52 protein-coding genes and 3 pseudogenes (1 of these 55 running past the window's edge) are annotated in these 57,671 nt (G+C 44.2%); 28 read left to right on the top strand and 27 right to left on the bottom strand.

All coding sequences use genetic code 11. The features are described from left to right. Nucleotides 1–331: transposase (locus L4C34_RS14065; protein ID WP_428789985.1), on the top strand; the 331-nt coding region annotated here is incomplete at its 5' end. Between the two features lie 62 nt (nt 332–393). Here the strand turns inward: L4C34_RS14065 and L4C34_RS14070 are convergent. Then, the gene (locus L4C34_RS14070) at nt 394–810 is read right to left on the bottom strand and encodes a hypothetical protein (protein ID WP_428789986.1); all 417 of its coding nucleotides are present in this window, start codon (nt 808–810) and stop codon (nt 394–396) included. Nucleotides 811–1,170: 360 nt separating this feature from the next. On the opposite strand from L4C34_RS14070, the gene L4C34_RS14075 reads away from it, so the two are divergent. Next, nucleotides 1,171–1,692, top strand: coding sequence for a DUF2628 domain-containing protein (locus tag L4C34_RS14075; protein WP_428789987.1), 522 nt, complete (start codon nt 1,171–1,173; stop codon nt 1,690–1,692). A 301-nt stretch (nt 1,693–1,993) separates the two neighbouring features. Continuing rightward, the gene (locus L4C34_RS14080; RefSeq protein ID WP_428789988.1) at nt 1,994–2,323 is read left to right on the top strand and encodes a helix-turn-helix domain-containing protein; all 330 of its coding nucleotides are present in this window, start codon (nt 1,994–1,996) and stop codon (nt 2,321–2,323) included. Here L4C34_RS14080 and L4C34_RS14085 read toward each other — a convergent pair. Beyond that, complete coding sequence (locus L4C34_RS14085) at nt 2,318–2,536, bottom strand: hypothetical protein (protein WP_428789989.1); 219 nt, start codon at nt 2,534–2,536, stop codon at nt 2,318–2,320. The two genes, L4C34_RS14080 and L4C34_RS14085, sit on opposite strands and share 6 nt — an antisense overlap. 620 nt (nt 2,537–3,156) lie before the next feature. Here L4C34_RS14085 and L4C34_RS14090 point away from each other — a divergent pair. Next, nucleotides 3,157–3,474, top strand: coding sequence for a hypothetical protein (locus L4C34_RS14090; RefSeq protein WP_428789990.1), 318 nt, complete (start codon nt 3,157–3,159; stop codon nt 3,472–3,474). A gap of 252 nt (nt 3,475–3,726) precedes the next feature. Here L4C34_RS14090 and L4C34_RS14095 read toward each other — a convergent pair whose 3' ends face one another. After that, entirely contained in the window at nt 3,727–4,140 is a 414-nt protein-coding gene (locus L4C34_RS14095) for a hypothetical protein (protein ID WP_428789991.1), read from the bottom strand. A 179-nt stretch (nt 4,141–4,319) separates the two neighbouring features. On the opposite strand from L4C34_RS14095, the pseudogene L4C34_RS14100 reads away from it, so the two are divergent. From L4C34_RS14100 to L4C34_RS14115, 4 genes and pseudogenes are all read left to right on the top strand, one after another. Beyond that, nucleotides 4,320–5,012 (top strand): annotated as a pseudogene (locus L4C34_RS14100) (IS1 family transposase). A gap of 191 nt (nt 5,013–5,203) precedes the next feature. Further along, nucleotides 5,204–5,887, top strand: coding sequence for a substrate-binding periplasmic protein (locus L4C34_RS14105; protein ID WP_428789992.1), 684 nt, complete (start codon nt 5,204–5,206; stop codon nt 5,885–5,887). Between the two features lie 534 nt (nt 5,888–6,421). Further along, complete coding sequence (locus tag L4C34_RS14110; protein ID WP_428789993.1) at nt 6,422–7,189, top strand: substrate-binding periplasmic protein; 768 nt, start codon at nt 6,422–6,424, stop codon at nt 7,187–7,189. Nucleotides 7,190–7,192: 3 nt separating this feature from the next. After that, a pseudogene (locus L4C34_RS14115) lies at nt 7,193–7,894 on the top strand (IS1 family transposase). Nucleotides 7,895–7,944: 50 nt separating this feature from the next. On the opposite strand, the gene L4C34_RS14120 reads toward L4C34_RS14115, so the two are convergent. Continuing rightward, nucleotides 7,945–8,664 carry an AraC family transcriptional regulator gene (locus L4C34_RS14120; protein WP_428790104.1) on the bottom strand — a complete coding sequence of 240 codons (720 nt, stop codon included), beginning with the start codon at nt 8,662–8,664 and terminating at the stop codon, nt 7,945–7,947. Nucleotides 8,665–8,829: 165 nt separating this feature from the next. Here L4C34_RS14120 and L4C34_RS14125 point away from each other — a divergent pair, with 165 nt between their 5' ends. The 3 genes from L4C34_RS14125 to L4C34_RS14135 all read left to right on the top strand — a co-directional run bounded on the left by L4C34_RS14125 (nt 8,830) and on the right by L4C34_RS14135 (nt 11,761). Then, nucleotides 8,830–9,726 (top strand): DMT family transporter, encoded by an 897-nt coding sequence (locus tag L4C34_RS14125; protein WP_428789994.1) that lies wholly within the window; start codon nt 8,830–8,832, stop codon nt 9,724–9,726. A gap of 189 nt (nt 9,727–9,915) precedes the next feature. After that, entirely contained in the window at nt 9,916–10,677 is a 762-nt protein-coding gene (locus tag L4C34_RS14130; protein WP_428789995.1) for a DeoR/GlpR family transcriptional regulator, read from the top strand. 568 nt (nt 10,678–11,245) lie between these two features. Further along, nucleotides 11,246–11,761 carry an RNA methyltransferase gene (locus tag L4C34_RS14135; RefSeq protein WP_428789996.1) on the top strand — a complete coding sequence of 172 codons (516 nt, stop codon included), beginning with the start codon at nt 11,246–11,248 and terminating at the stop codon, nt 11,759–11,761. Nucleotides 11,762–11,834: 73 nt separating this feature from the next. Here the strand turns inward: L4C34_RS14135 and L4C34_RS14140 are convergent, their stop codons facing one another. Beyond that, the gene (locus L4C34_RS14140; protein ID WP_428789997.1) at nt 11,835–13,661 is read right to left on the bottom strand and encodes an MOSC N-terminal beta barrel domain-containing protein; all 1,827 of its coding nucleotides are present in this window, start codon (nt 13,659–13,661) and stop codon (nt 11,835–11,837) included. A 262-nt stretch (nt 13,662–13,923) separates the two neighbouring features. Here L4C34_RS14140 and pyrC point away from each other — a divergent pair, with 262 nt between their 5' ends. From pyrC to L4C34_RS14155, 3 genes are all read left to right on the top strand, one after another. Continuing rightward, nucleotides 13,924–14,952, top strand: a complete 1,029-nt coding sequence (pyrC, locus tag L4C34_RS14145; protein WP_428789998.1) for a dihydroorotase — start codon at nt 13,924–13,926, stop codon at nt 14,950–14,952. Nucleotides 14,953–15,233: 281 nt separating this feature from the next. After that, a complete protein-coding gene (locus L4C34_RS14150; protein ID WP_428789999.1) occupies nt 15,234–16,478 on the top strand; it encodes a GGDEF domain-containing protein in 1,245 nt (414 codons plus the stop codon). A 55-nt stretch (nt 16,479–16,533) separates the two neighbouring features. Beyond that, nucleotides 16,534–17,367: a hypothetical protein gene (locus L4C34_RS14155; protein WP_428790000.1), complete on the top strand. Its 834-nt coding sequence runs from the start codon at nt 16,534–16,536 to the stop codon at nt 17,365–17,367. Between the two features lie 55 nt (nt 17,368–17,422). Here L4C34_RS14155 and L4C34_RS14160 read toward each other — a convergent pair whose 3' ends face one another. Both L4C34_RS14160 and L4C34_RS14165 read right to left on the bottom strand, forming a co-directional pair. After that, the gene (locus L4C34_RS14160) at nt 17,423–18,148 is read right to left on the bottom strand and encodes a YdcF family protein (RefSeq protein ID WP_428790001.1); all 726 of its coding nucleotides are present in this window, start codon (nt 18,146–18,148) and stop codon (nt 17,423–17,425) included. A gap of 145 nt (nt 18,149–18,293) precedes the next feature. Beyond that, the gene (locus tag L4C34_RS14165; RefSeq protein ID WP_428790002.1) at nt 18,294–18,494 is read right to left on the bottom strand and encodes a restriction endonuclease subunit S; all 201 of its coding nucleotides are present in this window, start codon (nt 18,492–18,494) and stop codon (nt 18,294–18,296) included. Nucleotides 18,495–18,883: 389 nt separating this feature from the next. On the opposite strand from L4C34_RS14165, the gene L4C34_RS14170 reads away from it, so the two are divergent. The 7 genes from L4C34_RS14170 to L4C34_RS14200 all read left to right on the top strand — a co-directional run bounded on the left by L4C34_RS14170 (nt 18,884) and on the right by L4C34_RS14200 (nt 26,504). Then, nucleotides 18,884–19,858 (top strand): AAA family ATPase, encoded by a 975-nt coding sequence (locus L4C34_RS14170; RefSeq protein WP_428790003.1) that lies wholly within the window; start codon nt 18,884–18,886, stop codon nt 19,856–19,858. Nucleotides 19,859–19,867: 9 nt separating this feature from the next. After that, nucleotides 19,868–20,791, top strand: a complete 924-nt coding sequence (locus tag L4C34_RS14175; protein WP_428790004.1) for a DUF58 domain-containing protein — start codon at nt 19,868–19,870, stop codon at nt 20,789–20,791. A gap of 6 nt (nt 20,792–20,797) precedes the next feature. Further along, entirely contained in the window at nt 20,798–21,268 is a 471-nt protein-coding gene (locus tag L4C34_RS14180) for a DUF4381 domain-containing protein (protein WP_428790005.1), read from the top strand. A gap of 4 nt (nt 21,269–21,272) precedes the next feature. After that, nucleotides 21,273–22,241 carry a vWA domain-containing protein gene (locus L4C34_RS14185; protein ID WP_428790006.1) on the top strand — a complete coding sequence of 323 codons (969 nt, stop codon included), beginning with the start codon at nt 21,273–21,275 and terminating at the stop codon, nt 22,239–22,241. Further along, entirely contained in the window at nt 22,234–24,126 is a 1,893-nt protein-coding gene (locus tag L4C34_RS14190) for a VWA domain-containing protein (protein ID WP_428790007.1), read from the top strand. The genes L4C34_RS14185 and L4C34_RS14190 overlap by 8 nt, the downstream gene beginning before the upstream one ends. Before the next feature lie 2 nt (nt 24,127–24,128). Continuing rightward, nucleotides 24,129–25,778: a BatD family protein gene (locus L4C34_RS14195; RefSeq protein WP_428790008.1), complete on the top strand. Its 1,650-nt coding sequence runs from the start codon at nt 24,129–24,131 to the stop codon at nt 25,776–25,778. Nucleotides 25,779–26,027: 249 nt separating this feature from the next. After that, a complete protein-coding gene (locus tag L4C34_RS14200) occupies nt 26,028–26,504 on the top strand; it encodes a L,D-transpeptidase family protein (RefSeq protein ID WP_428790105.1) in 477 nt (158 codons plus the stop codon). 45 nt (nt 26,505–26,549) lie between these two features. Here L4C34_RS14200 and L4C34_RS14205 read toward each other — a convergent pair whose 3' ends face one another. From L4C34_RS14205 to L4C34_RS14225, 5 genes are all read right to left on the bottom strand, one after another. Next, nucleotides 26,550–27,191: a DUF1294 domain-containing protein gene (locus L4C34_RS14205; RefSeq protein ID WP_428790009.1), complete on the bottom strand. Its 642-nt coding sequence runs from the start codon at nt 27,189–27,191 to the stop codon at nt 26,550–26,552. A gap of 85 nt (nt 27,192–27,276) precedes the next feature. Then, a complete protein-coding gene (locus L4C34_RS14210) occupies nt 27,277–27,675 on the bottom strand; it encodes an OsmC family protein (RefSeq protein WP_428790010.1) in 399 nt (132 codons plus the stop codon). Between the two features lie 62 nt (nt 27,676–27,737). Continuing rightward, nucleotides 27,738–28,352: a LysE family translocator gene (locus tag L4C34_RS14215; protein ID WP_428790011.1), complete on the bottom strand. Its 615-nt coding sequence runs from the start codon at nt 28,350–28,352 to the stop codon at nt 27,738–27,740. A 51-nt stretch (nt 28,353–28,403) separates the two neighbouring features. Next, nucleotides 28,404–29,165: a class II glutamine amidotransferase gene (locus tag L4C34_RS14220; protein ID WP_428790012.1), complete on the bottom strand. Its 762-nt coding sequence runs from the start codon at nt 29,163–29,165 to the stop codon at nt 28,404–28,406. A gap of 136 nt (nt 29,166–29,301) precedes the next feature. After that, nucleotides 29,302–29,478 (bottom strand): hypothetical protein, encoded by a 177-nt coding sequence (locus L4C34_RS14225; RefSeq protein WP_428790013.1) that lies wholly within the window; start codon nt 29,476–29,478, stop codon nt 29,302–29,304. A gap of 109 nt (nt 29,479–29,587) precedes the next feature. Between L4C34_RS14225 and L4C34_RS14230 the strand changes: the two genes are divergently transcribed. Both L4C34_RS14230 and L4C34_RS14235 read left to right on the top strand, forming a co-directional pair. Continuing rightward, nucleotides 29,588–30,856 (top strand): cytosine deaminase, encoded by a 1,269-nt coding sequence (locus L4C34_RS14230; protein ID WP_428790014.1) that lies wholly within the window; start codon nt 29,588–29,590, stop codon nt 30,854–30,856. A 925-nt stretch (nt 30,857–31,781) separates the two neighbouring features. After that, entirely contained in the window at nt 31,782–32,243 is a 462-nt protein-coding gene (locus L4C34_RS14235; protein WP_428790015.1) for a dCMP deaminase family protein, read from the top strand. On the opposite strand, the gene L4C34_RS14240 is transcribed toward L4C34_RS14235, so the two are convergent. Next, nucleotides 32,208–34,889, bottom strand: coding sequence for a hybrid sensor histidine kinase/response regulator (locus L4C34_RS14240; protein WP_428790016.1), 2,682 nt, complete (start codon nt 34,887–34,889; stop codon nt 32,208–32,210). The genes L4C34_RS14235 and L4C34_RS14240 overlap by 36 nt on opposite strands. 186 nt (nt 34,890–35,075) lie before the next feature. Here L4C34_RS14240 and L4C34_RS14245 point away from each other — a divergent pair, with 186 nt between their 5' ends. Then, nucleotides 35,076–35,282: a hypothetical protein gene (locus L4C34_RS14245; RefSeq protein ID WP_428790017.1), complete on the top strand. Its 207-nt coding sequence runs from the start codon at nt 35,076–35,078 to the stop codon at nt 35,280–35,282. Nucleotides 35,283–35,357: 75 nt separating this feature from the next. Next, nucleotides 35,358–35,846 (top strand): acyl-CoA thioesterase, encoded by a 489-nt coding sequence (locus L4C34_RS14250; RefSeq protein ID WP_428790018.1) that lies wholly within the window; start codon nt 35,358–35,360, stop codon nt 35,844–35,846. Nucleotides 35,847–35,909: 63 nt separating this feature from the next. Here L4C34_RS14250 and tssG read toward each other — a convergent pair whose 3' ends face one another. From tssG to L4C34_RS14315, 13 genes are all read right to left on the bottom strand, one after another. Next, nucleotides 35,910–36,908 carry a type VI secretion system baseplate subunit TssG gene (gene tssG, locus L4C34_RS14255; RefSeq protein ID WP_428790019.1) on the bottom strand — a complete coding sequence of 333 codons (999 nt, stop codon included), beginning with the start codon at nt 36,906–36,908 and terminating at the stop codon, nt 35,910–35,912. Beyond that, on the bottom strand, nt 36,905–38,653 hold the full coding sequence (gene tssF, locus L4C34_RS14260; protein WP_428790020.1) for a type VI secretion system baseplate subunit TssF: 1,749 nt from the start codon (nt 38,651–38,653) through the stop codon (nt 36,905–36,907). Before tssF ends, tssG begins: the two co-directional genes overlap by 4 nt. 9 nt (nt 38,654–38,662) lie before the next feature. Next, nucleotides 38,663–39,073: a type VI secretion system baseplate subunit TssE gene (gene tssE, locus L4C34_RS14265; protein WP_428790021.1), complete on the bottom strand. Its 411-nt coding sequence runs from the start codon at nt 39,071–39,073 to the stop codon at nt 38,663–38,665. A gap of 82 nt (nt 39,074–39,155) precedes the next feature. After that, entirely contained in the window at nt 39,156–40,631 is a 1,476-nt protein-coding gene (tssC, locus tag L4C34_RS14270) for a type VI secretion system contractile sheath large subunit (RefSeq protein WP_428790022.1), read from the bottom strand. An 8-nt stretch (nt 40,632–40,639) separates the two neighbouring features. Beyond that, the gene (gene tssB / locus L4C34_RS14275; RefSeq protein ID WP_428790023.1) at nt 40,640–41,137 is read right to left on the bottom strand and encodes a type VI secretion system contractile sheath small subunit; all 498 of its coding nucleotides are present in this window, start codon (nt 41,135–41,137) and stop codon (nt 40,640–40,642) included. 34 nt (nt 41,138–41,171) lie between these two features. After that, nucleotides 41,172–42,773, bottom strand: coding sequence for a type VI secretion system protein TssA (gene tssA / locus L4C34_RS14280; RefSeq protein ID WP_428790024.1), 1,602 nt, complete (start codon nt 42,771–42,773; stop codon nt 41,172–41,174). A gap of 4 nt (nt 42,774–42,777) precedes the next feature. Continuing rightward, entirely contained in the window at nt 42,778–44,799 is a 2,022-nt protein-coding gene (locus L4C34_RS14285) for a serine/threonine protein kinase (RefSeq protein WP_428790025.1), read from the bottom strand. A gap of 190 nt (nt 44,800–44,989) precedes the next feature. After that, nucleotides 44,990–45,955, bottom strand: a complete 966-nt coding sequence (locus tag L4C34_RS14290) for a hypothetical protein (protein ID WP_428790026.1) — start codon at nt 45,953–45,955, stop codon at nt 44,990–44,992. Between the two features lie 5 nt (nt 45,956–45,960). Then, entirely contained in the window at nt 45,961–46,935 is a 975-nt protein-coding gene (locus tag L4C34_RS14295; protein WP_428790027.1) for a DUF2169 family type VI secretion system accessory protein, read from the bottom strand. Beyond that, on the bottom strand, nt 46,916–48,247 hold the full coding sequence (locus L4C34_RS14300; RefSeq protein ID WP_428790028.1) for a hypothetical protein: 1,332 nt from the start codon (nt 48,245–48,247) through the stop codon (nt 46,916–46,918). The genes L4C34_RS14295 and L4C34_RS14300 overlap by 20 nt, the downstream gene beginning before the upstream one ends. 72 nt (nt 48,248–48,319) lie before the next feature. Further along, nucleotides 48,320–48,817, bottom strand: a complete 498-nt coding sequence (locus tag L4C34_RS14305; RefSeq protein ID WP_428790029.1) for a hypothetical protein — start codon at nt 48,815–48,817, stop codon at nt 48,320–48,322. 23 nt (nt 48,818–48,840) lie between these two features. After that, complete coding sequence (locus L4C34_RS14310) at nt 48,841–50,958, bottom strand: type VI secretion system Vgr family protein (RefSeq protein WP_428790030.1); 2,118 nt, start codon at nt 50,956–50,958, stop codon at nt 48,841–48,843. A 70-nt stretch (nt 50,959–51,028) separates the two neighbouring features. Beyond that, a complete protein-coding gene (locus L4C34_RS14315; RefSeq protein ID WP_428790031.1) occupies nt 51,029–51,547 on the bottom strand; it encodes an Hcp family type VI secretion system effector in 519 nt (172 codons plus the stop codon). A gap of 448 nt (nt 51,548–51,995) precedes the next feature. On the opposite strand from L4C34_RS14315, the gene tssH reads away from it, so the two are divergent. The 3 genes and pseudogenes from tssH to L4C34_RS14330 form a co-directional block, all read left to right on the top strand. Further along, nucleotides 51,996–54,659: a type VI secretion system ATPase TssH gene (tssH, locus tag L4C34_RS14320; protein ID WP_428790032.1), complete on the top strand. Its 2,664-nt coding sequence runs from the start codon at nt 51,996–51,998 to the stop codon at nt 54,657–54,659. Beyond that, complete coding sequence (locus L4C34_RS14325) at nt 54,646–56,292, top strand: sigma-54-dependent Fis family transcriptional regulator (RefSeq protein WP_428790033.1); 1,647 nt, start codon at nt 54,646–54,648, stop codon at nt 56,290–56,292. The genes tssH and L4C34_RS14325 overlap by 14 nt, the downstream gene beginning before the upstream one ends. Nucleotides 56,293–56,513: 221 nt before the next feature. After that, nucleotides 56,514–56,813, top strand: a pseudogene (locus L4C34_RS14330) (transposase); the annotation flags it as partial. A gap of 256 nt (nt 56,814–57,069) precedes the next feature. On the opposite strand, the gene L4C34_RS14335 reads toward L4C34_RS14330, so the two are convergent. Continuing rightward, on the bottom strand, nt 57,070–57,671 hold the 3' portion of the coding sequence (locus L4C34_RS14335) for a DUF6988 family protein (RefSeq protein ID WP_428790034.1). 7 nt of this gene lie beyond the right edge of the window; the window shows 602 of its 609 coding nt (coding positions 8–609); its start codon lies beyond the right edge, outside the window; it ends in the stop codon at nt 57,070–57,072.

The raw sequence follows: 57,671 nt of genomic DNA on the forward strand, positions 1-57,671 counted from the left end.
AGCGGCGTACGACACAAAGGAGTGCCATAACGTGTTGCAACAAAAAGGGATAACGCCATTAATACCCCCACGTAAAAATGCGGCCTTTTGGGATGATGGGCACCCAAGAAACGAAGCGGTTAAAGCGTTAAAAAATGACACGTTAACCCAATGGAAAATCGACCCTGGTTACCATGACCGCTCCCTGTCTGAGACGGCCATGTCTCGATACAAAGGACTCACTAGCGGTCAATTGAGCTTAAGGCATTACAACGCTCAAGTCGGTGAGGCACTCGCTAATGTCAAAGCCATGAACAAAGTCATAGGACTAGGTATGCCTGTTAGACACTAACGGAAGCTAAGCGTAGGTAAGATCTGTCTTCAACCTGATTTGTTCAACAACGCCCTTCATGACTACTGATTTTGACGTTTGTTAACTTCGTTGATCTTATCTAAGCATGCTTGATAGGCTTTTTCTCTGTTGGTAAAAAAATGGGTAATTTCTTGGTTTTTGATTTCTTTTTCAACGACAAAATGTTGCAACTGACCTGGCACAACTATCGCTGAAAAAACGCAATTGCGTTCAATCATCCAATCTGTAATAGTGTTGTTCGCTTCCCAAGCATCCATCGACGAACCTATCCATTGACTACAATCATGCAAAAGTGCCCAAGGTAATGTATCGCCTTCACTGGAAGAAAACAGCAACCTTTGCAGCTCCTCAAACCATTCGAGGCTTAACTCTTTATTTGTTTCACCTACCACTTTGGAGTCCAGTACTCTGTTGTCGAAGGTCATGGTAAACACACCATGGATATTTCGCTGTGTCATCGTTAGTCACCGAATGAAGGGAAAAACCTAGATTCAGTATAGCTAACACACGGCAGGCCATACTTTCCCGCCATCGACTCAAATTTTGGGCTCAATTGGGCCAATGTTCGGATTGCTTCAAGTTGGTCAAATATAATTCAATTTCCTTCCATCGTTGCGCTAGATGACTCCGGGGCATATCCGAGTCACTCTCGGCTCGAGAAGTTTCGATCTTTATTGGCAAAGTTCCACACTTTGTTGTCCGGTTTCAATCTTTAATGTGGGGCGACACTTGTCCACAACAAGGAAAAGCATTGAACTTGAGTTCTACAGAGATTTACATAATCTTAAAAAGGGTAATGCTAAAAGACTGGAAACCTTATGAGCTCACATACGGTAGATATTGATGACCTAAAAGTTAGTAACCGATGGAAACGACGTTTCAAGGTGTTCGACTTGATGCAAGGTGATAGATTAGGTCGTTTTGGGTATATGGCTACTAATGAATACAATGAATTAGGTTGGCGGGATAGGTATGGTATTAACTATAACCTTTGGGCTTTCTTCTTTGGTTTCATATATTACGTACTCAAAGGGATGCCCTATAAAGCTTGCATGATTTTGTCTCTAACCCTCCTGTGGACACAGCTGTTGACTGTGATAGATCACACTGGCAGTTTTAAAGTACCGGAAATGCTCTACTGGTTTATTCCCGCTTTTTTTTGTGCAATGCTCGCAAACTTAGACTACTACCGAAAGGTGGTTCACGAGGAAAAAATGTGGCGTATATGGCCCAAATTTTTTCATAGAGCTGCGGGCGTTATACTGTTGCTCATTAGTGTACTCATCATTGTATCGGTAATCGAAATCACTCTAATCCAACCTCTACTGATAAGAGAATAAGGGCTAGCTTGCTTTTGTCTACCGACACTAGTCCGTACAAATTTACCTCGGCAGAGTGCATCTGTTTGGGTTATCGTCAGAATTCGACAATGTCAGATTAAACATTGATCTCCTATCTCTGGGCTCTTACGGCCGAGTACGTAACGCGGCTGGTAGAGAAAAAGAACTATGGCTAGAAACCATACAATCAAGCCTTAATTTCAAGTATATCAAAGCGCTATGTAAACTTTATCTATTGGGTAAGGTGCCAATAGATTACAATCAAACTCCCATGGCGATACTACCTTTTAGGAAAAATAGGATGACATCTCAAACCGCAAGCAAAACCCAGACATCATTTCTTCGTCGCTTGCTGGTGGCGTATTTAATCGATAGCGGGAAAAATACGCTCCCAGCCATTATAGAGGCGACAGGGATGCCACGAAGAACGGCTCAGGATACTATTAAAGCCATACAAGAACTGGAAGTGACTATTGAACAACATGAGAGAGGTAAGTACCGCATAGTTGCTTGGGGAGCGATAAACCCCAACTGGATAGAAGATAATATTCAATATGTATATGAAGTACTGCGTTACCCAATAGAAAAAATGAGTGTCAATGGAAATACGGAAGGCCACAGTTCACTATAGGTGGCGAATTTGTTGGTTCTTTCGCGCCTGCATCGCGGGATAAACGATAGGTTCACGATTTAAAGAGTATGTATTCTCGTCAACATTTAACCAAAGCATACCAGTAGGCAATGACTGTGTAAGTTGCTGCGCGGATCCATCTTCCATATCGAGCAATACTGCAAATTCCATCGTGGTGTTAGGGCACTCAATGGAGGGAGGATAAAAGCTCATTGATTCGATGGTTCGGGTATCGGTGTAGCCACTCGTAATCTTGTTTGAATTACTTTGGCAGCTCTCATTGAGGGTAAACCCTTTTATATTGGTGGAAGGGCTTTCTCCAGTATCAAAGTAAAGTACAGTTGTTAGAGGGAAGGTTACCCTAGCGAAAGCGCCACGTAGGCTTTTTTGTTGGGCTTCCCGTTACACCTAAACTGACTGCGAAATTTATAATTGTCCTGACGAGAGCTAGAGTCATTGGGTGAGTTTACAATACTTTCCTAATTTGAACGTACGAGACAAATCAAGCCTTCTAGCTCATTCCTGGACAAAAACGAGCTAGGTATAATGACTGTGTCCAGCCTACTCAGATAAGGCAAAGTATTGCAAAATAAACTGAGCGTCCATCGGGAGTAAAGTGTTTTCATTTGAAATCAGGATAGGACATGGCAGGCAGCTCGTCTCTGTGAGAATCCGCCCACTTTACCTATGGCCCTCATACCCTATACTGGATTAGAACACACCAAGTTAGAAGAAAAATATGACACAGCGGAATATTCATGGCGGGCATGAGTTTCATTTTGAGGGAAGTCTTCTTATCGCTCGAAGTTGGGGGTCATGGAATCTAGAAGCAATTGAATTATTGCCAATCTCAGTGGGTACGAGAGCTAAAAAAAAGCGGCTTAACACATTGGGGATTCTGTATTAATTCCACTGAATGGGAAATAGCCACGCCTGATGCATGGGAAAAGATCTTCTTATTTATGACTTGGGTAGCTAAAAATGGTTGTCAATTCGGTGGGGTTAGCTATTCGAAACAATTTATCATAGACATGGCCGATCAAGCTATGGATAAAGCAACGAAAGATCTAGGTATGATATACCAAATATTTGATAACCATGACAAATGCTTATCGTGGTGCAGGCTTCAAGAAAAAGCCATCATTACGTAACCAAATACTAGGAAATTCAGCAGTTGGTTCGGTTTGTCAGGAACTCCAGCCAAACTAAGGTCAATGGTAGTTGATACCTAAAATAGTTTTACGCTAGCCCCCATGATTAACAAGTGAATCTTAGCGGTTCTGTCGCATATTTTTTTGGAAAGTGCCGGTATACCGTTTTTCAGACACAATTCAAATTACACAGCAGAGACTTTGAAAATCAACAACAGGAAATGATGCTAGGCGCATCGATATTAAATCGATTTACCCAGCTTGGTATGCCAATTTATCGATGCATGCCTGATATGCCTCGTCGTAATCACCAAAAAGTTTAACAATACTTTGATCATCGAGTCCTTTCTCTAACGTGTACTGGTGTATTTTTCTTGAGAAAACCACTACAAAAAGCACACAATTTTTCTCTTCAAGAAAATGTATTACATCATTTGCCGATTCCCAAAAATCCAACGATGCCATTTCCCAATCTCTTGCATCATTGATAACTACCCAAGGGTCTTCGTAACAATCATCTGACAGCTCGATTACCTTTAGGGCATCCTCTAGCCATTCGTCGCTTGCCTCTTTATTCGTAGGGCCACTAACTTGAGTATGTAATATTCTATTTTTAAATTCTAATGTCCATTTCCCATGAACACTCAATTGGTGCATTTTTTTCATTTCGCTTTCTACTTTCTCAATACCGTCTCAAGAGTATAGGATAAGTGGACCCCATCAATTTCTCGCTTTAGATCGATTAACTTTTCAACGGAAGCGTTCATTAGAAATTTATTTTCCTCGTGATAAGTTATTACGCCAACTCATTGATATATAGTATATTTCACATTTAGGAAGTGATCGTGACCACCATTGAAGTACCTAGCCGATTCTGTTCGCAGACTAACCCCGTGAGAAAGCATGGAACGGGTTCAACTGGGCAACAGCGTTACCGCTGCCTTGAGTGTAAACGCACCTTCCAACTGGATTATGAATATGAAGCGTGGAAGCCCTATGTAAAAGAAAAAATCATTGATATGGCGATGAATGGGGCAGGATTAAGGGATACAGGTAGAGTCCTAAAGGTCGGTTACAATACCGTTTTACGCACTCTAAAAAACTCCAACCGAGGCAAGTGACCACTATCCTGTTTGATACCGTGAATATTGAACTGATTTGCGAAGTCGACGAACAATAGTCCTCTGTCGGAAATAAAAAGAATCAACGTTGGTTGTGGTGCGCATGGGAACCAAGGTTCAAACGCATTGTCGCCCTTGCATTCGGAAAGCGGAACAGCCAAGCATTCAAGCGCCTCCAAAGCTTGCTGACTCCCTTTACCATCAATTCCTTCTATACGGATGACTTCAGTGTTTATTCGGCAAACTTACCACGCGAAAAACACATTGTGGGCAAACGCTACACAGAGATTCTAGCGGACCTATCTCACTTTGCGCACTCGACTAAAGAGATTAGTGAGAAAAACGATTGGCTTCTCTAAGTCAGAAGCTATGCACGACAAGGTGATTGGGACTTTCATAGAACGAGAGTATTACTAGTGTCTCAACTAATTGGAGTCCACGACCAGAAAAGTTAACTATCTTCAATGACCACGAATATAAATAATACGTTAGCTTAAACTTGATGGATGAGACATCGTGTTTTTGGCTACACTTCAACTATAGGGTTAATGGTTAAGTGGGTGAGCATGAGGTATTTATTCTCTCTGGTAGTATGCAGTATAATTGGGGTGGGTTTTCCTCTTCGCTCTGAAACGGAACTGCTTCGGATTGTAACTATGCAGGTGGCACCCGCTGGAATTAAAGAAAATGGTGAAAATAAGGGGGCCGTCTATGAGATCAGTAATGAAATTGCTAGGCGGGCCAACTTGAATTACGTTAACTCAATTAAGCCATATCGACGTATGATCCATGACCTAACGTCGGGAAAGTCAGATATGTCCATTTTCACACACAATACGAATCTTGGTAATAAGGTCATTGAAGTAATACCGGTTTATCATCTGAAAACCCTCGTTGTCGGGCGAAAAGTGCATGATATTCAGAGCTTAGAAGAGCTAAAGGGAAAAAAGGTCGGTATTGTTCGCGGCACAAGCCTTAGTGACGAACCAGAAATAAGCCAGATGAAATTGGTACAATTCAAGGACTTTAAGCAAGGACTAAAAATGCTACTAGCGGGGCGAATCAAGGCGCTGGTGGGAGTTGATCTTGCGCTGTATTATTGGATTAATAAGATGGATATTTCCCGAAAAGATTTAGGACAACCATATATATTCAAAACTCAAGGTTCGATTCTACATGTTTCCCATCATTTTGACGATAAGGCTGCCATCACTCGCCTTAAAGCTGCGGTAATCAGCATGCAACAGGATGGCACGGTCACAAAAATTTGGTCAAAGTATTTAGCTGAATAGTATTGCGAATATTTGCCAAAAGGGGAACCTTTATAATGATCTACTCCACCAATACTGGACACGAACCTAAGTGAGGTTGTGGGAAATACAACGGATTTTACGCATGAATTTTAGTAAGGGACATTTTAGATTGGCGGTTAATCTAAGACAAAATCGTAAGCAGTTTCGGGGCAATTCCTGTTTACGATCGCCGTTCCATCTAAGCGACTTCAGATTAGTGGAAATATGGCAAAGTGAATGTTGCGTCCCGTTGAGTTCGAAATTCCCTTTAGAAGTGTGTCCGGTTGGAGTTGGCAAGAACAGTCGGAGAAAAAAACGACACTTCAGGTTTAATGGTAGCCATCATTCAATACGTGGACAAAGAACGATTATACACTAATTCAACCACTTGGCGTCATGACCCATCTTCCATGAAAATCGCAGTTATTATCTGAAAGAAGGCCCTAAGTTTTTGGTTTTTTAAAAGGGTTGTCCTATATTTATATTCCTAATAAGGAACTTATCGAATGAAGTAGTTAAAGGACGCCTATACGCATGTTTACATTAAAAAAGAAACAAATAGCAATAATAATTTCACTTTTTATTTCAAGTAATTATGTCATGGCTGATTCTCCTTGTATTCTAAGTATGGGATGGACTTCTTGGCCTCCATTTATGTATGCTAACGAAAAAAATCAAGTAACTGGTAAGCACATAGAGCTAATAAAGGCTGTTACCTCTGGTATGGGGTGCCATATTAAGTTTAAAGAAATGCCATGGAAGCGATTACTTCTAGAAGTAAAAAAAGGTCACATTGATATGGCTGCTGGGGCATCATGGACCAAAGATCGAGCAGTATGGGCGCATTATTCAGAACCTTACATTAATAGTAAAATTTCATTTTTTATATTAAAAGTTGACATGGAAACGCATGATATAAATTCCTTTGAAGATATTAAAAAAAATAACTTTCAATTAGGGGTTTTACGTGGGGCATATTACGGTCAAGAATTTGAGAGGCTATCAAATGACCCTGAATTTAAAAAAAATATACAAGTTTTAACTTCTGTTTCTGCAAATGTAAAAAAGTTATTAGCAAGGCGTATAGATGGTTATTTTATGAACCATGAATCTGGGATAGCGCTAATAAATAAGATGGGGAAAGATGAAGATATTATAACTCACCCTTCGATATCAATAACGGATAAGTATCACGTAATTATGAGCAAGAAGTCGATTGATATAGAAATGTTAGACAAATTTAATACAAGTTTAGATAATGTCATAAAAAGTGGTACTTATGATGAAATAATGGGGAATTAGAACATGTCGCTAGCTACCATTAACGTGAAATGTCGTTTTTGTTCTCAAACTAACCCTGTCAAAAAGCACGGACGGAACCCGAGAAGTATCCAGCGATCCGTTGTTTAGAATATAAACGGTGCTTCCTCCTCAATTATGCTTATGAAGCCTGTAAGCCGGGAGTTAAGGAAAAGATTGTCGATATGGCCATGAATAGCGCGGGCCTTCGAGACATAGGGCGAGTGCTGAAAGTCGGTTACAACACCGTTTTGCGCACTCTAAAAAACTCCAACCAAGGCAAGTAACCACGATCCCGTTTGATGCCGCGAGTATTGAATTGATTTGTGAAGTCGACGAACAATGGTCTTTTGTGGGGAATAAAAAGAACCAGCGTTGGTTGTGGTAAGCATGGGAGCCGAGGTTTAAACGTATTATTGCTCACGCATTTGGCAAGCGGAACAGCCAAGCATTTAAGCGTCTCCAAAGCTTGCTGACTCCCTTTACCGTCAATTTCTTCTGTACGGATAACTTCAGTGTTTACACAGCAAATTTACCACGTGAAAAACACATCGTGGGCAAACGATACACACAGAGAATCGAGCGAACCAATCTCACTTGACGCACTCGACTAAAGAGATGAGTGAGAAAAACGATCGGCTTTCCAAGTCAGAAGCTATGCACGATAAGATAATCGGTACTTTTATTGAAAGAGAGTACTATTACTAAATCAACCACTTATAGTGCAAGCAACACAAAAATTTGCCTCATCCTAAAAGTTAAAGCACACGATTCTTATACTGCTCCGGCGTCAGGCCGCTGTATTTTTTAAACATTGAAATGAATGGGCTCGCTTGGTTATACCCTAAGGTCAATGCTACTTCTTTCACCGAAACGCCGCTTCGCAACAACTCCAACGAATGGAGATAACGCATCCTTAAGCGCCACTCTGTAAAGCTCATTCCAAGTTCAGCTTGGCAATAACGCGCTAAAGTCCGCTCGGTCATGTGCATACGAGTAGCCCACTCACGTAAGCTGGTGTTGTCTGTAGGATCGTGCTCAAGGCAGTCTAAAATTGGCAGTAAATGTTTATGATTGGAAGACGGCAGAAAATGCTGCTGAACCTCCTGCTTGGCCAACTGGTCTAGCAAGACTTGCACCAATCTTTTGTCCTCTTCTGAGCGTGCAACGCTTACTTCCCTTGAGCGAAAATCCTCAACTATCGCTAAAACAACCGGTGTGATACTCAGTAGGCTGACATGACTGGGAAAGTGCTCACTATGTCCAACGATATTGATTGAGCAATATTGCAATGGCTTGCGATTGTAGCTGCGATGCATAATCCCAGCAGGCACCCAAATGGCTAAATGTGGCGGGGCTAAAAATCGGGTTGATTGCGACTCCATTTCTAGGATGCCACCGCTGATTAGCTGAATTTGCCCCCACTCGTGGCTATGTTCTCGAGTTTCTGTATTGGAGACGAAAGCATCAAAATACATAAACACCTCAGCTGGCGCTCGCTCTAAAGATACCGACGGATGTTGTACCCGTTCTGATTTTCCCGGTACTGTCTTCACATCACTCTCGTTGTCGTTTTACAGATACATAATCTATAACAGACTTGCGACACTAGCGCCAATCTTTTCCCATTATAAGCAGACGACATGATTTACCTATTCCCCTTTATCACCGTACTTATATGGAGTGGTAACGCCATCAACAACAAACTCGCGGCGTCAGTGATCGAGCCCAATGCTATGAGCTTTTATCGCTGGTTTATTGCGGTAGTCCTACTCACTCCAGTTTGTATTCCCGGTGTGATAAAACAATGGGCTGTCATCAAAGAGAGCTGGCTCAAGCTAGCAATATTGGCGTTGTTGGGGATGGCTATCACACAATCTCTTGGCTACTATGCCGCGCAAAGTACCACGGCTTCAAACATGGCTTTGATCATGGCATTAGTGCCTTTACTTAGCGTTTTTCTGAGCGTGCCTTTGCTCAAAAACCGCTTATCGTCACTGAATATCATTGGTGGGGTTGTTTCACTACTCGGCTTATCATATATGCTCGGTAGAGGAGATATACTGTTCTTTACCCATAGAACCGTTACCCAAGGAGACGGTCTAATGATCGCGTCAGCCAGTGTCTACGCCCTTTACTGTGTATTGGTTAAGCGCTGGAATATGCCCCTAAGTACGTGGACATTTATCTACATGCAAGGGGTATTCGCGGTGATCATCCTTCTACCGCTACTTCTTACCAGCCACCAAATCATCCCTTCTCAAGCTTCATTGCCAGTTGTCATGTATGCAGCCATACCCGCTTCTGTCATAGCTCCTTGGTTGTGGGTTAAATCCATACGCCAACTAGGCGCTGAAGCCAGCGCTATGTTTATGAATCTTAGCCCAGTCATTACCCTTATTTTGGCAGCAAACTTCTTAGATGAACCCATCCACCTTTACCATATCGTCGGTGGCGTCGCAGTGATCACTGGGGTTCTCTTGTCACAGCTACCCATCAGCAAAAAACCGCGAAAAAAAGGCGTTAGGGTAACTTCATAAGCGAACAAAGCGTCAAGAGTTGAGACACGTCAACAAATTCCGTGACTTAGCCCTTTGTTGGCGTTGAATTCGCATTCACAAGCCGTACAATGCTTGAAGCCAAGTAACACAAGCCCTGCTTTCATTAAAACATGATGGCAGGACTCGCTGTGTGGCTTGCCTTAGAACATTTCGAAAAGGGTAAGGACATTGAAAGCGATTAAGCGCCATCAAGAAATTATAGAGTTAGTTAAAACGCATGGATTTGTTAGCACTGACGATCTGGTAGAACGATTCAACGTCAGCCCACAAACCATTCGCCGCGATCTTAACGAGCTAGCAGACGAAAATAAGCTAAGACGTAATCATGGTGGTGCGACGATAGCCACCAGCTCAGAAAACTCTGCCTATCACACTCGCCGCGATCAACAGCAAAAAGAAAAAGAGCGTATCGCCTCAGCGTTAGTCGAACACATCCCCGACGGCGCTACCTTATTTATCGATATCGGTACCACACCTGAAGCGGTCGCTAGAGCACTCATGGTGCAGCATCAAAATCTACGTATCGTTACCAACAATATCAACGTCGCCACCATTTTGATGGCGAAGCCAGAATTCAAAGTCATTCTCGCAGGTGGCGAAGTGCGTAGCAAAGATGGTGGTGTCACAGGGGAAGCTACTCTTGATTTCATCTCCCAATTTCGTCTCGATTTTGGCATTCTCGGTATCAGTGGGATTGATTTTGATGGCTCATTGCTCGATTTTGACTATCACGAAGTGCGGGTAAAACGCGCCATCATTGAAAACAGCCGTTGTGTGTATCTAGGTGTCGATCACAGTAAATTTGGCCGTAATGCAATGGTTAAACTTGGCACTGTGGCTGATGTCGATCTTATTTTGACCGATGAGCATCCACCCAAAAATATCGATGCATTCGCAAAAGAGAATAATGTCACAATTCAAGTGGTATAATCATATGCACAAGTGCGCACAAGGTGAGTTGCAGCACGTTACGTGATTTATGTGACTGAATACAAAGAGTTGAATGAAACCCCTCCCGTACTACTTTTATTAGCGGAAAAAGACACCTTATGCAATTGACGAACTAGAAAACTGATTTAGTATGAATACGTTACTCTATGTCTTTGTGCACTGCACTGATTGAGTCAGTCAGTTACTAACCGTCAGTTGGTAAACACCAAAATCACATCGACAATAATGATAATTTTGGTAGGAAAACCCCTATTCATACGAATAGGGGTTTTTCCTATCTTGCTTACCCTAATTTCGCTGGCTTTTACCTACTACCTACTAAATATCCAGCCGCCTCTGAAATGAGTTTTGATGAATGAGTTTTGATGAATTGCCTGTGCTCAAACTCAGGCCTAAATTCAACTCCGAACTGCGCCTCGCGAATACTCTGATCCAAAAATTATTTAACTCGATGAGTCACTCCTTTTGAATTGCCGACTGCTTTGCTAGAATGCTGCCCTTCAATAAGCAGCACCTTTGCAGCAACGTTAGTTTACAGAGACGCACTATGAAAGATACTCACACGATCATTGGATTAATTAACCCGAAAAGCCCTGAAAACGTTGGTAGCGTCATGCGAGCTGCGGGGTGCTATCAAGCAGACAGCGTGAGATATACGGGTCAACGCTATGATAGAGCAGTTAAGTTAACGACCGATACAAAATCAGCAAGGCACAGCATTCCCCTAACTAGCATGGAATCTCTCCTTGACGAGTTACCGTCGGATGTGAAAGTGGTTTGCATTGAGTTGGCTGAAGGGGCGACACCCTTGCCTCTTTTTCAACACCCAGACAAAGCCATTTATATCTTTGGCCCTGAAGATGGTTCCATTGGTCAAGCTATCGCCAACAAAGCTGACCACGTGGTTTATATGCCAACTGTTGGTTGCATGAATCTAGCCGCATCCGTCAACGTGGTGCTATATGACCGACTAGCAAAATCGAACACCATCGCTCAAGACGACGAATTGATTCGCAACAGCCGAGATAACAACAATAAACTGCGTGTTAAAAACGCAAAGTAACATCGTCTAATGCTGGCTGAGATAGACTTGGTCACACCTCTACGGTGTGACCACTACATAATGCACAGATGGCTTAATCTCGCGCTTCAATATCGGTTTCAGGAATGCAGCAACACGCAAGTGCGATTCCCATATGACGTTCACTGTCTTGCAATGCGGGCACATCTGGCTGATGAACCTTACCTGATTCAATCGTGACTCGGCAAGCACCGCAAAACCCTGCTCTGCAGCTATTGGCAATAGAAAGCCCCGCTTTCTCTGCCTGTTCAAGTAATGGCGTTTGGTTATCACCTTCAAACAAATAGCCATTCAAGCTCAACTGTAATTTCTTTATTGGTTTTCCTGTTTGCTGCGCAACACCAAAGGCTTCTTGATGATAATTGTCCTCCGGCAGCCCTTTCTTTAACAGCAAATTTTTAGCTTTCTGCATAAATCCATCTGGCCCGCAGACAAACACTTGGCGCTCGGTAGCATTAGCAATTTGCTTAAGCTGAGAGAGACTGAACCTGCCTTTCAGTCCTTTCCAATCCGTCGTTGCTTGAGTGAGTGAAATCATCAACGATAAGCCTTGGTGCTGCTCAGACAAACGCGTGAGTTCGTCGTAGCATGGTATATCTTCTTCTTTGCTGCATTGGTGGAAAAACACCACATCATTAACTTGCCCGTGATCGGCCAAATAGCGCAGCATTGAAAGCATAGGTGTTACACCGCTGCCTGCCGATAAAAGTAGAATGGGCTGATCATGCTTGCCGCCAAGATGGAAGCTGCCATCAGGGTCTTCAGCCAATAAGGTGTCACCCACTTTAAAATTATCAATTAACCAGTTCGACACAGCGCCGCCATCAACTCTCTTGACAGAAATAGCCAAACGCCCCGGCCTAGAAGGGCTCGATGACATAGTATAGCGACGCGCTACATGCTCTCCGTCTACATCAATCTCAATCGGTAAGTGCTGACCCGGTTGATAATTAAAGTGATGCGCGTGTTCAGGTTCAAACCAAAAAGTCACAAAATTACGGGCGATGTCTTCACGTTCTACGCAGGTCATTTGACGTTTTTGCGACATAGTATCGGAGTACTCTTCTTTGTCTTTATACTCCAATACTTCGACTTCATCGCCTTGATGGATCATTCCCTCATTTAAAGCGACCAGATTCTGTCCAAAATACACCCCTCCTTGCTCATCCGCTCTAAATTGAGACAAGGTATTGAGTGGCTCCTTCGTTGGGCGGAATTGGCCGTTATTCGTATCGACGGTCGTTAAAATGCAGCGCATACAAGGCTTCACCGATTCAAACTCCACTTCACCAATACGGATTCGTTTCCAGCTATCCTCAGCAAAAGGTTCGCCTCCCGACACCACTAAATTGGTTCGAAACTGATCCATGCTATGCTGCTCACTACTACGCCGATTAAGCTCTTCTAACGATTCCTCACTAATAACCAGCACCGGATAACCATCGGCAAAACTCACATTATGGCCAAGTTTGGTACGCACACGCTGCGATTGCTTACCCGTAAAAAGCAGCTCAACACGTTGGTTTAAATATTGACTGAACCAATCATTGGCCTGATCGGTGGTGGTAAACGCCGGAAAATTGTCCTTCCAAACTTGAGCGGGTGTGTCCTGCATTTTGAAGTCAGCATAATGCAACTTTAACGGTGAGAGCTTGATAGGCGCAGGCGCGGTAAACACGATGCCATCCGCAAGCAAACTCGATTTGATCAGTACCATAGAGGGATGAGTTCGCGCCGTCACCATACCACCATCCGACAACGCCAACATAAAGCGTCGGTCGAAACTAAGGCCTTGTTTCTCGACCCATGATGTAGATAGGGAAATCCCGCCGGTAGATTTCACTGGGAAAATATTAATTTGAGATAGCTGTGGAGAAGACATAACACACCGTAAATTTCCTTAAGTCGCTTAATGATAAATCAAAACTAGGTATAACTTTAAGCGTCTCAGTAACTTATTCGGCTAAAATGATGCATATCCGCGGGTAGCAGGAAAAAAGTGGATGAAAACTTGCGGCCTTTCCACTATTATCCTGTCGCCTAGGCCGAGTGAAACTTTGCAAACTTTCGCAAACGTTTCCGTCATTCGCACAATCGCCCTAGGCTCCAATCAACAACAACATTAAATGATGGGAGCAACTTTGATGACAACCTTGACAATCACTCGCCCAGACGACTGGCACGTTCACCTACGCGACGGCGCACTTTTGAAAGACACAGTGCGTGATATTAGCCGCTACAATGGTCGAGCGCTGATCATGCCCAATACAGTCCCTCCTGTCACCACCACCGAATTAGCATTGGAATATCGAGACAGGATCATGGCCGAAAAGCCAAGCGCCACATTTGAACCCGTCATGTCTCTCTACCTTACTGATAACACTTCCCCTGAAGAGATTCGTAAAGCTAAAGCCACTGGCCATATCCACGCAGCCAAACTCTACCCAGCAGGCGCAACAACCAATTCAGACTCCGGCGTTACCGATGCGAAGAATGTATACCCTGCGCTGAAAGCCATGCAAGAGGTCGGCATGTTGTTGCTAATTCATGGTGAAGTCACCACTGATGACATCGACATCTTTGACCGTGAGAAAGAGTTTCTCGATACCGTACTCACTCCAATCGTTAACGATTTCCCAAATCTTAAAATCGTTCTAGAGCATATCACTACTGCGGATGCGGCTAACTTTGTCAAAAATGCCAGTGACAATGTTGCTGCTACCATCACGGCGCATCACCTTTTATACAATCGCAACCACATGCTTGTCGGTGGGATTAAACCGCACTTTTACTGTTTGCCAATTTTGAAGCGCAACACGCACCAGCTAGCCCTAATTGAAGCGGCGACCAACGGCAGTAAAAAGTTTTTCCTAGGCACTGATTCAGCGCCGCATTCGAAGTGCAAAAAAGAGAATGCGTGTGGCTGCGCTGGCTCTTATACTGCTCACGCAGCACTTGAGCTATACGCAGAAGTCTTTGCCAACGAAAACAAACTCGAAAACTTAGAAGCTTTTGCCAGCCACAATGGGCCAGATTTCTATGAGTTGCCACGAAACCAAGATAGCGTCACTCTATCGGAGCAAAGCTGGACGGTCGCTGATACTTTGCCACTGGGCAACGATGTCGTTGTACCGATCAAAGCCGGTGAAAGTATCGGTTGGACAGTGAAATAACTCAGCAAGCGCCTCTCTACTTTTATCTCAAGTAGAAGGCGCTAATTTAAAGAAACGGCACTTAGCTATTTTTCGGGACATTTTTATACTCTACACGCATAACCTTCGTACCCTACTGCCACTGCCTAACCTCACGCTGCAACCCTATATTCCAACCATGACCATTTTTAAACCACTGCCTTAATCACGTGGTGGGCATCAAACATTAACCAACGAAATGTGAATAACGCCATTTATCACCTAAACTAAGCTTACAGTCATTTTCATACGGTTTAGGAAGCATGGAAGCTTACCTCGATATCAAAACACTCTCGATTGTCACGACCTTGCTTTCTCTGTGCTATTTTTTCGGTTTGCTGCTTTTACAGCGTATCCAAGAGCCGATCATGGGCCTAAACTTAGTGGCTTCGGCCCTCCTTATACTCGGTTGGGGCTTTTTGCTGCTTGGTGTCACACCTGTAAGCGAATCACCACTGAGCGACATGCTTGCATTTTCATTAATAGGCGTTGCCTATGCATTGCTCGTCCATGGTCTATGCCGGTTTAGGCAGGCCCCGTTTGACTACTCTAAACTGTCTTACCCTCTGCTGCCGATAATGATCTTATCCATCGCCTACTTTAGCTATATCTCCCCTTCCGACAGTGTGCGTTTGATTATTCTCAATAGCTATACGGTTCTCTGTATCGGGCTCTGTGCATTTGCTAACGCGCTTGGCCGCGCTGAAGATCTCAAAGCCGCTCGGCTCGTATTAACCGCCGGCCTAGTATTAGAAGGCTGCTTTACCTTGTTTGAAGTATTTTGGACGGCTATCTCAAGTGCGAAAGCCTTTCAATCAAATGCCGAAATCGTCCATCAAGTTACCCTGATTTCGCTCATATTGATGATCATCTTTCTTGGCTTCGCGATTACTTGGATGATCACCGGTCGTTTGGTCGCCACTATGTATGACTCCGCTATCCGTGACGGCCTTACTGGACTGTATAATCGAAGAGCCTTAGAAGAGCTTGCCCCTAAAGAAGTCGCGCGCGCAAGACGTCACAGTGATCCTTTGTCTATCGTGTTAATTGATATCGATTCGTTCAAAAAAATTAACGACACTTACGGGCACCAAGTCGGTGATTCAGTACTTAGAAAAACGGCAAAACTCATTATTGATGCAACCAGAAAAGAAGATGTCTCATTTCGCTATGGTGGCGAAGAGTTTTTAGCCATTTTACCGTCCACTTCTCTAAACCACGCAGCAATTGTGGCCTCCAAACTACGCAAAAGACTTGAACAGGCGAATTTATTACCCAGTAATGTCGATCGGTGTACATCAAGCTTTGGGGTGGCTGAGTTTCACTCCCATGACAGTTGGGAAAAGTTAGTGGAAAGGGCGGATAAAGCACTTTATATGGCGAAACACAATGGCCGTAATACGGTCTTCCTCGCAGACAAAGAGCATAGCTACCGATTTAAAGACACACCAAAAATCCCAAATAGCCCAGAGCGTAGGACTCTCAGAGTTAAACGCAAAGTCACTTAGCTGCCTGATAAATGTGCTAAGTTAAGTATAACGTTGGCTAATTGACGAACTTTAGATGCGAAACGCGACTTTACTCCTTACTTGCTTAATGCTGTTCGGCTGTCAAACGACAACGGATCGTTATCCCAATTTAGCGCCCAATGTGCCTTACCAACAGTATCACCAGACTTTTGAAAGAAACTATCATCGCTATCACTCAGACCAATCATTTTCTTCCAATAAAGATTCAGCCCAACTATGCTCTTTGAGCCAAAAGCAAATTCAGCAACTCATTCGCTTTGACAATATTCGCCAAGCTCATCAACCATATATTGCCGATAGTAAACAGGGTGTGATAAATAAAGACATCGCGAACACCGCCAGTTGGAGGAGTCAAGGGAAAATATTAGCCAGCGGGGACACCTGCGGAAAACTCCAAAAAGGGCATATCACCTCACAAAAGTACTACGCGGATTATGATTATAATGAAACTGCGACACTCTCAAAACGGGATTACATCACTAAAGTATCAGTGCAATCTTATGTGACTCAAAGCACCAACGGTAAAATAATTGAGCAACTGACGGTGTTATCCTCAGGCTCGAACGAAAAAAAGGACCACTCTCCACGTGTCTATCGGACCTACAGTAATATCTTTTATGCTCCCGGTTACTCGCTAAAATTTGAGCGCCAATTAGGTAAAAATCATACTATCTCGATTTTTTCGCAACTTCTTAAAGAAAATAAAATAGAAACCAAAACCTACGTCAATGGCCAATTATCCAGCATATCAAGATCTCAAAACTACCACCCACACGGCTTGCAGCAATTTTTCAGTTCAGGCGAACTACATTCAGAGACCTGCTATCAGAACGGACACATAGTAAAATTGCAATCTTGTCAGCCGTAGAGTAGAACAATAACAAAATTGTTTCTCTGGAGTCTCTAAAGAGGCAGGATTTTGGCTACGTGCTCTCTGTGAAAGACGTATATTGGCGTTTAATAAACTGCCAAGTCAGGCCAAAGTACTCATGGAATGCCCGTTCAGTTTTCATGGCTTCATAGCCATTCGGACCAGCTAGAAGGTTGATGGGCCGCGCCAAGAAGTCCGTCGGAGCAGGGATTGGGTTAAGCCCTACTTGCCTAAAATAAGAAACTGCTCTGGGCATATGATAGGCAGAGGTCACCAAAATAAACCAATCTTCACCCACGATCTCTTTTATATATTGAGCTTCTTCTTGTGTATCTCTAGAGTGGTGCTGCATAACAATATCTTGTTCCGCGACCCCAAGGGAAATGAGTTTACGTGCGTTGAGTGAAGCTTCCGAGAGCTCCCCCTCAGAGTCAAGAAATCCTGATGTAATAATCTTGGCACCGTAGAGCCGATGATACAGTTTCACCGCCTCATATGCGCGGCCGTCAAAGTCTCCCCCCGTCAATAAAATATACTTGATATTAGTCGACTCATAGTGAGTAAGGCGCGGATATTGAGCCTCCAATGGAGCTAAAATCAAGTTGGAAAATGGCGAATAGCCAATAACAAACAGCCATACGAATGACACTATCAACGTCACTTTTGCTCGTTTAATTCTCTGAGTGAACAGAAAAAATAGACCTAGAGCAAATAGCACCAAACCCATCATCAATGGCGACAGCCAGATCGAGATAAATTTCTTTAACACAAAACCCATTTCCTCTCCCAACATTGCACCTAAACAAGCCGAGAAATTATAGGTCACAAAGTTAATCATCCATGTTGTTAAGCTCTAGAAATGAAAAAAGCCGCATAATGCGGCTCTCATTGTGAGGGGTTTCCCCACAAAAATCTTGGCTGTTTTAGTGGACAGGCGTATCCGATTGGGAAAAGAATTTCCCAAAACACTCTTCCAGCACTTCGGGAGTCAATTCACCTTTTTCTTCCAACTCTTTAAGCTTTGCAACCACTTGTTTCTGCTCTTCAAGAGATGGCAATTTTTCTTCAGGAGTTTGCTCTGCCTGCTCTGCCATTTGCTCAAGCTCTTTTTCAAAGTCACTCATTCTTATCTCACCTAATTACAGTCATCACTCGACATAGTGTATACGAAGCTCACGGACAGTTTCCAGTTTTAAACCCAGTTCTTCCTAACCGGCTCAGGATATATTTGGTTCTTACTCTGGATCAAACCGATCATTTTTAAAAATTATGTTTGACAAGAAATTGAGCTAAACATACCAAAGCCTATCGAAATAACTTCATTTTCCATACTAAACTTGCAAATAGATTGAAAAAACAAGCCGAGTGCATAATATTTGCTAGAGACAGTCACTCTACAACCAACTGACTAATACTTATAATAAAAACATTCATGTTTTGAATAGAAAAATTACAATTGAGTTCCAGCTAACTCGGAACTTTCTTATAATTTAAGCATCAAACCAGAAAACGGTTGAGAAATAGGATTTTTATGCAATCTTCATCATTCCAGCAGCTGAAAGAGTACCTTGAAAGTCAAATAATTGGTCAGTCTGACTTGATCAAACAACTTCTTGTCGCCCTCCTAGCGGATGGCCATATTCTCGTAGAAGGCCCGCCAGGTTTAGCAAAGACCCGAGCAGTAAAATGTCTATCAGACTGCATCGAAGGCGATTTTCATCGCGTCCAATTTACGCCTGATTTGCTGCCAGCCGATCTAACAGGCACCGACATTTTCCGGCCCGAATCTGGGGAATTCAGTTTCCAAGCCGGTCCGATCTTTAACTCGCTGCTACTCGCCGATGAAATCAACCGAGCGCCAGCCAAAGTTCAAGCCGCCATGTTAGAAGCCATGGCTGAAAAACAAGTGACCGCTGGGCGGAAAACTTACCCGCTACCAGAACTATTTCTTGTCATGGCAACGCAAAACCCAATCGAACAAGAAGGTACCTACCCTCTACCCGAAGCACAGCTGGATCGCTTTCTACTACATTTAGACGTCAGCTACCCAGATACAGAACATGAGTTAGCCATTTTGCGCCTCAACCGCGGAGAAGCAAAAGGTGATGTATGTGCGACGCCACCCACCCTATCTCAAAGCGAAATTTTCTCAGCTCGCCAAGAAGTGTTAAATATTCATATGGCCGAAGCCATTGAACGTTATATTGTCCGACTCGTCATTGCGACTCGTCAGGCAACGCAATATGACGACAAGTTGGCCAGTTGGATTGAAATGGGCGTCAGCCCGCGGGCAACCATTGCGCTAGACCGATGTGCCAGAGCGCATGCTTGGCTAGCTGGACGAGACTTTGTTTCCCCGGAAGATGTGCAAGCCATGGCATTTCCGGTATTGAGGCACCGCATATTACTGTCTTACCAAGCGCAAGCCGAGGGTATTCACGCTAACCAAGTGATCAACTCTCTCTTATCGTACGTAGGAAGTGCTTAGGGGCTCGATATGGTTCAAGTACAACCTCCGTCGTCCAATGGTGTTCAACTGTCACTAGACGAGTTGATTTTCTTCAAACAGCACGTCATACATTGGCTAGCACCCACTAAAAGCTTGTGGTCACAAATGCACGGCCATCACCGGAGCCACCAGCTGGGGCGCGGAATGGACTTTTCGGAAGTTCGCCAGTATCAAGCCGGAGACGATATTCGTAGTATTGATTGGCGCGTCACGGCTAGAACAGGGAAACCACATACCAAACTGTTTACGGAAGAGCGAGAAAAACCTGTCATTGTTTATATCGATCTCAGTGCGAGTATGCAGTTTGGTTCCAAGTTCATGTTGAAATCAGTATTAGTCGCGCATATGGCAAGCCTAGTGAGCTGGCTTGCCATAGCCCAAAAAGACCGTATTGGCGCTGTCATCGACAATGGCCAAGAACTCATTGAACTCAAGCCGACGAGCCGAGCCAGCGGCCCATTACAAATCATGCAGAAAGTCATAGAAGTACATCATAAAATGCTGCAAGACTTGCGACAAGACAACGGGCAAGGCTCCGGCATGTTACATGCGCTCAGTGCTCTCAGCAGGCTTTGCCCCAAAGGGAGTGAAGTCATCTTATTAAGCGACTTTACTCGTTTTCAACCCGATCACGTTTCACGCCTGAGCCAACTAAGAAGGCACAACCAGCTGAAATTCATACAAATTATCGATCCACTTGAGCAAGGTGACACCTCCTATCGCGGCGCGGAGTTGGTATCAAATCACCGAAAAAGCCAATGGATAGATTTTTCGTCTCGTCGATCACGCCAACATCTCAAACAAGCTTTTGAAAGCCACCAGCAGTCAATAAAATCAATTTGCAATGAGCACGCGATTCGCTACGCGTCGCTATCTTCTGGTACGCCATTACTCCAACAACTTTCGGTATAACACTCTATGAAAGATTCAGCTTCGACTTCTCTGTTACCGTTAAAACCCATGCAATTGCCCGACGCCCCATCCTGGTTTCCGCTCGCTTGGGGCTGGTGGGCCATCATGGGGGCGATTGCGGCCTTCATCTTATGCGGGTGGCTAATTTATCGCTGGAACAAAAAGCGATTAGCGCCGAAAAGAACGGCTCTAAGATTGCTCAATGGTGACCCAATGCCGCTCGCACCATCAGACGCCATTGAACTGCTCAGACAAGCCGCTTTATGCTATTTCCCACGAGATGAAATCGCTAAATTAACCGGTAATGATTGGTATGAGTTTCTTGATTCACAGCTAAACACTCCAAGGTTTGTGGGTAATTCAGCGTTGTGGCAACAGGCACTGTATCAACGAGTGCCTATCGAGAATGCGGCGGTTCTAGTGAGTGACTGTTATCAATGGGTCAACGACGCATTGCCTCCTAAAAGAAGGAGATAACGCTTTGGCCAACGTCGAATTTGCTTGGATATGGATGTTTTTGCTACTGCCGCTACCCCTTGTACTGTACAAACTTTTACCAAAGAAAAAGCAGCGAACAGCAATCCACCTAGCTTACTTACCAGAGCAAGGCTCTAACGCTGAGCCGAAAAAACGTGTTAGCAAGCTGCTCGCCATACTCATTTGGCTATGCCTCATCATTGCTGCTGCTCGACCTGTGTCTTATGGTGACCCTGTCACTGTAACACCGAAACACCGAGACTTAATGCTAGTCGTAGACCTGTCTTATTCGATGAGCCAAAAGGACATGAAACAAGGCGATCATTACATCAGCCGTTTAGCCGCGGTTAAAAATGTCCTCTCAAATTTCATTGCTGAACGCAAAGGCGATCGCTTAGGGCTGATCTTCTTTGCTGATCATGCCTACCTACAAACGCCGTTAACATTTGATAGAAACATCGTCGCACAACAACTAAAGCAAGTCGTATTAAAGCTAATCGGCACCCAAACAGCGATTGGCGAAGGCATTGGGTTAGCAACCAAAAATTTCGTCGACAACGACGCCAAACAAAGAGTGATTGTGTTGTTAACCGATGGCAGCAATAACTCTGGAGTTCTCGGTCCCATTGAAGCCGCAGAAATTGCCAAGAAGTACCATGTTAAAATATACACAATTGGTATCGGCGCGGGTGAAATGATGGTGAGACAGTTTTTCATGACGCAAAAAGTCAACACCGCCGCCGATCTTGATGAACATACGCTAAAGAAAATTGCCAGTATCACGGGTGGCAAATATTTCCGCGCCCACAACAAGCAGCAACTTCAAGACATTTATAACACCATCAACAAGCTCGAGCCCATCAGTAATGCAACACAAACGTGGCGACCACAAACTGAATGGTTCGGTATCCCACTCGGTATTGCTTTATTTCTCTCCGTGATCCTGCTCCTTATAAGGAGGAACCATGTCTAACTTCACCTTCTTATACCCACATTGGTTATTTGCCATCGTTCCGCTCATTGGATTGATTGTGTGGTTAAAACAACGTACCCAAACGCAAACTCTGATCGCCCCTCACCTTGCGAAGGCATTAGGGTTAACCTCCGGCCCGCGAGCGCGTTGGGCGCTTTACAGCGTCGGCGTTGCTTGGTTGTTGGCGACGCTTGCTCTTGCGGGCCCCAGTTTCGAGAAAAAAGAACGCCCAAGCTACCAAGCATCAAATGCTAGAGTACTTGTAATGGACATGTCTGAGTCGATGTACGCTACCGACTTAAAACCTAACCGTTTGACGCAAGCTCGGTACAAAGCGCATGATTTACTCGAAAAATGGAAAGAAGGAAGCACAGGTCTCGTCGCCTATGCCGCTGACGCTTACAGCATTAGCCCGCTGACAACCGACACGAACACCCTACTCAACCAACTCCCTAATCTCTCGCCTTCCCTGATGCCCTACCAAGGTTCAAACCCAGTATCGGGCATCAAAATGGCCATCAGTATGATGACTCACGCAGGGCTCGCAGCAGGAGATATTGTTCTTATCACCGATGAGCTCTCTCATAACGACGAGCAGCGTATTGAGTCATTACTAGATGGAAGCCACTGGCGACTATCCATTCTTGGCGTCGGTACGCGTAGTGGCGCACCAATCCCACTGGCCAACGGCACCTTATTGCAAAACGCGCTGGGCCAACCCGTCGTCGCTAAAACAAACTTTTCTAACATGATCCAACTAGCAAAAGCGCTAGGTGGTTATTTCACGCCAATACAACTTAATAGCAGCGATATCCAAGCCATCGCCGAACAAACAACGCATCACCTAAATAACGCGACAAAGAACAAGCAACACGACGTGAGTGAGCCTGTCAACAATGGCTATTGGTTGGTGGTCCTCCTCTTACTCCCGAGCCTATTAATGTTCCGGCGGGGGGCGATATTTAGCGTTTTATTCCTGTTACCTTTTGTCATGCCAAAGCAGGCAGAAGCAAACCCTTGGCTTAATAACGATCAACAAGCAATGCGAATGTATCAAGATAAGGACTACAATAGAGCGGCCACTGCGTTCAATAACCAATCTTGGCGTGGGGTCGCTGAATATGAAGCCGGTAAATACCCACAAGCGATCGAAACACTAAAACAGGCTAAAGATCCTAGCAGCCAATACAATTTGGCTAATGCATACGCTCAAAACAGAAGCTACGACCAAGCCATTGATTTGTATAAAAAGGTATTAACGGCACAGCCCGACAACCAAAACGCAAAATACAACTTAAAAATAGTGAAAAACGCACAGCAACAGCAACAGCAACAGCAACAGCAACAGCAACAGCAACAGCAACAGCAACAGCAACAAAAGTCTGGAGACCAGCCTAAGGGCAGTCAAGAGAAAACATCAGATTCAAAGAGCCAGAACAAAAGCGACCAAAATAAATCCCAGAAAGCACAAGACTCCTCATCGAGGGATCAGCAAAACAAGAGTACTTCTTCATCCCAGCAGCAAGCTCAAAACGCAAACAAAAAACAACAGCTAGCTGAAAATCCAAAGAATTCAGCAACCAAACCACATAATAGCGATCAAACCAAACCCCAAAAATCACAAAGCTCTCAACAATTAGCTCAAACGAAGGAGAGCCAGCCACGCGCCGAGGCATTGGATAGCAAACAGCAGAACAAAGGCACCAAACCTTCGCTTAATGAGGGGCAATCAAGCAATAGCAGCAATCAACAACAAGTCGATCCAGCACTCAGAAAGTTGGAGCAAGTTGAAACCATTCGCGATCCGAGCCGCCTATTAAGAGCTGAGATTTTATTACAGGCACGAAACAAACCCGCTCCTACGTATACAGGTAATAAGTGGTAACTATGAAACAGACAAACTTCCGACTCAAAATATGGGTAACCTTGCTCACCCTACTGGGCGCGATGATCAGTGCTAACGCAATGGCTGTGACTCTATGGGCAAGTGTTAATACCAACAAGGTAGCCAAAAATGAAATGTTTCAATTGAAGCTTGTTGCGGATGAATATGCGAGCTCTAGCGATATTGATTTCTCAAACCTAAAGAAAGATTTTTACGTCTCTCAACCAAGCTTTTCGACATCAATCAATATCATTAACGGTAACAAGAAAACCCGCAGTGAATGGGATGTCTCGCTTGCGGCTAAGCGCACTGGCCCAGTCACTATTCCAAGCTTCACCTTAGATGGGGCGAGCAGCCAGCCTATTCAGCTACAAGTCGCTGTTAATGGGCAAGTGCCGCACGCCTCGCAGTTGGTTGAGATGCAATCCAACTTGGATAAACTGCAGCTCTACCCAGAGCAAAGCGCCTACCTAAAAACCCGTTTGCTGATCAAAACTGATCCGCGAGCGCTGCAAAACCCTCAAATCATTCCACCAACCGCTCAAGGGTTGGCTATCACTCCAGTTGGAAAGCAGCAACAATATCAAAGCATCGTCAATGGCGTGAATGTCACTGTCGTAAATCAAGATTACCGAATTACAGCCCATCAGGCGGGCCAATACAAACTGCAAGGCCCTGCATTCAAAGGGAAAGTACTCTATACCAGTAACCGTACAGGTAACAGAACGCTGCTCGATGCAGACAGTAAACCCACAACCTACACTCTTTCTATTCACGCTAAACCGACAGGCTTTAAAGGTGATTGGCTCCCGACCTCTCAGTTGAATTTGAAGCAACAGTGGCTTGATGGCAATGGAAAACCGATTAACACGAAAGCGCCGCTGGGCATTAAGGTAGGTGATTCACTAACACGTATCATTACCATGGATGTCGACGGCCTGAGCGCCGAGCAACTACCAAATATTGTCACTCACTACCCGTCATCAATTCGCGTCTATGCGGATAAACCGCAATTTAGCACCCTGAAAAATAATGTGACCCAAATGATTGCGAAACAAGTACTTATCCCTCAGTCAACAGGGGATGTGTCTCTGAAAGGGGTCGGGATAAATTGGTGGAATAGCCATAAACAACACGCTGAAACCGCTAGCATTTCTGGTTTGTCCCTTAAAGTATCTCCTGCTGCGGTGAATAGCTCAGCTCTCACCGCGCCACCAACGCCTAGCGAAACTCAAACGAAAATCGTGACCGTCACGGATGCTGGGGTGTGGCCATATATCACCGCGGCCATGTCGCTATTATGGCTTGTTACACTAATCTCATTCATCACGTTGTTAAAACGCAACAAAACAAACGTACCAGATCGTGAAGGTATCCAACCCCAGACTCCCACTCAGAATTTAACGCAGGCAATTCGCTCCGGTGATACCTTTCGTGCTCAGTTCTTAGTTGAAGCTTGGCTTGAAAATTTGGGCCGGCGAGACGAACCTTTAGAGCAAAAAATAAAGCAACAGCTCAACCTCTGGCAGCAAGCAAAGTATGGTCAAGAATCATCAAACGCAGACATAAAGCCGTTAATGCAATCAATTAAACAGTTGCAGAAAAAACAGAAAAAACGCGCCAAAAAAACAGTTGAGCTCACTAGTTTATAGTTCCAACCGCCAGTGGCTTACAAGCTGCTGGCTCTCATCACCTATTCAATCAGAGCGAATAGTTTACTTATATATTTCAATCTAATAGGAGCAGACATAAAACTGAACATCTAATCTTTGCCGCACTGTGCCTTTCGAAAATTAACAACGCCAACCATACTTAGTCATAAGCCTCTATACTCACACAACTTCAATACATGCTGAAACTCTGCGCAGGTATCAGCCGACTAATATGAGCAAAACGCTATGATGAAATTTTGGTTATTCCCTTTTCTAATCGTCTTCACTTTGCCTTGCTATGGCGACGTCGATTTAATCAAAGTGGATAAATCTAAGCGGCGTATGTATTTAATTGATAATCACCAAATCATAAAAGAATATCGCATTGCATTAGGTAAACGGCCGCAAGGCCCCAAGCGCTACGAAGGCGATCAAAGAACGCCGGAAGGTTTATATCGGCTCGACTACGTAATGGAAGACTCCGGCTTTTATCGCTCTATTCACATCGATTACCCCAATATATACGATGTCGTTAACGCGCATCGGATTGGAGCTTCTGCAGGAGGTAATATCAAAATTCACGGCCTGCGCAATGGAGAAAGAAGGCCAGCAGCGCTAGTACAAAGTTTCGATTGGACTGACGGCTGTATCGCGATCACCAATCGAGAGATGGATGAGCTGCTGAGTTTAGTCAAAGTGGGGACACCCATTCAAATCGAGTGGTAACCCGCTTTGGAGAAAATACCGTACTCAAGGAGTCAATTATTTAACTTATTTAACTATAAGGTGTTTAACAGTCAGGTGTTTGAGAATAGGGTGTTGCTGGTACAGGCGTTCGATTCTCTCACCGACCCAATGCTCTCCTTTTGGATGCAAAGACCAACCAAAAAAACCAAGTTGAAGAGCGATGACAACGATAAAGAACATGCGATACAGCGAACTTTTAGGGCGCATTTTATAAAATGACGGAGCGAGCGAGCTTGCGATCCAACCTCCTGCCAAAGACAAGAACAACAACGTACTTTCACCTGTAACAGGCTTATCTTTCTGTTGTGCTCGCTTGTCTAACCAAAAAACCAGCCAAACCAGCACGTTCAAACCAATGTAGTAAATAAGAATTTCGATGGGATAATGGAAGTACCAAACACAGCCTATCATCGCAAGGGAAAACCAAATCGCCGTCACTAAAGAAAAGCGACAATGGCGAACCATTTGTACGCCAACTGCCTTACTTTGGCCCGTATCATCTTTTACAATACAGAACCGTACTTCCTGTCCCACATCCAATCTTTTCAGCGGCTCAGAGTAATCATCAAACTTAAAAGTAATACGCATGCGTCCAGAAACCGGCACGATATACCCGTACTGCTTATTCTGGTTAAGTTCGACGATTTTTCCTTTGATCGCCCTCATACGCTTCGCCTACATTGTTATGTACCTTAGAGCATAGAGAAGAGATCCCCTCCCTGCGTAATTGAGCGAAGTAATTGTCAAAAAACTAACAAATTGTCCAACTGCAACTCATCTCTATACCTTTACCCAACATTAAACATACCGAGCAATACTTTTGTAGAGAATCCGACGTTACTTTATCGACAATATCCGTACCGAGGCCTGTACCACTGACTTCAAAGTGGATGTTTACTTTAGTAAAAATACGCGGTGCTTCATCACGCCTTTCAGTAGTTACCTTCGCTACGCAACCGGTCACTTGCTGCCCGGCTTCTTTTAATCCATCAACAACATCAACCGAGCTGCAACCTCCTGCGGCCATAAGTACCATTTCCATTGGGCTTGGTGCACTCTTTCCACCATTGCCATCCATCACTACACTGTGTCCTGATTGGGACTGGCCAACAAATGTAAATTCATCGACCCACTTTACTTCAGCTTGCATAACACTCTACCTTTCAATTCCAAATTCTATGTCTTAACTTGAGACAAGTTTGCCTGCGCTCACTATATAGTAAAGACGACGCGCAGTGCCAATAACACTAAAATGACACCTGATACCCTATCAATCAATCGAGCCTTACTTCGTATTTTAGTGATAAAACTCGGGTGAGAAACCATTAGCGTTATTATGCTGTACCATAAACCATCGACAATAATAGGGGTCAGAACAATCAACAACCGGCTACCCCAACCGTGACCTTCGCTAACAAACTGACTAAACAGAGCAATAAAAAAAATCGCTATTTTGGGGTTAAGCAGAGAAATCAACAGTCCTTCTTTTGCCGATTGCCATAAACTGACAGGCTCACCTGATTGCAACTTTTCGGCTACTCCCCCTTTAGAACGTATCGCGTTAATACCTAGATACGCTAAATAAAGAGCACCAATAATACTCAGTGAATTGAACAGCCAAAGCGAATGGTGCAGTACCACAGCCAAACCGAACAAGGTCAGAAACGCATAAACGCCTATTCCACCTGAATGAGCCCAAGCCGTCGCAAAACCATTTTTCCGTCCTCCAGCTAGACTATGTTTTACTACCATTGCTAAGCTTGGTCCAGGCGACATCGCGCCCACCAAACAAATAGCAAACAAAGATAACCAAGCGGTTAACGTCATTATTTTTCCTTTTTCGAATCTAAGAATCGCTCAATTTTTCAGAGCAAAAGATTAACTAAGAGAATGAGTGATAAACTCGGTTCCTACGCAGTGAGAAATCGTTTGGGCTGGCATTAACTGCCAAGTAGGATCATTATCCAATGGTTCAGAGGCAAAACACACACCGTCCGGGCCCGGTTTAGAAAATACAGTCGGAGAAGACAGGTCACTGCTGTAGCGCACCACCCAAAATTGTTGACCATCTGACAAACACATAGAGGCCTTAAATGGTTCTGTAATTCCTTTTCCCTTTACCACTTGTTCCACATCCCGCAGCGTTTTCTTTAGCGCATCCACAGGCGAAGATAATAACCCGTTATCCAAGCACAGTAAAAAGATCAGTTCGCTGTCTGTCGTACCAAAACGTTGAATATACAAGGATTCGGGGAGGCGACGTTCTAAAAGGTATTTCACCTGATCAAACTCGCCAATCTGGCCGTTATGCAAAAACATCCAATTATCGATGACAAAGGGGTGACAATTAGCTCGGGCAACCTGAGTTCCGGTTGAAGAACGCACATGAGCCATGAATCGGTGAGATTTAATATGGTGGGTCAACGACCGCAAATTATTGTCTCCCCAAGCAGGTAATACCTCGTGAAAAACCCCTGGCGTGTCACGATCAGTATACCAACCAAGTCCGAACCCGTCGGCGTTCACTCGTGTCACCGCTTTACGAGCTTCAATACTCTGATGCACCAACGAATGTTCGGGTTGGTACACAAGTTCATCCATATAAATAGGCTTACCTTGATATGCTAACCATCTACACATAGTGCTTCCTTCATCGTTCTAAGTTATCGTAAGTATAAACCAGTCACGGACATCCAATACGCAATCAATCGCATTGCATGTTGAGACCTATTTGCATTTTGCATTTTCAATATGCAAAGATCCCCCCCAAAAAAGACTAAATATGCACCCAAACGCGCAAAATACCCGCTAAAAAAGATGGCACGTGAACTGCATATATATAAGTGATCCTTTTAAGCCGAGGGTCACCTAGCCAACTGACGTTGTTAGTGAACCAAATTTGTTCACGTTTAATATCAGCCAATTGCAACATTGCAATTGGCTTTTTTTTCATCTTCCTCTCATCACACATTGTGATACTTCGCACAAACCTCTTTTACGATTCTCCGATACCGACTTGAAACTGTTCAAATAAGAAAAGGACATTAACAAGGCGAAATACGATGCTTCTAATCAAGAATGCAATGCTTACAGGTAGCTCTGAACCACAGCAAATTATCATCGAAGAGGGCAAATTCACTTCAATTACACCAACGGGTCAAGCTGCTAGCTGGAAAGGCCCCATCATCGATGCCAACAATAGCTTGGTTCTGCCTCCTTATTGCGAACCCCACATTCATTTAGATACCACTCAAACCGCTGGCCAACCAAATTGGAATCGCTCCGGGACACTATTTGAAGGTATTGAACGTTGGTCAGAAAGAAAAGCTGAGCTGTCTCATGAAGACGTAAAGCAACGAGCACTCAAAACTCTAAAGTGGCAAATTGCTCAGGGTATCCAATTTGTGCGTACGCATATCGATGTGTCTGACCCTAACTTGATTGCTCTCAAAGCTATGCTGGAAGTCAAAGAAGAAATGCGGCAGTGGATTGATATACAGATTGTCGCTTTTCCTCAAGAAGGCATCTTGTCGTTCCCTTCTGGAAAACAACTACTGGAACAGGCCATCCAACTTGGCGCTGACGTAATAGGTGCGATCCCACATTTTGAGTTTACACGTGAGTACGGAATAGAGTCGCTGCACTATGTGTTCAAACTCGCTAACCAATACCAATGTTTAATCGACGTACACTGCGACGAAATCGACGACGAGCAATCGCGCTTTCTTGAAACGGTTGCGGCCCTAGCGCTTGACTACAAAATGGGGTCAAAAGTCACAGCTAGCCACACGACAGCAATGGGTTCCTATAATGGCGCATACACATCGCGACTAATGAGGCTGATCAAAATGTCGAATATCAATATTGTCGCCAACCCATTGGTCAATATTCACTTACAAGGAAGGTTCGATGATTACCCGAAAAGGCGTGGAGTAACACGGGTCAAAGAATTGCTAGCGGCTGGTGTAAACGTATGTTTTGGTCATGATGATGTGTTCGACCCGTGGTATCCACTTGGCACCGCTAATATGCTGCAAGTCTTACACATGGGCCTTCACGTCTGCCAACTAATGGGTTATAACGATATCAAACAGTCTCTCAAACTCATTACCGAGAATTCTGCTACTACTCTGAATATAAGAGCCCGCTACGGTATTGAAGTTGGCAAACCTGCCAACCTTATTATTTTACCAGCCAGCAATGGGTTTGATGCTGTTCGGCGACAGCCCCGAGTCCAATATTCTATTTTTAACGGCAGTATTATCGCGCGAACCGAGCCCGCTTCAACGACTATTCACCTAGATCAAGATGAAGAAGTAGACTTTAAATAGCGACCACCTTCCATACTGACATAATATTCCAAGATGACGAAGTGGCATAGTCAATCAAGAAGACATCGCCAAACCAAAGAAAACAGAGAAAAAAATAATACGGGTCAGCACCATATTGCATCATTGGAAAGATAGACGGATAAAATAGAAAAACCCCACTAGACAAAATCCAGTGGGGTTTTATTCCTACTCGCAGCAATCCTGCTACTCACCATGCTCCCTGCACCAATCCATGATAGCACGCTGAATCCTTCAGCCATTTCCTTACCATCGCCTTCCTAGCGGTGTCCTTGGCTTTCCTGCCTGCTAGCTATCCTAGCTAGCTACATCACTCTATCCTTAAGTGCTGTCCCTAAACTCCACTTCCTTGCAGAGTATTTCCGTCCCTGTTGATCGCCATTGAGCCAACGATCTTCCCTTCATCCTAAAGGAGACTATCCGTAGTCGAGTGCTTGACTGTGTAAGCTTCCTGCCTACACCTCTAAGACTATGCTATTCCGGCAGGGACACAAGCGTAAATTGAATGCTTTCTGAGTAAGCTGTAAACCAAAAAATAAAGAATAAAAACAAAATTTCTAATAATCAATATGTTACATAAAGCCCAAAAGTTAAAATAGTATATTTCTTCGTAAAATCTTACATCCATGTAAGAGATCTCGCACAAAGTAAGAAGCCAAATCCATACCCTCATTTTAAGTATGTATCGGTAACCGCTGATCAATGTCACACAAAGTCGCTGAAAATAAAATTCGCCTGAGCGAGCATTGGAAAATTGGCACAACTTTTTCATACAATTAGTCCTACATCACGTATTATAGGTGGCGTTAGTCTAGGCTCACGACGCTATCGTGCGACACACAAATGTGAGGCTTAACTAAGCAATACTAAGTAGTTTTATTTTTAATCACGTTTAAAGGACTCCGTTATGGTTTCTAAGTGGGCAGAACGCTTCTACCAAATGGCTGTTTTGGTAGGTTCATGGAGTAAAGATCCATCGACTCAGGTCGGCGCAGTCATCACCAAACAAAACCGGATCGTCTCTGTCGGGTTCAACGGCTACCCTCATGGGATATCAGACAGCGCAGACACCGACGATCGGGATATGAAGTATCTAAAAACGCTGCATGCCGAAGAAAACGCAATCTTATTCGCCAAACGAGATCTTGATGGATGTGAGATATGGGTAACGCACTTCCCTTGCCCAAACTGTGCGGCCAAAATCATTCAAACTGGGATCTCGGCAGTACATTGCCCAGAACAAAGCGAAGATTTTTTATCGCGCTGGGGGGAGAAAATTCAAGTGAGTCAGGAGATGTTTCTGCAAGCTGGAGTGAAAGTGTACTGGTTACCTTTAGCTGACTTGTCGTTGGGACAATCGAATATCTAACTGATCAAAAACATCAAATAGCTGCTGTGATTTGTAAGGCTTCGGCAAATAAGCATCCATACCCGCTTCAAAGCAGCTATCCACTTCTTCCTGCAGCACGCTGGCAGTAAGTGCGATAATTGGCAGTTTCTGCTTGTCGTTTTCCTGTTCCCATTCACGTATCATTTTTGTCGCGGTCAGCCCATCCATTATTGGCATCATACAATCCATCAATATTGCACTGAATTTATCCCCAGACTGTACGGCAATTAACGCTTCCTGCCCATTACTGACAATTTTATACTCCATTCCAATTTTTTCTAAGAAGAAACTGGCGATTTTCTGATTCATCAGGTTATCTTCAGCGATAAGGATTTTCGACGCGACTAGTTCATTTGGGGTGTCATAGTGAGAAGTCAGTATCTGCGCTGGCTTTCTAATTTTGACCGCAACTTGATCCAACGCATCTTTAAAACGACGCCCCAGTAGCGGCAGTGTGATCGTCTCTTGGGCGACATCAGCCAACTGATCGGCTAAATGTAAATGATGCTGTAAAACAATTAGCTCACTAGCGGTCGATTTAAGTTGGATTAAGGACAAATCCTGCTTAGACTGATTCGGCTGATTATAGCAATAGAGAATCACATCAGCCGAGAGCTCATCCTCAAGCGCTTCTGTGACAGTCTCCACCACCGTAATTGGCAGAGCGTAGCGACGACATTCCTCTATAATCAAAGCGTTGTAAGGGCTACCGTTGCTAATTAGTAGCGCGTGCATCGAAAAAGGCTTTTTGCTCGCTTGTTCGTCCGAGACTTTTACTGGAATCATACATTCGAAACAGCTCCCCAAGCCTAATGTAGATTCAACTGATATCTTTCCCCCCATTAGCTCTACCAACTGACGCGAAATAGCAAGCCCTAAACCTGTACCTCCGAAGCGTCGAGTAATGGTGTTGTCTTTTTGTGTAAACTGCTCGAAGATCGCGGCTTGTTGCTCTTTCTCTATACCTAGCCCAGTGTCGATCACTTTCAACGTAACACTTGCAGGTTCTTTATTCTCCATCCCCTTATAAACCAGCTCAACTCCTACCCGCCCTTTGTCAGTAAATTTTACTGCGTTCGACAATAAGTTAAGAAGCACTTGTTTAATGCGATACTCATCAACATACAATTTACTAGGCAGGTCAACGTCCATAGAAAGAGAAAGCTCAACGTCCTGTTTGTTAGCCTTTATCAGCACCATATTGATGGCGTCGTACACGACTTCTCTTAGCTCAGTGTCGACCATAGATAACGCAAGGTTTCCTGATTCTATTTTAGACAAGTCTAAAATATCGTTTAGCAAAACTAACAGCGTCTGAGAGGAGGTGTCTATATCTCTTAATACGTCTCGTTGAGACTTATTCATGTGCGTATGCGTGAGGATCTCCGTCATGCCCACTATTGCATTTAGTGGCGTACGGATCTCGTGGGACATGGTGGCAAGAAAGGCACTTTTTGATTGGTTCGCAGATTCGGCAGATAACTTTGAATTCAACAAATTTTGGTGGTGCTTTTGTTGCTCCTCCATGATGCCATTAATGCAGACAGCAAGTTCGGTAAACTCGTCTTCTCCATCGGAGTGGATTCGCTGCCCTTGGGCACCACCTTGCACATTAACCAACGTCTTGCGCATTTCTCTTAGCTTCATTTTAATACGACGTAGAACGCTAGCACACAAATAAAAAATCAAGAATAACGATGCAAGAAAGCCAACCCCCATATAAACAAAATATTGTTTATTTTCAATAACATGAGTATTGAGCTCAGCGATAAAGTGACTCCTAAAATCTTGCGTCTGCCTAGCAATCAATAAGTTTCTCGCCTCTATCAGTAAGGTATATGCACTCAAATCTACGCTCTTATCTCTTTCGTATAAGATTCTATTTCGAATTGACTCACTTTTCCGGTACTTGTCATTCGCAAATAACGTTGCGAGCATTTTCAAGTGCTCGTGCCTCGCCTCGTTCTTCACATATTGATCTAGGAATTGCTTTTGCATCTCGCTCGCACGAATATACTGGTGGACATAGTATGGAGGCATACCACCAATAGAGCGGATTTCCTGTACCAGCCACGCTTCTTTCTCCATCCAATAATTTAGCCAACGCAGATTATTTAAAATATACGCAGAGTCGCGTAAATGTACATCGGCGAGAAGCTCCCCTTGACCTCTGACGCTCGCGTTAAAGTCATACAGAACGTCAAACATTTGGTTCCCCACCAAAAAAAGGTTGTGGCCCTCAGATTGACTCACTTCATGCAACAAATTGGTGAGCTCATCTAGTAGCATGGTCGTACGGTAACCTAAGCTGCTTTCTCCATTGGCTTTATCCATTTCATACTCGCGATCAAAAGACTGTTTTAACTGTAATATGGTCACTTCGACATGCTGAGCTGTTTTATTTGAGAGGCGGCCATGCAGTTGGTCAGTGAGTACCTGATACAACTGCTTGTTGAGTTGCGTCAGTGAGACTAAAGCTTGAGTTTTATCTAACGTAGTAAAGTACACATTTAAACGTTCATGGATTTGCTTGGTCAAGTAAGCCGAAAAGCACACTATGATCACGCCGGACAACAAGCATGTCAGAAAAAGCCTTCTTTTTATCCATCCGTTGGCAAATACCATTATGACGTCACCCCTTCCAGATACCCTACTTCACCCAGCTTTAATCATAGACGATATTCAACAAGGCTCTTAATAAATGATCTAAAAACCTAATGACTACTTAGACTGATTAGCCACTAGGCCGTTCATGTTTTATTCATGCCAGCAATGCTAATCTCTTCACATCAACTGATAGGAGAAATCATAATGAAAAAGTTCATTGCACTAGCCGCCTTTATATTTATTGGCTTGATGACAATTATGACAAGTTTAATAATCGCAATTCCGTTGACCATTGCCGCTATGATCGCTGGTAAAAAGATACAGAGACAAGTCAAAGCGAATAACTCTCAAGCAGGTCAAAACCAAAGCTCTGTGATCGAAGGCGAGTATGAAGATCTTTCTGCCCACTAGGGCAAAGAGATAATAAATAAGATTTTAGGCTATCCTTGAAGTAACTGCTGACAGATAAACCCAAGGATTTTGCTGATGCCACAAAATAAGCGCGATATTACTCTGCGTTTTTTGGCTGAACCGAGTGACGTGAATTTTGGTGGGAAAGTTCACGGTGGCTCAGTCATGAGATGGATTGATTTGGCCGCCTATGCCTGTTCTGCCGCTTGGAGCGGAAAATATTGCATGACGGTCTATGCTGGGGGAATCCGCTTCGTTGCACCAATTCTGGTCGGAAACTTAGTCGAGATCAGTGCAAAAGTCATTTATACCGGAACATCATCAATGCACATTGCCGTTGATGTTCAAGCAAGTGACCCTAAAACGCTAGAACGCCGCTTAACCACCCACTGCATCGTCATTATGGTCGCCGTCAATGAAGCGGGAGAGCCCACCCCAGTACCGGAGTGGATACCAAATACCGATGAAGACATTAAATTGCGCGACTCAGCCATACGCCTAATCAACATGAGACAAAAAATCGGCGCCGAAATGGAGGCCGCCGTGCAGTATATTAAGAATTAAAGAATCCAGACCAAGCCTACACTGCTTACTCTATACTACTTTTGTGCATCGATCTTCACGAACCTAAGCGCTGCCTTGCAGTTTAATTTTTGTATCTTTCTTCGCCGGATTTCCCAACCAAAACGTTTCGCCGAGTACATTACCAGAACCATGTCCAAGGTCGTTCTTAGGCACACTATCAAGATTAACGTCAAGAACTAGATCCCAAGCTAAGGGATCGCGCAGGATAAACTTCATCAACCCAAGTAATGTCAAATAATACTCGTGTCCGGGAGTAAACTTCACATAGGTGGCAAAATCAATGTTATGAATGTGTAAGTTGAACTTACCCGTCAGGTCCGCCACGCTCTGCCCTAAATGGAAAGTACGCCCCAATGCACAATTACCTCGATTAAGTATACTTTTTTGCTCTTCTGCTATCTCAACCCTTCGATATACCCACTCTTCTACTTCCACATTCTCAAGAGAGAAATAGTGCGAAACGATACCTGAAATCAGCTTAGGTGAACGGGTCCTAGTCGAGAGTTGATTCGAGTAAGATAGCAGCTTTGCCCTATCCAAGTGCGCGACATCTAACTGCTGAATAACACTAGATAACCCAACAAAGTGCAGCATCCGCGTCGAAAATGGATCAGTGGCCCCACTTTTATATTGAATATGATAGCGATACTTTTTCCACACTCTATATAACAAAGACAAATAGCGATTATGGAAAAAATCGAAAAAGTCTTTTACTGGGTTTTCTTCTCCTTCTCTACCCGCTAACTTTTCTGTGTATGCAGTCGGCAGCGGAGAACTGGCACCGTGTAAGCCTAAAAAGTTCACTTCTACACGGCTAAACTGTCGATGCTCATCACCCATGTGTGTGATAGATTGTACGTCACTTTTCGGAAAACCAAGTGAAGGAGAGACGGCAAATTGTATGCGCTCGCTGGTTACATCCTGACATTCACCTACCCCCGAAAAGCCTTCAGTGCTATGTGTAGAATAATGCTTCTCAAGCAGCTGAACTGCCTGAAAAAAATCATATTCCGAACAACCATCGCTGAGATTGTCAATCATAGTATCGTTTGCTGCCCCAATGCACTCACCCACTGGTACTTCTCTCCAGTATTCTCATCCAACACTTCTAATTCAGTAAAAGAGTTAACACTGGAATATAGGCGAATAAATTCGTTTAGCACATTGGCGAGAAGAAACATCTCTCCCTCATTAACAAAATGGGTAGAGTTCAGTACTAAGCTAATTAGATTTCCCCGGACAGGTACACCACGGAATATCCGGTCGATGGATTTGATACCGGACTTCTTTATCCCATCTAATCGATGCAACGATGCACGATACGCTTGGCGATCGACCCGAGCATGGAAATCGTATGTCGAGAGCAATACTTTTAGCACATCTATATTCGATAATGACATGTAGTTTAACGACATGTTTGCGATCAATTGCCAATGAAGCTCCCCACTAACTTGTGGGCTCACCGACTGAGTCGGCTTAGTGATATTGGCAAAGGTAATATGACCTAACGTATTATGAGTCGGCTCGCTAATTTCCCCTGCAGATAGCCGCTCTGCAAGTCTCGCATTACTCGAAAGTAACTTTATAAGAACTGTTTCCGTGCCTAGTTCCGCTAGTTTATTACTATGTGTATGAAACGAAATATAGTGCTCTAAGCCACGACCGCTGATCCGCTCACGTACGGAAGACTTATAAAATTCTCGTTTATCTCTTTGATTGATCTGATGATCAAACGACTCAAATTGAGCAATCGCTTTTCGTTTTCGTTCTTGCTTATTCCAACTTTCAACCCCTTCGATTGAATAAACTTCGTAGTGATCTTGGTTATTACTTTGCGGTCGAACTTTATACTCGTTTCGCTGATGCTCCAAACGAATAGGATCAGCTTCAGTTGCAAACAAGTTAACCGCTGGAGTGCAATGCAAACGTAAATGTCGTTCATTAATTTTGACTTCATCAGGTAGCGCCCTTTTGAAGACAAACGACACCACTAAATTAGTCCGATTCGGTACACCTTTCAGCCAATCAAGCTTTTTGATATCAAAGAACATAAACTTTTCAGGGAGCGAAAAGTATTCTTGTAATAATCGATAGCCCGAAAACGAGTTGCTGCTGTACGGCAGAAGAGCCTCACCTTCTCCAAATCCCACCGGCGCTAGGTGTTCTGGGCTCAGTTTGTGTTTGTATTCATCCCCCAAATCCAATTCTATATAATCGAGGTATTTGAAGAGCCACAAATACAAAGTGCGGCTAATATGCAGTTCGCCATGAATAAACAAACGCAAATGGTCGATATCCATACTCGGAAAATCCAAACCTTCATTCACTTTGAAAGTCATATCGATCGTCGAGCGACTACGAGTATTGGTTTGCACTACCTTTTTCACTGCCATGGGAAGCAGCTCAACATCGTAACAAGTTCTAAAGCGACATGCCGTACCTTCGATCTGACGACTAGACATTTCCGTGCCACGCACTATGGTACTTTTATCGGTTTCAGACGCCGAGTTTGACGAAAACTCAGATATACACATAGAAGGTACTGAGCGCATATAGTGCGGCCAGAGCAAGTTCATCAACGATGATGTTACCTCGGGGATCTCGTCGTCTATTTTCTCTCTGATACGCCCCGTTAAAAAGGCGAAACCTTCAAGCAACCTTTCCACATCTGGGTCTCGGGTACCTTCCGACAGAAATTGAGTCAGCTTAGGATGATATTTAGTAAACTCGTTGCCCGCCTCGCGTAAATACGATAGTTCGTCTTGATAGTATTTCGTGCTGCTCACATGGATTCCTTACACTTCAAATTGACCGTCGATTCCCATGAGCACATCGACCGACATAGGTACCACACCCCCGTTATGCGTCACTTCAGCCCGAATAGCGAAGTTAAGCTGCAAAGGGTTTACATCATTTTTCTTATAGCGAACTTCGACACCCAATAATCTGGGTTCAAACTTTTCTATGGTATCGCGAATACTTTGTTGAATACGGCGGATAAGATTGCTATTGCTCGACAGTACATCATTGAAATCTGGCAAACCATAATCGACATCGATCATCGCGTTCCCCATATGTGTATTGAGCAGTTCAGCCAAATGCATGTGAATAGACTCGACGATATGGCTATGAGAAACAACCTTCTCATAACAATTTTTCGCTTCTCCTAATTCGATGCGCTCCAGTAATCTAAAACCTTTTTCCATAATGACACTCGAAAAGAGACCTTCCGCCGTTGGCTAGTGCTAACCAGCCGACAAACACAGAAGGTCGCTAAGATGCTAATGATTAGTTTTGATCAAGTTTCCCAACAAGGGATAAATCAAAGCTAGCGCCCATGTATTTAAAGTGTGGGCGAACAGAAAGTGATACACGGTACCAGCCTGGATCGCCTTCAACATCAGATACTTCAACTTGCGCTGCGCGTAAAGGTCGGCGGCCACGAACTTCTGCTGGTGGGTTCTCCTGATCTGAAACGTATTGACGAATCCATTTGTTCAACTCAATTTCCAGATCCGTGCGCTCTTTCCAAGAACCGATTTGCTCACGTTGAAGCACTTTAATATAGTGGGCTAAACGGTTGATAATAAACATATATGGTAACTGAGTACCTAGTTTGTAGTTCATCTCCGCTTGCTTGCCTTCTGGCGTGTTAGGGAATACTTTCGGTTTTTGTACCGAGTTGGCAGAGAAAAACGCTGCATTATCGGAGCCTTTACGCATAGTCAGCGCAACAAAACCCTCTTCAGCTAATTCATATTCACGGCGATCAGAGACCAATATCTCTGTCGGGATTTTCGTTTCGATTTGTCCCATCGACTCAAAGTTAAACACAGGCAAGTCGAAAACTGCGCCGCCACTTTGTGGACCGATGATATTTGGACACCAACGATACTTAGCAAATGATTCGCTAATTTTCGATGCCATTGCAAAAGCTGAGTTGCCCCACAAGTAGTTGTGATGACTGTCTGTTACTTTTTCGTTGTAGTCAAACGCCTTAATTGGGTTATCTTCTACCGAATAAGGGTTACGTAACATAAATCGAGAGGTACATAAACCTAAGTAGCGAGCATCTTCATGTTCTCTCAAGCCGCGCCACTTAGTATATTGTGGGCCTTCAAAAACAGACTTGAGATCTTTTAAGTTCGGTAGATCTTCGTAGCTGTCTAAACCGAAGAATTTAGAAGAAGCAGACGTAATAAACGGCGCGTGAGACATCGCACCAACATTTGACATGTATTCCATCAATTTGATGTCTGGAGAGCTTGCAGAAAATTGGTAATCACAAATAACGGCGCCAATTGGTTTACCACCAAACTGTCCGTATTCACGTGTATAAATCTGTTTGTAGAGGCCAGATTTCACTACTTCCGGCGCATCTTCAAAGTCGTCTAGCACTTCGTCTTTACGAGCAGAAATCAGTTCAATTTGAATATTTTCACGGAATTCAGTGTGGTCAACCAAGTATTTTAGCCCACGCCACGTAGATTCAACGGCTTGAACTTCGTCACTATGTAAAATAGCATCAACTTGATTTGAGAGTTTTTGATCGATTTCAGAGATCATCAGATCAACCAAAGATTGATCAACTTTGTCGGAAATAGACTGACTCAACAACTCGCTAATGAAAGCTTCGACGCCACGTCTTGCAACTTCAAAGCCTTCGTCTTCAGGTTGTAGTCGAGTCTCACTTAAGATAGCGTCCAGTAGGGAGCCACTCTCACCTACCGCGGTCATTTCTTGCTCTTGTGCTTCAATTGCCATAGTAATTCTTACTCCCCTTGTTTTTCATCAAGTTTTAGCTCAGTGAGCAACTTGTTTCGCGCGTCTTCATCTTGCAATACCGCCGCAATACGCTTTCTAAACGCAGGTACGTTACCAAGTGGTCCTTTGAGCGCTACGAGAGCTTCACGAAGTTCAAGCAGGCTATTCAGTTCTGGAACAGATTTCACGATTGCTTCTGGTGAAAAGTCCTTCATATTTTTAAAGGTTAAATCCACACCAAGTTGTGCATCGTCTTCATCAGAAAGACGGTTTTCTACGTTAACTTTAACGTTAGGCGAATAACCTTCGAGAACTTCGTTGAAGTTATCTTTATCGATATTAATTGGGTTTCTTTCTTCAATTGGGGTTTCATCAGCACGAGCTGTAAAATCACCAACAACCATCATATTAAGCGGTAGTTCAACATCGTCCTGTACATCCCCAGTTGCCGGAACATAACGAATATTGATCCGCTCTTTAGGAGCGACCGAGCCTTCACGTGACATAAACATTTCCTTTTTACTTTTTTATAATTAACTTTTATACAGACAGCCATGTACGGTATTTATCTGGCATCTCACGACCACCGGAAAATAAGACAGACATAGTTTTTTCTGTGAGTGTATCCAACGAGACACATAGTTGTGGTTCCCATTGAATCAGGTTCTTACTTTCTCTTATCGACCAAACAGTTTCCAAATACGGTAGGCACAGTGAATGTAAGCTCACACTTTGGAAGGCTTTGATCATATTTAATTGCATTAAAAACTGAGTACGACCAGACAACTCGGCTTCCATATGCTGTGACATTTGCGCCACATGTTGACCTAAGTTATCGAGCGACAAATTGGGTTCAGGACATAGATTTGGTTCAAATTCTTTGAGTTGAGAAACGTTAGTCGAGGAAGCATCAGTTACGTGCGCCGAAACTTTATTCATCTGTTCCAGGGAAAAGTCTGCTTTCTCTGCTAACCGCAACCATTCCAACGTTTTTTCGCAGGCAAAAGGCACGGAGTCAGCAAAAGACAAAATTTCAATACCTGGCAAACGAGCGACAAAGATTTGCGTTTCTTGGCGTACTGCATTTGCAGCGTCGGTATGTCCCAACTGAATCAACATTTGAGCAAGGTAATAATGGCCCGTGAGCCAAAATGGTATATCAGGCAACGCTTTCTCTAAGCGTTTCATCAACTCCTGATTAACTTCCCGCTCCGCGCTGTCTTTATACTCTGAGCGTGAATCTTGTGAAATCGCCAATCTTAGTGGCGTGATACCGTTATCATCACCTTGCGGGGTTTCTTTAATATCAAACCAGCCCAAATGCCTATGAATGCGGTAAGCAAGAGGAAAGCTCGCATCCACGCTTAAGATAGCTTCCGCTACCTTTTTTAATGTTTTCTTCGACGCGCCGATACTTGAGAAATCAGTCTCTATATCTTGTCCCACAGGCAATGATTTATTCACCATTGGTTTTGAGGGTGTCGGATGACTCACCGCGACACTTCGAGAACTTTCAGTTGCTACCGCCGTTGACGCTAGAGTCGACGCCGAACTCGCACCAGAAGCAGCTTCAACGGTTTCGTTGTTTACCACAGACAGATTCGCCTGCTGAACCAGCTCTTCCAATTTGTACTTTACTGAGAAAATATTAACGTCAGAGTCTGAAAACGCATTCTCATATTCTGCTTGAATCGCCCCCACATGTTCCGCACATACCAAAAGCTGACCTTGATTGTCATTGGTTGCATAAGACTTGCTCAACACAGCATCTAGTTGAGAAACTAGCCAATCTATTGCCCCATCTCTGGCCCGCTTTCGCCGTGGAAATAAATCACCACCAAACTGTTTGATAGTGCAATGCAATAAACGAAGCCCCGCTTCCAGACCTGAAAATGCACCGTCTTCCATCAGTGCACGGCATAGATAGCATAGTGCTCGTACATCCTTGCTATATTGAGTTAACACCATCATCGATTGAGACTTTACTATTGCCCAATCGACTGTTTCTCCGAATAATGACCCAAACTTTCTTACTTCAGTTTCCATCAGTTCGTAGCAAGCTTCATATTTTGCATCCTCGCCCGTGGGCTCGGTAGCACTAATAGGTTGAAGGTAAACATTGATATCGAGTGCGTAAGTCATTCAATTAAGCCTGCGAATGCGGTTGGTAGGACTTGAGTGCCTGCTGAATCAACCGAGCACCCGTTAAATCTGCTCCTTTAATCGCAGGGCCGTTAAGAGTCTCAGCCGCCATCGCCATTAAGGATGTTTTCAATTGGTTGAATTGTTCAGGTGCCAAGGCATGCAGTTCATCTAGCGCGCGTTCAACTTTATCGAGCGTAAATACTTTTCCGCCCGATGCTGTTTGAGATAATACGTACTCGCTACGCTGCACGGTTAAATCAGATTTAAGTTGAGTCAACTTGCCATTAGGCCCGAATGCCTCCAACGCCGCATTTAAATCATCAATAGCTTTCGAATAAAAATGGTGCTGCGCATACTCTTTTGCAGATTCTACGACTTGCTCGGCGACGTGTTCAGGAAGAACATGACTATAGTAGTAACCATAGGCTTGGCTGCTTGCCCACGCTTTCTGGATAAAGTCCTTCGTTTTTTCACTCTGGCCTTGTTGCAGCCAATCCGCAATGTCAGCGCCATTGTAGGCGGCGTAAGGTACGGCCTGCTGCGCATCCTCGGCCAATACATCCAATTGGCTCAGGATGTCGTTGAGCTTAGTTTCTACCGCATAGTTAGGTATTTGATGCCTAGCCACTGATACGTTTAAAGTATTCGTTTCTCGACGAATGTTATTAATTTCATCAGATAACGCGGATAAGCTTTGAGTTCGCTTCGTCAATTCGTTTTTTCGATCAAAATACAAGTCACGCTGATAATGGTCTTTAATTTGATAGGCAGAGTAGTATTGCGGCCACTTCAGCTCATCATGATTCATCTCATTGAGTACGTGTTCGATTTGCCAAGGTGGTTGAGACAAGAATGATGCCGTCACTTTCGCTGGCAGCGTGTGGTCAACTTTAGCTATTGCTTTGACCTTCTCTACTTTGGTGACGACCACAGGATTCTCTGGCACAGGAGGTAGAATGGGCTGACGGTTAACCCACCACATGGATGCAACCAACGCGACAGCGCACATTCCCAATGCCGACTCCAATTTATTAGATGCGATAGTGTTGAATACACTAGGGTAAGCACGATGGCTCAGCACTAAGTCAGCGTTACGCAATCGCACAAACAGTGGAGCATCATTGTTATGAAGTGAGATAGAAGTTAGGTCTAGTTGTGCCAGCTTCTGCGCGAAGCTTATCGGAGACAAACCGTGAGCACGCGGACCATCGATAACGTTACGTAATAATGCCCAAATATGCTTAGGGATTGCACTAGGCCGCTTTTTGCTAGCCATACTCGCGTGCCAGTCCACTGACTTATTATCACCGAGTAGTAAATGGCCTGCCAGCATAGCTAATGCGTACACATCATCCTGAGGCACAGCAAAGCCCGACTCGATATATTTAGGCGAGGCATAAGACATACTAACTTCCGCATACGACGCCGCTTCATCAACATAACGTGCTGAACCAAAATCAATCAACTTAACGGTGTCTTCTTCACTGATGATGATGTTGGCAGGCTTAATATCTAAATGGCAAATACCCTTGGTGTGCATGTATTCCAATGCGCCTGCCAATTGATAAACCAGCCAAGCTACGTGATCCGCACGAAAGCCTTTGCCTTTGTATCTATCGAGCTTTTGAGCCAAAGACTCGCCGTTAACCCATTCGTACATAAGGTAAGGTCGATCGAACTCTGTACCCAATTTAATAAAGTCAATCACGCCGGGGTGCTGAGATAGTTCTAATCGACTCGCTTCTTCCAGCAACAAAGAATGAGAAATCTCGGGGGTATTTTCATTGATAACCTTGCAACAGATATGCTGGTTCGGCTCATCTTTCTTAATCAGATGATATAAGGTTGTTCGGCCATTTTTTGAATTTAGTGTTTCCAATATTTCAAATTGGGATAGCAACACAAGCTCAAGCTTGGGCTTAAGTTTTCTAGCCAATTCTTTTTCATGGCTCTTTTTTCGATCAATGGCTTTGGTCACTAAACCATTGATGAAGGTATTCTCTGTAGGAGGATTATTAGGCACGAGCAACTCTTTATATCGACTTAACTAAGCGTTCATGCGTAATGATAAAAGTTTCTGATTCACCTTTTCAATTGCATATGATAAAAGAGGTAATATGCCTATCCATTTAGTCATTTTACCTAGTCATTTAGGCAAAATGGAAGGCAGAAAAACAACTCAAAACCCGTTTTCCTACTCGTGCTGGCAGAGATTATTGGCTGGAAGTGCTTTTTTCAATGGAGAATAAAGCGCGGGATTGCTCCTGGTCAAACAATAGTACCAACCCTAAATTCCCTTCGCTGCAAACTTTAGGAAAAGAAGCTAACGTCGCAAGACCTGAGGCTTTGCCAAGTGTTCCCCACCATTCATTGACCGATGTCAGTTGCGCTTGTGTACCATCAGCACCACAGTTCAATAGACTCAAAGCAAACCCGTAATCCTCTACGTGAGCTCTCAGGTTAACGATATCAGTATGAATTCGGTGAACGTCACCAATGGTGGATGCGGCGCGACGAACGAGCCTTAAACAGCCCCTACGGTCCTTAGCTTTCCAATCAAATCCTGAATAGTGAACTGTAGACTCCACGGAGAGGTTTAATGTTTCTACTACGTTACTTTTTGTCAGAATTAACCCAGCGGCCCCTTCTGCTGGGATAATACCCCATGGTGAATCAGGCCCTATCACCTTAGAATCTTCGATCAATTGCTCGACGTCATCCAATAGACTGTCTACCGCAATACACATAATCGCATCATGCTTGGACGTTTCTTGAATACAATAGTGGATAAACTCTATGCTGCTTTGATGCAATACAACAATCTGTGAAAAGTGGTTTGCCCACTCTCCTTTTTCTAACCAATCAGCGACATTATGTTCTTGGCAAGTGTCGGGAACCGTCAAGTAGAGTGGCAAGCGCTGCAAGTTTTCTGGCAACTGGGCGAGCAAGGAACGAAGCGTAATATCAACCAGCTCGTTGACTTTGTCTTGCCCCGTCTCGCCCGCAAGGTAATCTATATCCGCCACCGTTGTTCTAGCATCATTTTGGCTAGAGGTATAATTTGAAAAACGTCCCAGATCGGCATTCGCCACCGCATAGGAAATGGGAAGATTCATACCTGAACTCGTCGCTAAGGCACTCGCAATAATATGGCGGGATTCGGTGTTCACTGTTGTCATTCCACTCACTCGCTATCTTCACGGACACTTGATACTGTTAAACACTCTTCATGCCCTTGGCATGGAAACGCAGCCGTATAAGCCATTTCAACTCTTTTGGCATCACCGTCAATGAGCACGGTATAAATCGACATCGCTTGCTCTAGCACCTCATCAAATTCAGCTATGGCAATGAAACGCTCACTTGGAATACGAAAAGAAAGCGCGTCATAGTGGTCAAAGCCAGTAAGCGTCAATTGTTCGCCCCCTCTAAGAAAGCCATCACACTGCTGATCTGATGGAGCGACTTGATAAAACAGTGGATTGAAATCGTGAGGCATCATTGGCTTGCGCTCAAGCTCCCATACCTCATCAAAAGTGCCAGCATGTTTACGGCGCTCGTCAAAATGAGGGGGAACAACACCAAAGCCCGCAACACGGACTTTACGCTGACTAGGCTGCCAATTTTGCTCAGGGTAAAAAACGGACGGCACTTGCATGTCAAGCAACGTTTTGTTTTTCTTTGCGACTCCCCCACCCAAGCGGTTGCGTCCATCTCCTCCAACCGCATGCCGATAGTCAATTTCTTTTTCAATAAACGTACTGGGCTCGGATACGGTAATACTGCCACCATGGCTGACCCACTTTCGCTCACCAACCACTTCAATCGTTTTGTCTACATGGCCATCAATTCGCAATCGACACTGATGATGAGTCATTGCCTGCTTGCCCGGTGTTCGAGCATTGCCAACTGCAATAACGTCGCTGTTTTGCTTAATTACAGGAAAATCATGATCGGCGATAAGTGCCGACTGGCCCGGCTCGCCTGAATATTCAGGCCCATCTCGCACCACCACATCATGGTCAGCTTGCCATTGTTGATCGCTAAACACCCATGCACGTTTAAGCGTCAGAACCCAAACTTCATTACCGTCACTGTCCCTTTGGAAACGCCCCTCGACATTACCAAACAGGCTAGGTTCAACATCCCACAAGCGCATTTGTTCTCCTTACTTCAAACCTTTCTTCTATATCAGATAGTCGCTGTATCTTAGCCAATACATCATCTTGCTGGTGCTTTGGCATTAATGGGCTCCAATGCGCGTAAACGTTCGCTCGCAAGCAAAGTTGTTGCCAAATAAGAAGACGAAACTTTGCGTCTATTTTGTGGCTAGTCATCACCGCGAGCGACTGAGTCACGTTTAGCTCATCGCCTAAACGAACGTTTTCACTTCGGCGATGTAGCTGTTCGTCAACCCAAGCTTTGAGGTGAGCAAGCATCTGCTGCCAATCCATTTCAACGTACAATTGATCTAACTCAACTGGCAATGCGTCGCCATAAACTAACATTAATGCCATTAGCCAAGAGTGTCCTTCATCGGCACTCAATGTCTCTAAGTTTGCGATGATATCTGGAACCCAAGCGGTTTCACCAGTCAATGCGAATATCTCAGCAGCATCGGAAGCCATAATATCGAAGCCTTCTGCTGATACACCGCTAAGAGCACACTGATATCGCGACGCGCCCAGCTTCTCAAGAGCTTCAGATTCATGCCTTATCATTTCATTCAGCCAAGGAGCCGCGCTGTCTGCCACGACCAAGCGTTCAAACAACAGATCATGATAATGAAAGTTTTCATCAAGCCACTCTTTACCTTGCGCCTGATTCCCCAGTGCGAGTAATGGGTAAACCTGATGGCTGAGCAGGACCTTATTAACCTGCCAATGTGACAGTAAATCAAGACTTAAGGTTTGGCGATTGACTAAATAATGAAAATATCGGGTAGAAGAGTCACTTTTCCCGTCTATTAAGCTAGCTAAACAAATATCAAAATCGCCGAGAGTGCAAAACTGAGCCAGCATCTGGGCTAGATCGACGTCGGAGATAAGTGGCAAAGCAGCACATACAAGCAAGGATGGAACGATATCTGCGCATGAAAAACTTTCACTCATAACTACCCAAACCACAATATCAGGCTGATCGTTCAGTAAACGATACAAGCTGCCTGGATGGTAGTCGTAGCATGCAAGCAAAACGTCACGCAGCGCCGCCAACTTTTGTTCAATCAGGGATAGATAGGCATTACCCGATGAAGGATAGCCATTTATATGTGCTCGCACTCGCTGACGCAGTAGAAATTCAATAGAATCACAAGCGAGCTCAGTTTTTTCGATCAGAAATTGACGTTTTTTCTCCGCAAGAGATTCAAAAGATTTTGATTGGGCTTGCACTTTTGTGAGTACGTCATCCAAGCACTCGCTAGTGATACTGAAATCAATGTGCTTCGCTAATATTCGTTTTCGGGTCGTCATTGTTATTCGGAGCATCTCATAGCTAACAGGAAAAGCTAGGGTCACTTGGGGCTCGGAGCCTAGCACGGAAAATCAATTGATTGCTATGGTTGCGCCTTGGATCTTATTCGACTTTTCGGCTTGAGAAGTCACATATTTTGCTCGTGTTGTGACCTTAGCACCACGGGCTCGGTAAACCGTCTCCGTGGCACCGCTCTTGAGCACTAGCTCTTGATCGGCCTCAATCAACAATTTTTTTGCTCGAATGCTGACAGGCTTATCGTCTTCTAAAATCGAAAAGAAGATATCTGTAACAATCGGTAAACTGACATCGCCATTGAGAAACTCGACTCGACAAGTAAACCCACCGTCAATAGCCATTTCTAGCTCTGACAGACGAAAATTCCTTCCTACTTTTGCACTCACTGGAGTTGAATATGGGTTGCCTTCGAAATCAACTCGCACACTATCTAAAGAAGGGTTAATTGCAATAATTTTACCCAGTCTCGCATGCAAGATAGGCTCTCGCTGCTGCTCGGTCGTGTGCAAAACACTCTGTACCATTTCGGTATGCACTTCATTATTCTTCATTCTTGAACCTCGCTTCACGCGCTCTATGGGTTTTGCAAAACATTGGCACCTTTCAGCGTCAAATTACCACTTGCAGTCAAGTTAATCGCTGAGCCCTTTAAATTTATTGTGCCGTCGCTTTTCATTTCCAGCGAAGCCGAACCTGTCGTTAGAGTAATCGCGCTGCTACTCGTAATCGATGTCTTCCCCGCATCTGTACTTATCGACGTATCCCCGCCTTTCACAGTCACAGTCATCTGGCCGCCGACCGTCATGCTGTTATCTGCATCAATGGTCGTGGACTGCTGCTTAGTAACATGAACCGTTCTGGTATCATTCACTGTGAGAGTATCTTTTTTGTGCACAGTTACATCGCGGTTGTCACCCACATCAACCGTTTGATTATGTGCGACTTTATGCGTTTCATCCGCGTTGTAGGTAACCGCGACATCTTTCTCAACGGTTTCAGTAAATGTTTTGTCTACTTGGGTCTGTTTGAAGTCATGGATGGTTTCTTTCTGGTTCCCTGTCACTTCTTTTTCTCGGTTACCGGTAACGGCAAGATACTCATCTCGATCGATAGTATGATGGCGGTCGTTCAAGACCTTGGTGACCATATCACGCTGTGCATGGATATAGATTTCTTCCGCGTCTTTTTTATCTTCAAAGCTAAGTTCATTGTACCCTTCCCCTTTATGGGTTTGAGTACGAAACACAGTCATCGTTTTGTTTTTTGGCAACTCGTACGCAGGGCCATTTTGACCGTTGTATACCACACCTGTCACTAAGGGGCGATCAGTATCACCTTCCAAAAACGTCACCACGACTTCATGCCCAATCCTCGGCAAATGCACTGCACCCCAGTTATTTCCAGCCATCGACTGACTCACTCGTATCCAACAGCTCGCGTTTTCATCTTTCTGTGCGTAGCGATCCCAGTGAAACTGCACTTTAATTCGGCCCATTTTATCGGTGTAGATTTCCTCACCAGCAGGACCCACCACGACAGCAGTTTGCGGCCCGTCCACAACTGGCGCTGGCAGTTTTTTCGGTTTAAATTCTGTGGTCTTGGGAATGCAAATAAACTGGTTATGGTAACTTGTCGCATGATGAGCCGAGTCATCAGGATGACCACTAACCTCATGACCTGCAACCAATGGGTTTTGTCCTTCATGTTTAACAGACATCAAAGTGTAATCTGAGTTCAACGCTTGTCTTGGGTGAGCTTGTAGGGCAAAACTATGCCCGGTTGCTAATCGCATCACGTTGCTCATCCCTCGAACCTGATGACTCGCAACAACGTATTCTTCTCTTTTTTCAGCAACTCGGGTTTTGCCATGCTCAGCATCTACGTAACGTCCCGGGTAGTCGTAATAAGCCAGATCTGAGTTTTTCTGATCAGCAGCAGATTCCACCTCTAGATCAGTGTTTGGCATGTTGTAATTGTAATCGGAGAAAGTCACCTTACCGGTGTTAACACTGTGAGCCGACCTCAGCTTCATCACATGCTCACGATCGGCATTACCATTACCTGGCTGATGAAAAACCACAGAGCCGACGACAGTTGCATTATCTGTAGTGCACGGAATATCTGTCACCGCATCTTTACTGTTGGCAATGACCATCATATGACCAGATTCACTATGGTCAAAGTAATACCACAGCCCATGTTCTGCCATTAAACGTGCGACAAAACTTTCATCAGACTCACGATATTGCAAAACATACAGCTTAGTTGGGGTCTTACCGACAACATTTGGCGAGAACTTATAGCCCGTAAAGCGGGCATCAGCAAAAACCTGCTTAATGATATCTTCTACGGACTTTTGCTGAAAAATACGGCAATCTTGGCGCTGAGACAGAAACCAAAAGTCCGGTACCAATGTGACATGGTAACGACTTTTATCGTGGATCGGTCCCCAATAGCAAACCTCACTCACAGTCCCGTGGAATTGTTTGGAAACGCCCGAGCCTTGTCCAAGTAAGGTTAATAAAGCTGGCTTACGACTTAGCTCTTCAAAAGTAATATCGGCATCTGAAGATATCAGATTCAACTCAATACGAAACGGAGCAGACAACTCCTCCATAACAGTAAACCTCTCCACATCAAACCGACGCTTAGAGCCTTGAATTTCCACTTTAAAATCTACTAGATTACCCATATTTTTACCTAATTTAAAAACTCGAAAGGGCCACAATGTGGCCCAATATTCTTAACTTTCGATCGGCGAATTACGCTTCACGAGGTGTACGCCAGTCATCGTTACCAGCTTTACCGCAAACTTCGTGAGTCACTTCAATCGCGCGGTAAGTAAACTTAAGTACTTCTTCCGTTACGCGATCAGCCGTTACCGCATCTTGACAGTGAGCCATGCGAGTTTGTATATCAACCAGTAGCGCATCAATCAATTTGATTGTGTAGTAGTGTTCTTGCTTACCCGTTGTTGATGTGCGGTAGAAACGAATCTGACACTCAGGCAATTTCTCACCAGATACTAGTGCGTTGAATAGCAGTGGCGAACAGCAATCTTGTGCTTTCGTCACGATCACTGGCATGTGAACACGTTGGCCTGTTGGCTGACCACTTTGTGGATCACGAGGAACAGTCAGTACATGATCAAGTTCTTGAACTAGGAACTCATCGATGTGAGCCTGCTGCCATGTGTTACCGACAGAGTCCGCAGAGTAAGCGTCCTTTGTGATTTCGCCTTGTGTTTCACCTTTCACTGACATATATGCTGGAGTTGGCATTACTATAACCTCTATAAATATAAATTGACTAAACTTTCGTTAACTCGCTTAACTTGCGAACACCCACTACAAAGCAATCCTCATGCCAATAAATAAAACAACAATAAAATCAACATCCTATAAATTAAATGTGTATTTATTGGGTTAAGTGAATCAATTATTTGTGGAAAAAAACCAAAAGTTGTATTGCTGGTGTAATTTATTGAATCGACCGATAAAATCAACCACCTAATTAAAGAAAAAGGCAAAAAAGGTCAATTACCTAGCCATTTAGGCATTTTGCCTATCAATTCAATCATAATGACTAGTGAGGGTAGGGATAAGAAAGGGATAATAATTAAAGTTGTATGAAATACGTTGTTTTTACATTTTAAGCATAATGTACAATAATATTTAATCGCTATATCGGGTATATTTAACACTTTCGACGTCTACTCGTTTTAGCATTATGATCAATATAAATCTGTCTTCACTAATTCAACGCTTAAATCCAGTCGCTAAAGTCGCTCTAGAGGATGCAGCATCACTAGCAGTATCGCAGCACGCCAGCGAAGTACAAATAGAACACTATTTACTCAGCTTATTAGAAAGACCAAACAGCGATTTCGATATTTTATTAGCTCACTTTGATTGCTCAGAACATTTATTGAGACAATCGATTCAGTCTAATATTCAAATGACACAACATAATAGTGGTGCCAAGCCTGTATTTTCAGCGCTGCTTATCGAGTGGCTGCAAGAAAGTTGGTTAATGTCGTCACTAGATTTATCTGAAACCCAAATTAGAACGGGCGCATTATTACTTACACTGGTTAGCAACCCACTACGCTATGGTCAACATGGTTATGCCTCACTGCTTGAATCGGTGAACACCGATGAAATAAAACGCCGCTTCGGCGAGCTCACCCATGCTTCAATGGAAAATAAATCGTCGATAAGCGAATCAGAAACTCCTCGCTCCGATGATTCTGCACTGGCGAAGTTTACGACGGATTTCACTGGTAAGGCCCGCCTAGGGGAAATCGATCCTGTATTCTGTCGTGACCAAGAAATTCGCCAAATCATCGATATCTTGGCGCGTAGACGCAAAAACAACCCAATTGCGGTTGGCGATCCCGGAGTTGGCAAAACAGCCGTCGTAGAAGGCTTAGCTCTTCGTATTGTCAAGGGTGACGTGCCAGACAGCCTGAGAAATGTCGAGCTCTATGGGTTGGACATGGGGCTGCTGCAAGCCGGAGCAAGTGTCAAAGGCGAATTCGAAAAAAGACTAAACGCTGTATTGGATGAAGTTAAAAACTCCGCAACGCCAATTATTCTCTTTATCGACGAAGCCCACACGTTAGTCGGTGGTGGCAACCAAGCTGGAGGCAGTGATGCAGCCAACCTCCTCAAGCCTGCTCTGGCTCGCGGTGAAGTTAAGACTATCGCCGCAACCACTTGGTCTGAATATAAAAAATACTTTGAAAAAGACCCTGCGTTGGCAAGGCGTTTCCAATTGGTGAAACTTGACGAGCCAACGCCTGATCAGGCCAGCGTAATCATTCGAGGCCTGCGCGCAGCTTATGAGAAATCTCATGGTGTCTATATACGTGATGATGCGATTACCGCAGCGGCCAAACTCTCTTCCCGTTATATTTCAGGTCGTCAACTGCCCGACAAAGCGATTGATGTACTCGATACGGCGTGCGCGCGAGTCAATATTAGCTTAAACGCTACCCCGGCACCGATCGAAATATTGCAGCAACAACTGGCAAGCCAGCAAAGAGAATTAGACGCTATTGAACGTGATATCGCACAGTTGACGGGAGATCGTCATAGTGTCTCTGCTCGACCTGAGATTCAAAACCAGATAACGGAGACTCAACAACAGCTCAATGTATTGCTGGAGCAATGGCAACAAGAGAAATCGGTGATTAACGAGTTGCTTCACCTGCGCCAAATGCTCAATCAGCATTTAGAGACCAACATCACCGAAGATGAAAAACAGGCAGCTGGACTTAACGATGAAACCGACAAACCAACAATGGATGTTGAGGAAGTCACCATTGCCATTCAAGCATGTCAATCCCAACTTGAAGACATTCGAACTTCATCTCAACTGGTTCACTTTGAAGTAGGTCCCGACGAGGTCAGCCATGTCATTTCCGATTGGACAGGCATCCCTATGGGGAAAATGCTAAAAGACGAGACAAAAACAACCCTCAGCATTAAAGATACGCTCAACCAACAAATCAAAGGCCAACCTTTCGCGATGGGCGCATTATCTGAAGGTATTCAAACGGCTAAAGCTGGCTTAGTCGATCAAGACAAGCCAACAGGCGTCTTCTTGCTGGTTGGCCCAAGCGGAGTCGGAAAAACCGAAACGGCTCGCGCCATCGCCGAAGAGATGTTTGGTGGCGAACGCTTTATGGTCACCATTAACATGTCTGAGTTCCAAGAAAAACACACAGTATCTCGTTTAATCGGTTCTCCTCCGGGTTACGTCGGGTATGGCGAAGGCGGCATGTTAACCGAAGCCGTGCGCCAACGACCGTATTCCGTCGTATTGCTAGACGAAGTAGAAAAAGCCGATCCAGAAGTGCTGAACCTTTTCTATCAAGTATTCGACAAAGGGGTATTAAACGATGGTGAAGGCCGAGCAATTAACTTCAAAAACACGCTAATTCTACTCACTAGTAACCTAGCGACGCAGCAGATTGAGCAACTTGCCCAGCTTCCTGAACTCAGTGTCGATGACATAGAAAATGCTATCCGACCAAGCCTTAACCAGCATTTTAAACCTGCTCTACTAGCTCGTATGTCCATTCTTCCATACATGCCGCTTAACGATGAAGCGATGAAAGAAATTGTTCTACATAAACTGGATAAAGTTGCTACACGCTTGCACGAGCGCTATAAGCTAAAACTCGATTACAAAGAGTCACTTATCCAGTTCATTTTGGATAACTGTAAGTTAGCGGAAACCGGAGCGCGCAATATCGACGCGGTAATCAATCGACAGCTATTACCACAACTGTCTCACCATTTACTCGTCAATGACCTCGATGATCACATGGAACGTGTCTCGCTCAGTGTGAGCGACAGCGGGAAATTATGCTATGACTTCAGCTAGCAATAGCGAGCTTAGCAATGCGCTGCTTGCGATTAGCCAATCGTTATCAAATAGGCGTCGACTAGTGGAAACCTTACAGGCAGTGCTTAGCGCTGCTTGCACCATGACCCGCTCTCCACATGGCAACCTATATGTGTTAGATAATACGAGTCAATCGTTGACGCCAAATATCGTCCAGCACAATGGTTATATGCTCAGTCAGCACCCGTGGCAGCCTTTATCTTTGGCGCTATCAAACGATACCGACCCATTCCAGTACGCGGTTCGCAATGGTGAGGCTGTGAAAATAGAGCAGCTTTATCAATACAACGGCTACAATTGCGAATCGATCTACCATGCTGAGCAAGCTTTATCACGCAAGAGCGAAAACTTGCTTGCTTGGCCACTGGTGGACGACAAAGGAAATACCATTGGCCTGTTGGTATTATTCGGACCAAACCTCCTAGTCGAGGAAAATGCGCTCACTGCTTTTTGCCATCTTGCCGCAAACTACATACGGCAAGCTATTTGGCTAGAAGAGTATGACCATATTATTCAGTCATTAACCACAGATAACGCGGCCTTAACCCGTGAGAATAAAAAGCTCAAAAAGCGAACCACACAAGGCTATCAAGGCCCAATCGCAGTAAGTGAAACCATGGTGTCTACCTTAGGTAGAATCGACAAAATTCTTGCTCTACCCGTCGATGTTCTGCTCCTCGGAGAAACAGGGACAGGCAAAGAAGTCATCGCTCAATATATCCACGACAACTCAGACCGTAGTCAGCAGCCTTTGGTGGTGCAGAACTGCGCGGCAATACCAGAGCAGCTGCTCGAGTCTGAACTGTTTGGCCATAAAAAAGGGGCCTTTACCGGGGCGGATAGCAATAAAATTGGCCTCTTTGAGGCAGCCAATGGCGGCACCCTATTTCTCGATGAAATAGGGGACATGCCGCTACTGCTCCAAGCTAAATTGTTGCGAGTTCTGCAAGAGCGCAAGTTAAGACCCATTGGCGCAAATAAAGAAATTACGATTGATGTCCGTGTGATTGCCGCCACCCATTGCCATTTAAAGCAAAAAATAAAACAAGGTTTGTTTCGGGCCGATCTCTACTACCGACTCAATGTTTTCCCTATTCAGTTACCGCCACTCAGAGAAAGACGAGCTGACATCATCCCACTCGCAGAACACTTTTTATCTCAGAGTACGCATACGCTAGGCCTTCCACACACACCGGGGTTTAGTGCCAATGTCCGACAACAACTGCTCAGTTATCCGTACCCAGGCAATGTAAGAGAACTAAAGCATATTGTGGAACGCGCCATTTTGCTGTCTGATTTTGAAATCATCACTCAAATAGAACTCGATACTCTGGAAATGGAAGCTGAGCCACAAGACGTAATCAGCTCTGCTCTACTAACAAATGATGTCGCCACCGCCACCGAGCCGGCTAAGATTAAACAAACAATTCCGCTTGAAGAAATCCCATCCAAAGCACTCAAAGAGACCGTAAATAAATATGAAAAGCAGTTAATTTTGAGTAGCTTGGAAGAGTGTCATTGGCAAATAAAGCGTGCGGCAGAACAGCTTTCTCTTCCGATCAGCACTCTGAATCACAAAATGAAGAAGTACCAAATACGTCATATTGATTGAATTCCCTTCTCGCTTGGACGCATTTAGTTAGAGAGTAGAGCGACACAAACAGCGAAAAAGCCGGAAACATTCTGGCTTTTTCGCTGTTTGTTTTAGTATTAATAATATGTGTGATTCATAGACATCCTTTCAACTAGAATAGATATCTATGCACAGAGAAATTCAACAAAGCCTTGTGCTACACATTAGTTTTTTAAACTCGCACATGCGCTGTATTTTCCACAGTCACCTTCCGTTATAAAGAGAGCCAAAGCAAAACGTGGCAAACGCGCACCTTACCCATCCTCAAGTTCTTGCTACTCATTTGACAGCACGTGTTGCCCAAAGGGCTGTAACGGGTTCGATACTACGGATTTTTACGCGGTCAAGCGCATACCTTAAGAGCCCGTATTCAACTGCTGTTGTTGAACTTACTTCATCTCATACCGCTGCTAATCAAGACGATAAGAAGTAAAGCGATAAGAATCTGCCCTTGCTGTCAGCGTGAGATGGCGTGCGTGAGAGTTAGCCGACCGATTTAGCCGAAAGGCATTTGATAATTGGGATAATGGCCAAGGTGAAATCAGAGGAACAGTGGCGGAAGAAGAGAAAGGAAAATAGCTAACTGATTGATAAGGTTGCTATCGTAACCTTATCTTAACGTCGCTCGCCTTGAGAAAACCCTCAAGGTAGCGTGCCCTTCAAAACAAATTGCACAATTTACTTAATAAGGTGGCTTCGGGCTTGTTCAATACTCGGGATTTAGTGTTGGCTACGCAACACCTTAATCCTTATTTGTTAGCCGCATCCTGTTGTAAAACACCATGATGTTGACTGATCAACTAGCCTTTCTAGTAATCGAATAGCTTTTTCATTCTCTGACAGTTCAATATGCTGAGAAAGAACATAAGAAGAGACCAATACTACTATTTGTATCAACCTCAGCACTTCACTGTCATCAACATTTGGCGTAATAACGTTATCCTCGCCAAAATGCCTGTACGCGAGCTCGCTACCACCATGAGTAAAGTCATGCATATGATTTCGCATATCAGACCAAATTTTAGATAGCAACTTTGGGCAACCTGAAAGTTCTTCAATTGAGTTGATAGCATCCCATGCACTTGGCCATTTACCCTTAATCATAGCCTTCTGGCTTTGCTCAATTGAGGCACAATTGTGTAACCAAACGGCACGAAAAGTATTCTCTAAAAGAGGTCGCAAAAGCGCAAAAGATGAAGCAAAGTTCCGTTGTTTTGTTAACACCTGTATAGCGTCGCAATGATTAATTGACGCAAAGAACATGGCACTAATAAATCTATTTTTATGTGTACCAGTTACTTCTAATTGTTCAGCTATCCGCCATACAATATCAATGTGCTCACGAGCTTTGAATACAC

Source organism: Vibrio profundum (assembly GCF_050337555.1).
GTDB lineage: Bacteria > Pseudomonadota > Gammaproteobacteria > Enterobacterales > Vibrionaceae > Vibrio > Vibrio profundum.

Bases quoted from the DNA above. Each gene is read 5' to 3' on its own strand.
- L4C34_RS14095 (WP_428789991.1), bottom strand. From the start codon at position 4,140: ATGAAAAAAATGCACCAATTGAGTGTTCATGGGAAATGGACATTAGAA.
- L4C34_RS14220 (WP_428790012.1), bottom strand. From the start codon at position 29,165: ATGTGTAGATGGTTAGCATATCAAGGTAAGCCTATTTATATGGATGAA.
- L4C34_RS14080 (WP_428789988.1), top strand. From the start codon at position 1,994: ATGACATCTCAAACCGCAAGCAAAACCCAGACATCATTTCTTCGTCGC.
- L4C34_RS14200 (WP_428790105.1), top strand. From the start codon at position 26,028: ATGAAATTTTGGTTATTCCCTTTTCTAATCGTCTTCACTTTGCCTTGC.
- L4C34_RS14110 (WP_428789993.1), top strand. From the start codon at position 6,422: ATGTTTACATTAAAAAAGAAACAAATAGCAATAATAATTTCACTTTTT.
- L4C34_RS14085 (WP_428789989.1), bottom strand. From the start codon at position 2,536: ATGAGCTTTTATCCTCCCTCCATTGAGTGCCCTAACACCACGATGGAA.
- L4C34_RS14250 (WP_428790018.1), top strand. From the start codon at position 35,358: ATGCCACAAAATAAGCGCGATATTACTCTGCGTTTTTTGGCTGAACCG.
- L4C34_RS14165 (WP_428790002.1), bottom strand. From the start codon at position 18,494: ATGAGTGACTTTGAAAAAGAGCTTGAGCAAATGGCAGAGCAGGCAGAG.
- L4C34_RS14195 (WP_428790008.1), top strand. From the start codon at position 24,129: ATGAAACAGACAAACTTCCGACTCAAAATATGGGTAACCTTGCTCACC.
- L4C34_RS14215 (WP_428790011.1), bottom strand. From the start codon at position 28,352: ATGACGTTAACCGCTTGGTTATCTTTGTTTGCTATTTGTTTGGTGGGC.
- L4C34_RS14155 (WP_428790000.1), top strand. From the start codon at position 16,534: ATGCGAAACGCGACTTTACTCCTTACTTGCTTAATGCTGTTCGGCTGT.
- L4C34_RS14070 (WP_428789986.1), bottom strand. From the start codon at position 810: ATGACACAGCGAAATATCCATGGTGTGTTTACCATGACCTTCGACAAC.
- L4C34_RS14160 (WP_428790001.1), bottom strand. From the start codon at position 18,148: ATGGGTTTTGTGTTAAAGAAATTTATCTCGATCTGGCTGTCGCCATTG.
- L4C34_RS14315 (WP_428790031.1), bottom strand. From the start codon at position 51,547: ATGCCAACTCCAGCATATATGTCAGTGAAAGGTGAAACACAAGGCGAA.
- L4C34_RS14120 (WP_428790104.1), bottom strand. From the start codon at position 8,664: ATGTATTTTGATGCTTTCGTCTCCAATACAGAAACTCGAGAACATAGC.
- L4C34_RS14190 (WP_428790007.1), top strand. From the start codon at position 22,234: ATGTCTAACTTCACCTTCTTATACCCACATTGGTTATTTGCCATCGTT.
- L4C34_RS14140 (WP_428789997.1), bottom strand. From the start codon at position 13,661: ATGTCTTCTCCACAGCTATCTCAAATTAATATTTTCCCAGTGAAATCT.
- L4C34_RS14135 (WP_428789996.1), top strand. From the start codon at position 11,246: ATGAAAGATACTCACACGATCATTGGATTAATTAACCCGAAAAGCCCT.
- L4C34_RS14325 (WP_428790033.1), top strand. From the start codon at position 54,646: ATGACTTCAGCTAGCAATAGCGAGCTTAGCAATGCGCTGCTTGCGATT.
- L4C34_RS14125 (WP_428789994.1), top strand. From the start codon at position 8,830: ATGATTTACCTATTCCCCTTTATCACCGTACTTATATGGAGTGGTAAC.
- tssA (WP_428790024.1), bottom strand. From the start codon at position 42,773: ATGACTTACGCACTCGATATCAATGTTTACCTTCAACCTATTAGTGCT.
- L4C34_RS14230 (WP_428790014.1), top strand. From the start codon at position 29,588: ATGCTTCTAATCAAGAATGCAATGCTTACAGGTAGCTCTGAACCACAG.
- L4C34_RS14300 (WP_428790028.1), bottom strand. From the start codon at position 48,247: ATGACGACCCGAAAACGAATATTAGCGAAGCACATTGATTTCAGTATC.
- tssG (WP_428790019.1), bottom strand. From the start codon at position 36,908: ATGATTGACAATCTCAGCGATGGTTGTTCGGAATATGATTTTTTTCAG.
- L4C34_RS14225 (WP_428790013.1), bottom strand. From the start codon at position 29,478: ATGAAAAAAAAGCCAATTGCAATGTTGCAATTGGCTGATATTAAACGT.
- tssE (WP_428790021.1), bottom strand. From the start codon at position 39,073: ATGGAAAAAGGTTTTAGATTACTGGAGCGCATCGAATTAGGAGAAGCG.
- L4C34_RS14305 (WP_428790029.1), bottom strand. From the start codon at position 48,817: ATGAAGAATAATGAAGTGCATACCGAAATGGTACAGAGTGTTTTGCAC.
- L4C34_RS14295 (WP_428790027.1), bottom strand. From the start codon at position 46,935: ATGCGCTTGTGGGATGTTGAACCTAGCCTGTTTGGTAATGTCGAGGGG.
- pyrC (WP_428789998.1), top strand. From the start codon at position 13,924: ATGACAACCTTGACAATCACTCGCCCAGACGACTGGCACGTTCACCTA.
- L4C34_RS14175 (WP_428790004.1), top strand. From the start codon at position 19,868: ATGGTTCAAGTACAACCTCCGTCGTCCAATGGTGTTCAACTGTCACTA.
- L4C34_RS14240 (WP_428790016.1), bottom strand. From the start codon at position 34,889: ATGGTATTTGCCAACGGATGGATAAAAAGAAGGCTTTTTCTGACATGC.
- L4C34_RS14150 (WP_428789999.1), top strand. From the start codon at position 15,234: ATGGAAGCTTACCTCGATATCAAAACACTCTCGATTGTCACGACCTTG.
- L4C34_RS14235 (WP_428790015.1), top strand. From the start codon at position 31,782: ATGGTTTCTAAGTGGGCAGAACGCTTCTACCAAATGGCTGTTTTGGTA.
- L4C34_RS14075 (WP_428789987.1), top strand. From the start codon at position 1,171: ATGAGCTCACATACGGTAGATATTGATGACCTAAAAGTTAGTAACCGA.
- L4C34_RS14205 (WP_428790009.1), bottom strand. From the start codon at position 27,191: ATGAGGGCGATCAAAGGAAAAATCGTCGAACTTAACCAGAATAAGCAG.
- tssH (WP_428790032.1), top strand. From the start codon at position 51,996: ATGATCAATATAAATCTGTCTTCACTAATTCAACGCTTAAATCCAGTC.
- L4C34_RS14290 (WP_428790026.1), bottom strand. From the start codon at position 45,955: ATGACAACAGTGAACACCGAATCCCGCCATATTATTGCGAGTGCCTTA.
- tssC (WP_428790022.1), bottom strand. From the start codon at position 40,631: ATGGCAATTGAAGCACAAGAGCAAGAAATGACCGCGGTAGGTGAGAGT.
- L4C34_RS14210 (WP_428790010.1), bottom strand. From the start codon at position 27,675: ATGCAAGCTGAAGTAAAGTGGGTCGATGAATTTACATTTGTTGGCCAG.
- L4C34_RS14245 (WP_428790017.1), top strand. From the start codon at position 35,076: ATGAAAAAGTTCATTGCACTAGCCGCCTTTATATTTATTGGCTTGATG.
- L4C34_RS14180 (WP_428790005.1), top strand. From the start codon at position 20,798: ATGAAAGATTCAGCTTCGACTTCTCTGTTACCGTTAAAACCCATGCAA.
- L4C34_RS14310 (WP_428790030.1), bottom strand. From the start codon at position 50,958: ATGGGTAATCTAGTAGATTTTAAAGTGGAAATTCAAGGCTCTAAGCGT.
- tssB (WP_428790023.1), bottom strand. From the start codon at position 41,137: ATGTCACGTGAAGGCTCGGTCGCTCCTAAAGAGCGGATCAATATTCGT.